Here is a 57,671-nt window from a genome sequence, read left to right as displayed (position 1 = left end):
AGCAGTGGACCGCCCACGCGGCCGGCCTGCTCACCTCCGCCGTCCCCGCACCCGGCGTCGCCCTCGACCAGTGGCCCCCGGCCGACGCCACCCCGATCCCGCTGGACGGCGTCTACGACCGCCTCGACGACCTGGGCTACGGCTACGGGCCCGCCTTCCAGGGCCTGACGGCGGCCTGGCGCGCGGGTGACGACCTGTTCGCCGAGGTCGCCCTGCCCGACCGGCTGCACACCGAGGCGGCGCGCTGCGGGGTGCACCCCACCCTCCTCGACGCCGTGCTGCACCCCCTCGTCCTGGAGGCGGCGGACTCTGCGTCGGACGACGGCACGATCCGGCTGCCGTTCTCGTTCTCGGGCTTCGCGCTGCACGCGGTCGGCGCCACGGTGCTGCGCGTCCGCTGGACCCGTACCGGCCAGGACACCGCCCGTCTCGCGCTCGCCGACGGCACCGGCGCCCCGGTGGCGGCGATCGAATCGGTCGCCCTGCGGCCCATCGCCCGCGACCGGCTCGCCGTCGCCGGACCGGCCGTCGAGTCCCTGTACGGGGTGGCCTGGGAGGCCGTCCCCGCGGTCGAGCCGGTCGCCGACCAGCGCTGGGTCAGGATCGGCGAGGCCCCCTACGCCGACCTCGCCGCGCTCGGCGCCGCCGTCGACGGCGGAACCGCCGTACCGGAGTTCGTGGTACTCGGCGAGCAGCAGCTCGCCGCCGGCGCCACCGACGACGTACTGGACCGGACCCACGCCACGGCGGCGCGCGGCCTCGACGCGGTGCGCGCCTGGCTGGCCGCCCCGCAGTTCGCGGAGAGCCGTCTCGTCCTCGTCGTACCGGACGGCGCGCTGCACACGGCCCCGCTCGTCGGCCTCGTCCGCACCGCGCAGACCGAGCAGCCCGGCCGGCTCGTCCTCGTCCACGTGGACGAGAGCGGTGCCGAGCTGCTGCCCGCCGTGCTGGCCTCCGGCGAGCCCGAAGTGGCGGTACGGGACGGCGCGTTGCTCGTGCCCCGTCTGACGCGTGCCCCGGGCGCCGTCGAGGGCACCGTGGCCGCTCTGGACCCGGAGGGCACGGTCCTGGTGACCGGCGCCCTGGGCACCCTGGGACGGCTGGTGGCACGCAGGCTGGTGACCCGGCACGGTGCACGGCACCTGCTGCTGGTGTCGCGGCGTGGGAGTGACACTCCGGGGGCCGCCGAATTCGTCGCCGAACTCGCCGAGTTGGGCGTACAGGCTCGGGTGGCGGCGTGCGACGTCGCGGACTCCGACGCGCTGGCAGGGCTGCTGGACGAGGTCGCGGCCGAGCGTCCGCTGACCGCCGTGGTGCACACGGCGGGCGTCCTCGACGACGTGACGGTCGCCTCGCTGTCGGCCGACCGTCTGGAGCGGGTGCTGCGGCCGAAGGCCGACGCGGCCTGGAACCTGCACCGCCTCACCGAGTCCCTCGACCTCGCCTCGTTCGTCCTGTTCTCGTCCATCGCCGGTCTCATGGGCAACGCGGGCCAGGCCAACTACGCCGCCGCGAACACCTTCCTCGACGCCCTCGCCCAGCACCGCCGCGCCCGGCACCTGCCCGCCACCTCCCTCGCCTGGAGCCTGTGGGACAGCGCCGACGGCATGGCCGGAACCCTCGCCGACGCCGACGTCGCCCGGTGGAAGCGGAGCGGCATCGTGCCGCTCACCCCGGACCTGGGTCTCGACCTGTTCGACGCGGCACTCGCCTCGGCCGAACCGCTGCTGGTCCCCGCCGAACTCGACCTGACCGCCCTGCGCGCCCGCGCCACGGAGAACGCGCTCCCCGAACTGTTCACCGGCCTGGTCCGCGTCCGCCGCAGGCAGGCGGCCGGCACCGCCCGTGGCGCCGACTCGTCGTGGGCCGAGCGAGTGATCGCGCTCACCGCGGAGGAGCGGGCCCAGGCCGTGCTCAGGACCGTGCGCGAGACCGTCGGACTGGTCCTCGGCCACGGCGCCGACGCCGACATCGACCCGGCCAGGGCGTTCAAGGACACCGGCTTCGACTCCCTCACCAGCGTCGAACTGCGCAACCGCCTCAACGCGGTGACCGGACTGCGCCTGCCCACCACCCTCGTCTTCGACCACCCGTCGCCGCAGGCCGTGGCGGACTTCCTGCTGGAGCGGCTCGACGCCACCGGCACGGCTGCCGTCCCGGCAACGACCGCCCACTCCGCGGGACTCGACGAACCGATCGCCGTGGTCGGCATGGGCTGCCGCTACCCGGGCGGAGTCTCCTCGCCCGAGGACCTGTGGCGGCTCGTCGCGGAGGGCCGCGACGCCATCGACACGTTCCCGTCCGACCGCGGCTGGGACGTGGAAACCCTCTACGACCCCGACCCCGACAAGACCGGCACCTCGTACACGCGCAAGGGCGGATTCCTCTACGAGGCAGCCGAGTTCGACGCCGAGTTCTTCGGGCTCAGCCCGCGCGAGGCGATCGCCACCGACCCGCAGCAGCGGGTGCTCCTGGAGGTCGCGTGGGAAGCGCTGGAGCGGGCGGGGATCGACCCCGCCGCGCTGCGCGGCTCCCCGACCGGCGTCTACGCGGGCGTCATGTACAACGACTACGGGTCGCGCCTTGGAGGTGCGCCGGAGGGCTTCGAGGGACATCTGCTGACAGGCACCATCTCCAGCGTCCTGTCGGGCCGGGTGGCCTACACGTTCGGTCTCGAAGGACCCGCCGTGACGCTGGACACCGCGTGCTCCTCGTCGCTGGTGGCGGTACACCTGGCCGCGCAGGCGCTGCGCCAGGGCGAATGCTCGATGGCGCTGGCCGGCGGAGTCACGGTGATGTCCACGCCGACGACCTTCGTCGAGTTCTCGCGGCAGCGCGGCCTGTCGCCGGACGGGACCTGCAAGTCGTTCGCCGCGTCGGCGGACGGCACCGGCTGGGGCGAGGGCGCCGGCATGCTGGTCCTGGAGCGGCTCTCGGACGCCCGGCGGCTCGGGCACCACGTCCTCGGCGTGATCCGCGGCTCCGCGGTCAACCAGGACGGCGCGAGCAACGGCCTCACCGCCCCCAACGGGCCCTCCCAGGAACGCGTCATCCGCCAGGCCCTCGCCAACGCCCGCCTCGCCCCGCACGAGGTCGACGCGGTCGAGGCGCACGGCACCGGCACCCGCCTCGGCGACCCCATCGAGGCCAACGCGCTGCTGGCCACCTACGGCCAGGACCGCGACGAACCGCTGCGCCTCGGATCGATCAAGTCGAACATCGGTCACACACAGGCCGCCGCGGGCGTCGCGGGCATCATCAAGATGCTCATGGCGATGCGCAACGGAGAGCTTCCGGCGACGCTGCACGTGGACGAGCCGACGCCGCACGTCGACTGGTCGGCGGGCGCGGTGGAGCTGGTCACCGAGCACCGGGCGTGGCCGGAGGTGACGCGTCCGCGGCGCGCGGCCGTGTCCTCGTTCGGCATCAGCGGCACGAACGCCCACGTGGTCCTGGAACAGGGCCCGGAGCCCGCAGTGGCCGACGGGCCGGCTGCGGAGCTGCCGGGGCTGCCGCTCGTGCTGTCGGCGAAGAGCGAGGCGGCCCTCGCGGCGCGGGCCGGCCAGGTGCGGGAGCTGCTGGCCGCGGACACCACCGACCCCGCGCGGGTCGCCGCCGCGCTCGCGACCCGGGCCCCGCACCTCCCCTTCCGGGCGGCCGTCTCGGGCACCGACCGGGACGGACTGCTGGCCGGTCTCGACGCCCTCGCCTCCGGCGGGGTCGCGGCGAACCTCGTGCAGGGCGCGGTCACCGGCCGGGGCAGGACGGTGTTCGTGTTCCCCGGGCAGGGCTCGCAGTGGCAGGGCATGGCCCTGGAACTCGTCGACTCCTCCCCGGTGTTCGCCGCCCGGCTGGCCGAGTGCGAGCGGGCGCTGGCACCGTTCACCGACTGGTCGCTGCTGGACGTCCTGCGCGGTGCGGACGGCGCGCCCGGCCTCGACCGGGTGGACGTGGTGCAGCCGGCGCTGTGGGCGGTGATGGTGTCCCTGGCCGCGCTGTGGCGTTCGGTGGGCATCGAGCCCGACGCGGTGATCGGCCACTCGCAGGGCGAGATCGCGGCGGCCGTCGTGTCGGGGGCGCTGTCCCTGGACGACGCGGCGAAGGTCGTGGCGCTGCGCAGCCGGGCGATCGTACGGTTGGCGGGTACGGGCGGGATGGTCTCGGTGGCCCTGCCGGCCGACGAGGTCCGCGCACTCGTCACCCGCTGGGGCGGCGCCATCGACATCGCCGCCCACAACGGTCCGCGGTCCGTGGTGGTCGCCGGAGAGGTGACCGCACTGGACGAGCTCGTCGCCCACTGCAAGGCCGACAAGAAGCGCGCCAAGCGCATACCGGTCGACTACGCCTCCCACTCCGCGCACGTCGAGACCCTGCGCGACGAACTCCTCGACGCCCTGTCCTCGCTCACCCCGCGCCCCGTCGAGGTGCCCTTCCTCTCCACCGTCACCGGGCAGCCGCTGGACGGCACGGAGCTCGACGGCGCGTACTGGTTCCGCAACCTGCGCAACACCGTCCAGCTGGAGGAGGCCACCCGGACCCTGCTCGACCAGGGCCACCGCGTCTTCATCGAGGCCAGCGCCCACCCGGTGCTGACCATCGCCCTCCAGGAGACGATCGACGACACGGCGCACGACAGCGCCGTCACCGTGCCCTCGCTCCACCGCGGCGAGGGCGGCCTCGACGACTTCCTGGCCTCCGCCGCGCAGGCCCACGTCGCGGGCGCCCCGCTCGACTGGGCCGCCGTGACCGCCGGCCCCGGCACGCCCGTCGACCTGCCGACCCACCCCTTCCAGCGCCGCCGCCACTGGCTGGAGGGCCCGGCCACGGCCGGGGACGCGGGCGGACTCGGCATGGCCGCCGAGCGACACCCGCTCATCGGCGCCGCGCTCCGCACCGCCGACGACGACAAGCTCGTCCTGAGCAGCAGGATCGCCCTCGACACCCAGCCCTGGCTGGCGGACCACGCCGTGGCCGGTACCGTGCTGCTCCCCGGCACCGCCTTCGTGGACCTCGCCGTCCGGGCGGGTGATCACACGGGCCTCGACCGGCTCGACGAACTGACCCTCCAGGCACCGCTGGTGCTGGCCGCCCACGGCGCCGTACAGCTCCAGGTCGTGGTCGACGCCCCGGACGAGGAGGGCCGGCGCGCCCTGTCCGTCCACTCCCGCCCGGAGCCCGGGTCCGACGACGCCGCGACCCACCCGTGGACCCTGCACGCCACCGGCGTCCTGGGCCACGCGGACGGACCCGCTGACCCGCCCCTCGACACCGCCTGGCCGCCGGCCGGCGCCGAACCGGTCGACCTGACGGCGGCGTACGACACGCTCGCCGAGCGGGGTTTCCAGTACGGGCCCGCCTTCCAGGGCCTGCGGGCGCTGTGGCGTGCGGGGCAGGAGACGTACGCCGAGGTCGCGCTGCCGACGGACGTCCCCCCGGGCGACTTCGGCATCCACCCGGCTCTCCTCGACGCCGCCCTGCACCCCCTCGCCCTCGCGGCCGACGGCCGCCTGGTGCTGCCGTTCGCCTGGACCGGCGTACGGCTGCACGCGACCGGCGCCGACGTGCTGCGCGTCCGGATCACCCCGCGCGGCTCGGGCGCCGCCCTGTCCCTCGCCGACGCGAGCGGTGCGCCCATCGCGTCGGTGGAGACGCTCGGTCTGCGGCCCGTGGACCCCGCGCGGCTGGCCGGTGCGGGTGCTCCCCGTCAGCCGCTGCTCCAGGTGGAGTGGACGACCGCCCCGAAGGCCGAACCGGCCACCGCGTGGGCCGTCCTCGACGACGCGGGACACGGACTGCCCGCCCCGCTGGGCAGCTTCCCCGACCTCACCGGCCCGGCCGACGTCCCGCCGCTCGTCGTGGCCCCCTTCCCCGGCGACGACGGCCCCCGCGCCGTGGCGCACCGCGCCCTGCGCCTTGCCCAGGAGTGGCTCGCCGACGAGCGGTTCGCCGACGCGCGCCTGGTCTTCGTGACCCGCGACGCGACCACCGCGCGCACGGAGGCCGGACTCGGCGCGGCCCCCGTCTGGGGTCTCGTGCGCACCGCGATGGCCGAGAACCCCGGCCGGTTCGGCCTGCTCGACCTGACGGACTGGGACCTCTCCGAGGGCGAACTCGGCCGTGCGCTGGCGGCCGTACCGGACGGGCAGGCGATCCTGCGCGACGGGACCCTGCTCGTACCGCGGCTTGCCACGGCCACGCCGCCCGCGACGGACGCCACCGTGCCCGCCCTGAACCCCGACGGCACCGTGCTCGTCACGGGCGCCACCGGCACCCTCGGCCGGCTGTTCGCCCGCCACCTCGTCGCCGAACACGGCGTACGGCACCTGCTGTTGGCGAGCCGGCGCGGCCGGGACGCCGCGGGCATGCTGGAGCTGGAGGCCGAACTCACCGCCCACGGAACCGACGTGTCCGTCGTCGCCTGCGACACGGCCGACCGGGCCGCGGTCGCCGCGCTGCTGGACGCGATCCCCACCGAGCACCCGCTGACCGCGGTCCTGCACACCGCAGGGGTCCTCGACGACGGCACGCTGCACGGCCTCACCGCCGAGCAGCTCGACACCGTGCTGCGCCCCAAGGTCGATGCCGCCCGGCACCTGCACGAGCTGACGGCCGGCCTGGACCTGGCCGCGTTCGTCCTGTTCTCCTCGCTGGCCGGCACGGTCGGCACCGCGGGACAGGCCAACTACGCGGCGGCCAACACCTACTTGGACGCCCTCGCGCAGCACCGCAGGACCCTCGGCCTGCCCGGGACGTCGCTGGCCTGGGGACTGTGGGCCGAGGGCAGCGGGATGACCGGTCACCTGACCGACGCCGACCTCGCCCGCCTGTCCCGCGGTGGCATCGCCCCGATCGGCAGCGAGCAGGGCCTCGCCCTGTTCGACGCGGCCCTCGCGAACGGCGGGCCGGTGCTCGTCCCGGCGCTCCTCGACCACACCGGGCTGCGGGCGCGGAGCGCGGACGGCACGCTGCCCGCGCTCTTCCACGGCCTGGTGCGCCCCGCGCGGCGCGCCGCCGCCTCCGGCGCCGACGAGCGGACGGGCGGGAACTCGCTCGGGGAACGCCTGGCGCCCCTGCCCCCCAAGGACCAGGAGCGCGCGCTCCTCGAACTGGTCCGCGGCGCCGTGGCCTCCGTACTGGGCCATGCCGACGCCGACGGGATCGCGCCCGAACGGGCCTTCAACGAGCTGGGCTTCGACTCGCTCAAGGCGGTGGAACTGCGCAACCGGCTGAACGCGGCCGCGGGCCTGAAGCTGCCCGCGACGCTGCTCTTCGACCACCCGAGCACGGCCGAGCTGGCCGCCTTCCTGCGCACCGAACTGCTCGGCCCGGCCGACGGGACGACCGACGGGACGACGGCCGACGCAGGACCTGTCGCCGCCGGACCCGCCGTCGACGCCTCCGACGAGCCGATCGCGATCGTCGCCATGGCCTGCCGCTACCCGGGCGAGGTCAGCTCCCCCGAGGAGCTGTGGACGCTGCTGTCGGACGAGCGGGACGCCATCGGCCCGTTCCCCGACGACCGCGGCTGGGACCTGGACGGCCTGTACGACACGGACCCCGACCACGCGGGCACCTCGTACACCCGGCACGGCGGATTCCTCTACGAGGCGCCGCAGTTCGACCCCGAACTCTTCGGGGTGAGCGCCCGGGAGGCCACCGCCATCGACCCGCAGCAGCGCCTCCTGCTGGAGATCTGCTGGGAGGCCTTCGAGCGCGCCGGCATCGACCCGACCTCGCTCAAGGGCAGCCGGACCGGCGTGTTCGCCGGCGTCATGGCCAACGACTACGCGGCACGCCTCAAGGACGTCCCCGAAGGGATGGAGGGCTATCTGTCGGTCGGCAGCACGGTCTCCGTCGCCTCCGGCCGCGTCGCCTACACCTTCGGCCTGCAGGGGCCGGCGATCACCGTCGACACCGCCTGCTCCTCCTCCCTCGTCTCGATCCACCTCGCCGCGCAGGCGCTGCGCAACGGCGAGTGCGGCCTCGCCCTGGCCGGCGGTGCGACCGTACTGGCCGCGCCGACCCTGTTCGTCGAGTTCAGCCGGCAGCGCGGCCTGGCCCCCGACGGCCGCTGCAAGTCCTTCTCCGCGCGGGCGGACGGGGCCGCCTGGGCCGAAGGCGCCGGCGTCCTCCTGCTGGAGCGGCTCTCCGACGCCCGGCGCAACGGCCGCAGGATCCTCGGCGTGATCCGCGGCACCGCCGTCAACCAGGACGGCGCCAGCAACGGCCTCACCGCCCCCAACGGCCCCGCCCAGGAACGGGTGATCCGCCAGGCCCTGACCAACGCGGGCCTGACCACCGCCGACGTCGACGCGCTGGAGGCGCACGGCACCGGCACCACGCTCGGCGACCCGATCGAGGCCAGGGCCGTCCTCGCCACCTACGGGCAGGACCGCCCCTCGCCGCTCCTGATGGGCTCCCTGAAGTCCAACATCGGCCACTCGCAGGCCGCGGCCGGTGTGGCCGGCGTCATCAAGATGGTCATGGCGATGCGGCACGGCGTGCTCCCCAAGAGCCTCCACATCGACGAGCCGAGCCCGCACGTCGACTGGTCCGCCGGCGAGGTGGAACTGCTCACCGACGCGGTGCCGTGGCCCGAGTCCGAGCGGCCGCGCCGGGCGGGCGTGTCCTCCTTCGGCATCAGCGGCACCAACGCCCACGTCATCGTGGAGCAGCCGCCGGCCGATGCGCCGGACGCGCAGGCCGAACCGGCCGAGCCGATGCCGGTCGTGCCGCTGCTGCTGTCCGCGCACAACGAAGCGGCCCTGCTGGCGCAGGCCGACCAGGTCGCCGCTGCCCTCACCGGCACCGACCGGCAGGACCTGGCGCCGACGGGCCGGACCCTGGCCGTCGGACGGGCCGCACTGCCGCACCGCGCCGTGGTGGTCGCCGCCACCGCCCCCGAAGCGGTCGACGCCCTCGCCGCACCGGCCGTACGCGGCACCCCCGTGGACGGCCGCACCGCCTTCCTCTTCACCGGGCAGGGCAGCCAGCGACTCGGCATGGGCCGCGAGCTGTACGCCGCCTACCCCGTCTACGCCCGGGCCCTGGACGCCGTGTGCGCGGAGCTCGACCTCTGGCTGGAGACACCGCTGCTCGACGTCCTGTTCGGCGAGGACCCGGCGCCGCTGGACCGGACCGGCTGCACGCAGGCCGCCCTGTTCGCCACCCAGGTCGCGCTCTTCCGCCTCCTCGAAAGCTGGGGCGTACGGCCGGACTTCCTCGCGGGCCACTCCATCGGCGAACTGGCCGCCGCACACGTCGCCGGCGTCCTCTCGCTGCCGGACGCGGCGCGGCTCGTCGCGGCCCGCGGCCGGCTGATGCAGGCGCTGCCCGAAGGCGGCGCCATGCTCGCCGTCCAGGCCGATGAGCAGGAGGTGCTGCCGCTGCTCGCCGGACGCGAGGACCAGCTCGGCGTCGCCGCCGTCAACGGCCCAGCCTCCGTGGTCCTGTCGGGCGACGCGGCAGCCGTCGAGGCGGTCGGCGCCGAACTCGCCGCGCTGGGCCGCAAGACCAAGCGGCTGCGCGTCAGCCACGCCTTCCACTCCCCGCACATGGACGCGATGCTGGACGAGTTCCAGACGGTCGCGAAGGGCCTCACGTACGCCGCGCCCACCATCCCGGTCGTCTCCACCCTGACCGGGCGGCGGGCCGGCGCGGAGGACCTGACCACGCCCGAGTACTGGGTGGAGCACGTCCGCCGGCCCGTGCGCTTCCTCGACGCGGCGCGCGTCCTGGAGGCCGAAGGCGTACGGACCTACCTGGAACTCGGCCCGGACGGCGTGCTCAGCGCGCTGGGACAGGACTTCCTCGACCCCACGTCGCTCCTGGTCCCGATGGTGCGCGGCGGGCGCCCCGAACCGCACACCGCCGTCACCGCCGTGGCCCACGCCCACGTACGAGGCGTACCGGTGGACTGGCCCGCCCTGTTCGGCGGGAGCACCGCACCGGCCGCGGACCTGCCGACGTACCCCTTCCAACGCAGGCGCCACTGGCTCACCGACGGGCCCGGCGGCGGCGACGTCACCTCGGCCGGACTCGACTCCGCGCGGCACCCGCTGCTCGGGGCCGCGGTGCCGCTCGCCGACTCCGACGGCGTCCTGTTCACCGGCCGGATCTCGGCCCGCAGCCACCCCTGGTTCGCCGACCACGCCGTCGCCGGGACTCTCCTCGTCCCGGGCACGGCCCTGGTCGAGCTCGCGCTCCACGTGGGCACCGCACTCGGCTGCGAGCGGCTTGAGGAACTCGCCCTCCAGACACCCCTGGTCCTCCCCGACGAGGGCGCGCTCCAGCTCCAGATCACCGTCGGCGACCCCGACGACGACGGCCGCAGGCCCGTCGCCGTCCACTCGCGCGGCGACCAGGAGGGCGACGTCTGGAACCGGCACGCCACCGGAACCGTGACGGCCGCCGTCCCCGACCCCGGCCCCGTCCCCGACCTCGCGTCCTGGCCGCCGGCCGGCGCCGAACCCCAGCCGGTCGACGACCTGTACGACCGCCTCGCCGACCAGGGCTACGGCTACGGCCCCGCCTTCCAGGGCCTGACGGCGGCCTGGCGGTCGGGCGACGACCTCTACGCCGAGGTGCGGCCGCCCGCCGACGATCCCGCCGGATCCGGCGGATTCGCCCTGCACCCGGCCCTGTTCGACGCCGCGCTGCACGCCCTGCTCCTGGAGGAGTCGGCCGGACTGCGGCTGCCCTTCTCCTTCGGCGGCGTCCAGTTGACCGGGTCCCCGGCCGGTGCCTTGCGGGTCAGGCTGTCGACCCGCCCGGACGGCACGGTCGCCGTCACCATCGCTGACGAGACGGGCGCGCCGGTCGCCCACGTCGCCTCCCTCGCCCTGCGGGAACTGCCGGCGGGCAGCGCGCTGCAACGCCCCTCCGCCCCGCACCTGTACGCGGTGGAGCGGGCCGGTGTGGCACTCGCCGACGGCGGCGACCCGTACGTCGTGGTCCTCGGCGGGACCGACACCGGACTCGCCGCCGAGCAGCACGCCGACCTCGCGGCCCTGGCCGCCGCGACGGCGGACGGCGCGACCGCACCCGACGTCGTCGTCCTGCCGGTGCGCCCGGCCCCGGTGCGGGAGACCGGCCGGGTCACTCAGGAGGTGCTGGCGGTCCTGCGGCAGTGGCTCGCCACCGACCTGCCGGACGGAGCACGGCTCGCCGTGGTCAGCACCGGGGAACTGGCGCACAGCGCGCTGTCCGGGCTGCTCAGGACCGCCGAGTCGGAGCACCCGGGACGCTTCCAGCACATCGTCACGGACGGCCTGCCGGCCGATCGGGCGCTGCTGGCCGCCGCCCTGGCCGACCCCAGGCCGCAGCTCGAACTCCACGACGGACAGGCCCGCGTGACCCGCCTCGCCAAGGTCCCGCACCCGGCCCAGGCCCCGGACGCCGACGCCGCGTTCGACCCGGAGCACACGGTGCTGATCACCGGCGGCACGGGCGCACTCGGCGCCCAGGTCGCCCGGCACCTGGTGACCGCCCGCGGCGCCCGGCACCTGCTGCTCACCAGCCGGCGCGGCGGGGCGGACGACCTGGTCGCCGAACTGACAGCGCTCGGCGCTGACGTACGGGTCGCGGCCTGCGACGCGGCCGACCGCGACGCACTGGCCGCACTGCTCAACTCGATCCCCGCCGAACACCCGCTCACCGCGGTCGTGCACGCGGCCGGAGTCGTCGAGGACGCCACGCTGGAGGCCATGGGCCCGGAGAGCCTCGACCGGGTCCTGCGGCCGAAGGTGGCGGCCGCCTGGAACCTGCACGAGCTGACCGCCGGACTCGGACTGACGGACTTCGTCCTCTTCTCCTCCGTCGCCGGACTGGTCGGCAACGCGGGACAGGCCAACTACGCGGCGGGCAACACCTTCCTGGACGCGCTCGCCGAACACCGGCGCGCGGACGGCCTGCCCGCCGTGTCCCTCGCCTGGGGCATGTGGCAGGACGGCATGGCGAACGACCTCGACCACGCCGACCGGGCCAGGCTCGCCCGCAACGGAATCCTGCCGATGCCGACCGACCGGGCGCTCGCGGCCCTCGACTCGGCCCTGACCGGAGCCGTGGCGCAGGAGGCCGACGGCGCGGCGGGGACCCGCCCGGTGCTCGCGCCGGTGGCCCTCGACCTCGCGGCACTGCGCGGCCTCGGCGACGCACTGCCCGAGCTGTACCGGGGCCTGGTGCGCACCGGGCGCCGAGCCGGCCGGAGCGCCACCGCCCCGGCGGAGATCCCGCTGGCGCAACGGCTCACGGGCCTGGACGCGGACGAGCAGCAGGAGTTGCTGCTCGACTTCGTCAGGGAACAGGTCGGCACCGTCCTGGCCCACCCGGCCCCGCGGACGATCGACGTCCAGCGCGGACTGATGGACCTGGGCCTCGACTCCCTCACCGCCGTCGAACTGCGCAACAGGCTGAACAACGCCACCGCACTGCGGCTGCCCAGCACGCTCGTCTTCGACCACCCGACCACCCGGGCCGTCGCCGCATTCCTGTGGAGCGAGCTGGTCGGCGAGGCGCCGGACCCGGTCCAGGCCGCCCTCGACGCACTGGAGGCGGCGCTCGCGGCCGCCGGCCCGCCGGACGGTGACGGACCGTCAGGAACGTACGCCGCGCGGCTGCGCGGCCTGCTCCGGACGGTGGACGGCGCCCCCGACGGCACCGACCTCGACCTGGCGACCGACGACGACCTCTTCGCCGCACTCGACAACGAACTCGGCAGGTAGACATGAGCAACGAGCAGAAACTCCGCGACTACCTCAAGCGGGCGACGGTCGACCTGCGGGAGAGCCGTCAGCGCGTCCACGACCTGGAGGAGCGCGCGCACGAGCCGATCGCGATCGTGGGCATGGCGTGCCGGCTCCCGGGCGGCATCGCCTCCCCGGACGACCTGTGGGAGCTGCTGAGCGCGGGACGCGACGCCGTCGGCCCGTTCCCCGAGGGCCGCGGCTGGGACCTGGAGAACCTGTACCACCCGGACCCCGACCACCTCGGGACCTCGTACGCCCGCGAAGGCGGCTTCCTGCACGAGGCGGACCGGTTCGACGCCGAGTTCTTCGGCATCGGCCCCCGCGAGGCGGCGGCGATGGACCCCCAGCAGCGGCTGCTCCTGGAGACCGGCTGGGAGGCCTTCGAGCACGCGGGCATCGACCCGACCGCACTGCGCAGCACCCGTACCGGCGTCTACGTGGGCGTCATGTACGACGACTACGGCTCCCGCCCCAACGCGCCCGAGGACTTCGAGGGTTACCTGCTGACCGGCAGCGCGGGCAGCGTCGCCTCGGGCCGTCTCGCCTACACCTTCGGTCTCGAAGGGCCGGCGGTCACGGTCGACACCGCGTGCTCGTCCTCGCTCGTCGCACTGCACCTCGCCGCGCAGTCGCTGCGCCAGGGCGAGTGCTCGATGGCGCTCGCCGGCGGGGTGACGGTGATGGCGACCCCGGGCACGTACGTGGAGTTCTCCCGGCAGCGCGGCCTGGCGCCGGACGGCCGGTGCAAGGCGTTCTCGTCGTCGGCGGACGGCACGGGCTGGGCCGAGGGCGTCGGCGTCCTCGTCCTGGAGCGGCTGTCGGACGCGCGGCGCAACGGGCACCGGGTGCTCGCGGTGGTCCGCGGCACCGCCGTCAACCAGGACGGTGCGAGCAGCCAGTTGACCGCGCCGAACGGGCCCGCGCAGGAGCGGGTCATCCGGGACGCGCTGGCCAACGCGCGGCTGGCGGCGTCCGAGGTGGACGCCGTGGAGGCGCACGGCACCGGCACGCGGCTGGGCGACCCCATCGAGGCGCGGGCGCTGCTGTCCACGTACGGGCAGGCGCACGGCGACGACAACCCGCTGTGGCTGGGCTCCGTCAAGTCCAACATCGGGCACACGCAGGCCGCCGCGGGCGTCGCGGGCGTGATCAAGATGGTGACGGCGATGCGCGAGGGCGTCCTGCCCCCGACGCTGCACGTCGCCGAGCCGACCCCCGAGGTCGACTGGTCGGCGGGCACCGTACGGCTGCTGACGCAGCCTCAGCAGTGGCCGGAGCTGGACCGGCCGCGCCGGACGGGCGTCTCGTCCTTCGGGATCAGCGGCACCAACGCCCACGTGATCCTCGAAGAGGCGCCGCGCGATCGCGCCGCCGACCCGGAGAACGACCTGGCGACCGGACCGGAGACGGGGTCGGATGTCGTCGCGCGGCCGACGCGGCCCGCCCCCTGGCTGCTCTCGGCCAAGACGGAGACCGCGCTCCGGGCCCAGGCGGGCCGGCTGCTGGCCTGGCTCGCCGACCACCCCGACGCGGACGACGCCGACGTCGCCGCCGCGCTGACCGGTACCCGCGCCCAGCTGGGCCGGCGCGGCGCGGTGCTCGGCGCCGACCGGGCCGCCCTGCTCGCCGGCCTCACCGCCCTGTCCACCGGGGCGGCGTCCCCGCACGTCGTGTCGGGCGTCGCCACCGCCGGTGACACCGCCTTCCTGTTCACCGGCCAGGGTGCCCAACGTGCCGGTATGGGCGATGAGTTGGCCGCCGCGTTCCCGGTGTTCGCCGCCGCCCTCGACGAGGTGTGCGCCGCGTTCGACCCCCTGCTCGGCGTGTCGCTGCGCACGGTCATGTCCACCGGGACCGACGGCTCCGGGACCGGCGCCGAGGACAGCGGGCGCACGGCTGCCCCGCTCGACCGGACGGAATACACGCAGCCCGCGCTGTTCGCGTACGAGGTCGCGCTGTACCGCCTCCTGGAGTCGTTCGGCGTGACCCCGGACGTGGTCGTCGGGCACTCGATCGGCGAACTGGCCGCGGCCCACGTGGCCGGGGTGTGGTCGCTGGCCGACGCCTGCCGGCTCGTCGCCGCCCGCGGCCGGCTGATGGGCGCGCTGCCGGCCGGGGGAGCGATGCTCGCCGCCGCGGTGCCGGAGGAGCGGGCGCGGGAACTGCTCGCGGCCGGGCCAGTCTCGCTGGCGGCCGTGAACGCGCCCGCCGCGACGGTGTTCTCCGGCGAGACGGTGGCGATCGACGCCCTGCACGACCAGCTGGCCCAAGAGGGCGTGAAGACCAACCGGCTGACGGTCAGTCACGCCTTCCACTCGGCGCTGATGGAACCGATGCTCGCCGAGTACGAGCAGGTCGCCGCCTCCGTGGAGTACCGCACGCCCCGCATCGACGTGTGCTCCACCGTGTCCGGTGCGCCGGCCGGCCCCGAACTGCTGACACCGCAGTACTGGGTGCGGCAGGTGCGCGAGGCCGTGCTGTTCGCCCCGGCGGTGCGCTCGCTCGCCGACGCCGGCGTGCGCCGCTTCGTCGAGGTCGGTCCCGACGCGGTGCTGGCCGCGCTGACCCGCCACACACTGGGCGACGAGGTCGCGTCCCGCTCGCTGGTCGCGGCGGCGTCCCGGCGCACGGTCGACGAGGCCGACCAGTTCCTGCGGCTGCTCGCCGACGCCCACTGCTCCGGCGTCACCGTCGACTGGACACCACTGGCGCCCCGACGGCCGGCCGGCCACCTCGACCTGCCCGTCTACGCCTTCCAGCACCGCAGTTACTGGGTGCAGTCCGACGACGGCGCGCTCGGTGACCTGGGCCGGGCCGGCCTCGCCGGGCTCGACCACCCGATGCTGCGCGTCGCCGCGCCGCTCGCCGGCCGCGACGAGTGGCTGTTCAGCGGCAGGCTCTCCACCACCGGCCAGCCGTGGATCGCCGACCACACGGCCTTCGGGTCCGTGCTGCTGCCCGGCACCGGGTTCGTCGACCTCGCGCTGGCCGCGGGCCACCGCCTCGACCTGCCCGTCCTGGACGAACTCGTCCTGGCGACACCGCTGTTGTTCGACGGCGCCGACGCCGTGGACGTACAGCTCTCGGTGACCGAGCCCGACCACACCGGCCGCCGGAGCCTGTCGATCCACTCGCGGGCCGCCACCGGCACCGGCCCGGCACAGCCGGGCGCGCCGGACTGGACGCTGCACGCCACCGGCACCCTCGCCCCCGACGACGGCCGGACCCCGCAGTGGTCCGGCCCCGACTGGCCGCCGGCCGACGCCGAGCCCATCGACGCCACGCGCCTGTACGACCGGCTCGCCGACCTGGGATTCGGCTACGGCCCCGGCTTCCAGGGCGTGCGCGCCGCCTGGACCGGAGCCGACGACGTGTTCGCCGAAGTGGCCCTGGACGAGACGGCAGCGGGCCGCGCGGCGGACTTCGGCGTGCATCCGGCGCTCCTGGACGCGGTCTTCCACGCCGCCATCGACGTCCTCGCCGAGGACCTGCCCGACGGCAGGCTGCCCCTGCCGTTCTCCTTCGGCGGCGTCCGCGTGTTCCGGCCCGGCGCCGCCGCGGTCCGCGCCCGCATCATCCGCTCAGGACCCGAGAAGGTGCGCATCGACGCCTGCGACGCCACCGGCGCCCCGGTGCTGTCGATCGACGCCGTGCTCGCCCGCCCCGCCGACGCGAGCGCCCTCGCCGGGGCTCGCACCCCGCTCTACGCCCTCGACTGGACTGCGGTGACCGCGCCCGCGGCGCCGGACCGCCGACTGGTCGCGCTGGGAAGCCCGTTCGCGGGCTGCACCGAGACGTTCGAGGACGTCGCGGCGTTCGCCGCGAGCGGGGACCGCACCGGCGCGGCCGTCGTCTGGTCGCCCGGGACGGCGCCGGCGGACGGCGACGACGTCCCCGCGACCGTCCGCGCCGCCGTGCACCGAGCCCTCGCGGTCCTGCGCGACTGGCTCGCCGAACCGGCCTGCGCCGACGCGACGTTGACCGTCGTCACCCGCAACGGAGCGGGCCTGCCCGGTGAGACGCCCGACCCCGCGGCGGCGGCCGTCCGCGGCCTGGTCCGCAGTGCGCAATCGGAACACCCGGGCCGCATCGTGAACGTCGACCTCGACGCCGACGCCCCGGACGACGCCCCGGACCACGACCCCGCGGACCTGCACCGCCGGATCGCCGCCGCGATCGCCACCGACGAACCCCAACTCGCCCTCCGCGACGGCGCCACGAAGGCGCCACGCCTGATCCGCGCGACCGCCGCCGAACCGGCCGACCGGCCCTTCGGCGACGGCACCGTCCTGATCACCGGCGGCGCGGGCGGCCTCGCCGCCGTCACCGCACGCCACCTCGTCACCCGGCACGGAGTGCGCGCACTGCTGCTCGCCTCGCGCCGCGGCTCCGCTGCCCCGGGCGTCGAGGACCTGGTCACCGAACTGACCGCACTGGGCGCCGCGGTACGCGTCGCCGCGTGCGACGTCAGCGACCGCGCCGCCGTCGCCGCGCTGCTGGAGTCCGTCCCGGCGCACGCACCGCTGACCGCCGTCGTGCACACCGCGGGCGTGGCCGACGACGGAACGATCGAGACCCTGACCGCCGCGCAGGTGGACCGGGTGCTCGCTCCGAAGGTCGACGCCGCCTGGCACCTGCACGAACTCACCCGCGACCTGGACCTGTCGGCGTTCGTGCTGTTCTCCTCCGCCGGGCCGCTGCTCGGCGGGCACGGCCAGGGCAACTACGCGGCCGCCAACGCCGCGATGGACGCCCTGGCGCAGGTCCGCCGCGGCGCCGGTCTGCCCGCGCACTCACTGGCCTGGGGCCTGTGGAAGCGCGGCATGGCCGACGCGCTGAACGACGCGGGCGGCGACCACCTGGCCCGGCAGATCCGGGACCGGCTCGGCCTGGCCCCGATCGAGCCCGACGCCGGCATGCGGATGCTCGACGACGCGCTGAGCACCGGCGAACCCCTGCTGATGACCGCGCTGCTCGACACCCCCGCCCTCACCGCGCTGGGTCGGCTCGGCACGCTGCCCGCGGTGCTGCGCGGCCTCATCCACGTACCGTCGGGCGGCGGCCGGGTCGCCGACAGTCCGCTGCGCCAGCGGCTGCTCGACGCCCCCGCCGACCAGTGGGAGGCGCTGATCCGCCACGAGGTCCGGGCGATCGCGGCCACGGTCCTCGGCCACGAGTCCGCCGACGCCGTCGACGCCGAGACTCCGTTCACCGAGCTGGGCTTCGACTCGCTGGGCGGCGTCGAGTTCCGCAACAAGGTGACCGCCGCGACCGGCGTCCAGCTCCCGTCCACCCTCGTCTTCGACTATCCGACGGCCGCCGCCGTCGCGGGCTTCCTGCGCACCCGGGTCGACGGTTCCGAACCGGCGCGAGCGCGCCCCGCCGCGACCGGGGCCAGGGCCAGGAACAGGGACGACGAGCCGATCGCGATCGTCGGCATGAGCTGCCGCTACCCCGGCGGCGTGGAGAACCCCGACCAGCTGTGGGACCTGATCGACGGGCGCGTCGACGCGATCACCCCGATCCCGGGCGACCGCGGCTGGGACCCCGACCGCCTCTACGACAGCGACCCCGGCAAACCCGGCCGGATCTACACCCGCGAAGGCGGATTCCTGCACGCCGCGGGCGACTTCGACGCCGCCTTCTTCGGCATCGGCCCCCGCGAGGCGGCCGCGATGGACCCGCAGCAGCGGCTGCTGCTTGAGGCGTCCTGGGAAGCCCTGGAGGACGCCGGCATCGACCCGACCTCGTTGCGCGGCAGCGACACCGGCGTGTACGCGGGCGTCATGTACCAGGACTACGGCCACACGGCGCGCGACGCCGCCGACGGCGCCGCGGAAGGCTATCTGGCGACCGGATCCGCCGGCAGCGTCGTCTCCGGCCGGGTGTCCTACTCCCTCGGCCTCGAAGGGCCCGCGGTGACCGTGGACACCGCGTGCTCGTCGTCGCTGGTGGCCCTGCACCTGGCGGTGCAGGCCCTGCGCGCGGGGGAGACGTCGCTGGTCCTGGCCAGCGGGGTGACGGTCATGTCGACCCCGCTGCTGTTCCTGGAGTTCTCCCGGCAGCGGGCGCTGGCGCCCGACGGGCGCTGCAAGGCGTTCTCGGACGCCGCGGACGGCGTCTCGTGGGCCGAGGGCGTCGGCGTACTCGCTCTGGAGCGGCTCTCCGACGCGCGGCGCAACGGGCGCCCGGTGCTCGCCGTGATCCGCGGCAGCGCCATCAACCAGGACGGCGCGAGCAACGGCCTGACCGCCCCCAACGGCCCCTCCCAGGAGCGGGTGATCGCACAGGCGCTGGCCAACGCGGGAATCGCCGCGGCCGACGTGGACGCGGTGGAGGCGCACGGCACCGGCACCACCCTGGGCGACCCCATCGAGGCGCAGGCACTGATCAACGCGTACGGGCAGGAGCGCGCCGAACCGCTGCTGATCGGGTCGCTGAAGTCGAACATCGGGCACACGCAGGCGGCGGCCGGCGTCGGCGGTGTGATCAAGATGGTGCAGGCGCTGCGGCACGAGGTGCTGCCGCCCACCCTGCACGTCGACGCCCCGTCGTCGCACGTGGAGTGGGCGGAGGGCGCGGTACGGATCCTGACCGAGGCCGAGCCGTGGCCGGCCGGGGAGCGGCCGCGCCGGGCGGGCGTGTCCTCGTTCGGGATCAGCGGCACCAACGCGCACGTGATCATCGAGGAGGCGCCCGCGGCCCCGCCGCAGCCGGCCGACCCGCAGCGCCCGGCGGCCCTGCCGCTGCTGCTGTCCGCACGGACGCCCGCCGCGCTGCGGACCCAGGCGCGCCGAGTGCACGACGCGCTGAGCGCACAACCGGACCTCGACCTGACCGACGTCGCGGCGACCCTGGCGCTGCACCGCGCCCAGCTCGACCAGCGCGCCGCTGTCGTGGGTCCCGACCGGGAGACCCTGCTGACGGCGCTCGCACGCCTGGCGGCCGACGAGGCAGGACAGGGCATCACCGACGGCACCGGCCGGACGGGCACGACCGCGTTCCTGTTCACCGGCCAGGGCGCGCAGCGCACCGGCATGGGCGCCGGACTGCACCGCGAGTTCCCGGCCTTCGCCGACGCGCTCGACGAGGTGTGCGCGGAGTTCGACGCACACCTGGAACTCCCGCTGCGGGACGTCATGTTCGGCACGACGGCCGAGACCCTGCTGGACCGCACCGAGTACGCCCAGCCCGCCCTGTTCGCGTTCGAAGTGGCGATGTACCGCCTCGTCGAGTCGCTGGGCGTGACGCCGGACGCGCTGGCCGGGCACTCGATCGGCGAGCTGGCCGCGGCCCACGTGGCCGGGGTGTGGTCGCTGGCCGACGCGTGCCGGCTCGTCGCGGCCCGGGGCCGGCTGATGGGGGCGCTGCCGGTGGGCGGGAGCATGCTGGCCGCCGCGGTGCCCGAGGCACGGGCCGAGGAACTCCTGACCGAGGCCGCCGCCGGTCCGGCGGGCGGCACCGTCTCGCTGGCCGCCGTGAACGCCCCCGACGCCGTGGTCTTCTCCGGAGACGGCGACGCGGTCGCGGCGCTCGAGTCGAGGCTGGCGGCCGAGGGCGTCAGGACCAGCAGGCTGCGGGTGAGCCACGCCTTCCACTCCGCCCTGATGGATCCGATGCTGGCCGACTTCGCGGAGATCGCCGCGGACCTGACGTACCACCAGCCGCGCATCCCCTTGTGCTCCACGGTCTCCGGCACTCTCGACGACGACTCCGTGACGACGTCCGAGTACTGGGTGCGGCAGGTGCGCGAGGCGGTGCGCTTCGCCCCGGCGGTGCGCTCACTGCACGACGCGGGCGTGAGCCTCTTCGTCGAGCTGGGTCCGGACGCCGTGCTGACGACCATGACCCGCGCCACCCTGGCGACGGACCCCGCCACGCGCGCCTCGGCGGTCGCGACGTCCCGGCGCACGGCCGCCGAGCCCGAGCAACTGGCCACCGCACTGGCCACCGCGCACTGCGCGGGCCGGCCGGTGCGCTGGGCCGCCTACTTCGGGGCACGCCCGCAGGCCCGGATCCCGCTGCCCACCTACCCCTTCCAGCACGAACGGTTCTGGCTGCGACCGGCGGAGGCCGTCGCACCGCTCGCCGGAGCCGACTCCGCCGACCACCCGCTGCTGCACGCCCAGGTGCAGCTCGCCGGCACGGACGCGTGGCTGTTCACCGGCCGGCTCTCGCTGCGCACGCACCCGTGGCTCGCCGACCACACCGTCCTCGGTACGACCCTGCTGCCCGGCACCGCTTTCGTGGAACTGGCGCTGGCCGCCGGCGCCCGGCTCGACGTGCCGCGCCTGGCACAGTTGGAGCTGGCGGAGCCGCTGGTCCTCCCGGCCGACGGTGCCGCGGACGTCCAACTCGCCGTGGGCGCACCCGACGCCGACGGGCACCGGACCGTCGCCGTCCACTCCCGCACCGCCGACACCTGGGTGCCGCACGCCCGTGGCCTGCTCACCCCCACCGCACCGTCGGCCGCACCGACCGCCGCCCCGGACTGGGCCCGGACGTGGCCCCCGGCCGCGGCCGAACCGGTCGACGGACAGCAGGTGTACCGCGCCCTTGCCGACCTCGGCTTCGGATACGGCCCGGTGTTCCAGGGCGTGCGCGCCGCGTGGACGCGCGGCGAGGAAGTCTTCGCCGACCTGGCGCTCGACACCGACACCGCGGCGCGCGCCACCGCCTTCGGACTCCACCCGGCGCTGCTGGACGCGCTGTTCCACGCGGCGGTCGACCCGCTCGTCGGGAACGGGCCCGACGGAGGGGTGCCCCTGCCGTCCGCCTTCGACGGCGTCGAGCTGGCCCGGGCCGGCGCGAGTGCCGTACGCGTCCGCGTCGTCCGCACCGCACCGCACACCTTCGGCGTGACCGCGGTCGACGCGACCGGCGCCCCCGTGCTGAGCGTGGAGTCGGTGCGGACCCGCACCGTCGAGCGGCAGGCGCTGGCCCGACTGCGGGGCGCGGCACCGCTGTTCGACGTCGACTGGACCACCGTGCCCGCCGCATCCCCGGCGGACACCGGGCGGATCGTCGTGCTCGGCGACCCGGCGACCGTCGAGGCCCCCGAGCCCCTGACCCACTGCGCCGATCTCGTGGAACTCGCCGCGCTGCGGGAGGCCCCCGACACCGTGGTGTGGTCGGCGCCCCGCGCGACCGGCGCGGGCGCGGCGGACGTACACGCCGGTGTGCTGACGACGCTCGCCCTGCTCCAGGGCTGGATGGACGCCGAACTCCCCGGCCGGCTCGCGATCGTGACGCACACCGCCGCGGGACTGCCCGGCGAGGAACCCGATCTGGTCGCGGCCGCCGTGATGGGCCTGGTGCGCAGCGCCCAGTCCGAGCACCCGGGCCGGTTCCTGCTCGTCGACCACGACGGCGACGCCCTGCCGCTCACGACGCTCGCCGACGCCGTGGCCCAGGACGAACCGCACCTGGCGGTACGCGAGGGCCGCCTCCTGGCACCGCGACTGCACCAGCTGCCCGCCACCGAACCGGCCGGCACACCACCGTCGTTCGACCACGGCACGGTGCTCGTCACCGGCGGCACCGGTGGCATCGGCGCGATCGTCGCCCGGCACCTGGTCACCGCGCACGGCGCCCGACGGCTGCTGCTGGCATCGCGGCGCGGCGCCGCCGCCGACGGCGCCGCCGAACTCGTCGCCGAGCTGACCGGCCTCGGCGCCGACGTCCGGGTCGAGGCGTGCGACGTCACCGAACGCGACGCCGTACAGGCCCTGTTGGCGGGCATCGACGCCGACGCGCCACTGACCGCCGTCATCCACGCGGCGGGCGTCCTGGACGACGGCACCCTCGCGTCCCTCACCACCGGGCAGACCACACGGGTGCTGACACCGAAGGTCGACGCGGCCCTGCACCTGCACGAGCTGACCCGCGACCTGGACCTGTCGGCGTTCGTGCTGTTCTCGTCCGCGGCGCCGCTGCTCGGCGGACAGGGACAGGGCAACTACGCCGCCGCCAACAGCGCGTTGGACGCACTGGCCCGCCTGCGGCGCAGTGCGGGCCTGCCCGCGCACTCGCTGGCCTGGGGCCTGTGGACCGTCGGCATGGCGGGGGCGCTCGGCGGGGACGGCGCCGAGCAGTACGCCCGCCAGATCCGGGCCAGGCTCGGCCTCGTCCCGATCGACCCGGACTCCGGGATGACGCTGTTCGACAGCGCCCTGGCCACCGGCCGGGCGACACCGATGACGGCGCTGCTGGACACGGCGGCGCTCACCGACCTGGCGCGCGCCGGCACCCTGCCCGCCGTGCTGCGCGGCATGATCCGGGCTCCCCGGGCCGATGCGGGTGCCGGGGCCGGCCTGGCGCAGCAGCTGGCCGCACTGCCCGACGCCGACCGCGACACCGTGATCCTGCGCGAGGTGCGCAACGTCGCGGCGGCGGTCCTCGGCCACGCGTCCGGCGACGCCATCGACCCGAACGCGCCGTTCACCGAGCTCGGCTTCGACTCGCTCGGCGCCGTCGAATTCCGCAACAGGCTCGCCCGGTTGACCGGCCTCACCCTGCCGACGACGCTGATCTTCGACCACCCGACCGCCGCCGACGCGGCGAAACTGGTGGGCTCGCGGATCGAGGAGTCCGCCACCGAGACGGTCGAGCAGGCACCGGCCGGTGTGCGCGGCACGATCACCGACCTGGTGGCGGCGGCGCATCGCCGCGGCGAACTGGCCGGGGCGCTGCCGCTGCTCACCACGAGCGCGTCGCTGATGCCCACGTACACCGCCGACGAGGCCGCCGCACGGCGCCCGGCCGCGCACCTGCTGGCGCGCGGCCCGGCGGCACCGGCGCTGATCTGCGTCCCCTCGTTCCTGGCGGGCTCGGGACCGCACCAGTTCGCCCGCCTGGCCCGCGAGTTGGCCGGCGAGCGCCAGGTCAGCGCGTTGCGACTGCCCGGCATGCGCGAGGGCGACGACCTCCCGGCGACCTGGGCGGCGGCGATCGGGAGCCTGGCCGCGACCGTCACGGCGGAACTCCGGCACGGCCCGGTGGCGCTCGTCGGCTACTCGGCCGGCGGCGCGCTCGCCCACGCCGTCGCCCGGCGCCTGGAGGACGACGGCGCCGAACTCGCGGGCGTCGCGATGATCGACACGTACTCGCCGCAGGAGCCCGAGCTCAACCGCCGTGTGCTCACCGACGCGTTGGGCCAGATCCTGACCCGGGACAACGCACTCACCCCCGTCGACGACCACAGCCTGGTCGCCATGGGCGGCTACGTGCGGATCTTCCCCGAGCGGGCGGCCGAACCGATCGCCGCGCCGACGCTGAACCTGCGGGCCACCGTGACGCTGAGCGGCTTCGGGGACGCCGATCCCGTCCCCGACTGGCAGCACCGCGGACCGGCCGAGCACATCGAGGGGGACCACTTCTCGATCATCGAGGAAGGCGCGGCACGGACCGCCGAGCACCTCCGCCGCTGGCTCGCATTCAAGGAATGAGGCACAGAAACACCGGGAGCGCAACGAGCGCAATGAGAGAAATACGGAACAGCGAAATGCGCGACAAGTAATCGACGAGCAATACGTTCGGCCGTCATGGATTCAGCCATGGGGGCACGGCTCCAACAGGTAAGTCAAGACTTACCTTTGGGGAGCCGTGGCCCTATGGTGTGGCTCGAATCGAAGGAGCCCTTTGTTGTCGAAGAAGAATGATTCTGCTGTGCGTGCGGTTGAATCGGAGCAGGATTATGTGTCCTCCTTGTACGCCGTGCTCGGTGAGCGCCTTTCCGAGGCGAGAGCGCAGCGCGCGAGTGTGCTGAAGGCGCCGAGGGACAGCGCGGGCGAGGCGTACGAGAGGGAAATCGCCGCCGAGCGTCTCGCCAAGGAGATCGGCCGGCTGGAGGGCGCCGAGAAGGGACTCGTCTTCGGGCGCATCGACTGGACGGACGGCACGGCCCTGCGCATCGGGCGGATCGGACTGCACACGGAGGAGGACGACCTGCCCCTGCTCGTGGACTGGCGCGCGAACGCGGCGCGGCCCTTCTACGAGGCGACGCAGGTCCACCCGATGGACCTGCGGCGACGCCGGCACCTGCGCCTGGACGAGCGCACGGTCGTCTCGGTGAGCGACGAACTCCTCGACGGGACCGACCCGACCGACGAGGACGTGGTGGGGGACGGCCCGCTCACCGAGGCGCTGTCGGCCCGGCGCACCGGCCGGATGCACGCGGCCGTCGCCACGCTGCAGGCCGAGCAGGACGAGATCGTCCGCTCCCGCCACCGCGGCGTGACCGTGGTGCAGGGCGGGCCCGGCACCGGCAAGACGGTGGTCGCCCTGCACCGGGCGGCCTACGTCCTGTACGCGTTCCCGCGCGCCGCGGAGGAGGGCGTCCTGGTGGTGGGCCCCAACGCCCGGTTCCTCGACTACATCTCGCAGGTCCTGCCCTCGCTCGGCGAGAACGACGTCGTCCTGGCGACCTGCCGGGAACTGGCCGCGGCGGCCACGGACACCGTGACCACGGCGGACACGGCGGACGCCGCCGACCCGTTCGACACGGCGCGCCTCAAGGGCAGTTCGGACCTCGCCGACGCCCTGACCGGCCTGCTGCGCACCCACCAGGCCCCCGACGGCGACTTCGCCGTACGCGTCGGGCAGGAGCTCGTCCACCTGTCCGAGGAGGACGTCGCCACGGCCCGCGCCGCCGCCGTGTCGGCCGTGCCGGGGCACAATCCCGCGCGCCAGGTGTTCAAGGAGCTCCTGGCCGACGCCGTCACCGACGCGATGCAGCGGGACATGGGCGACCTGCTGGAGCAGATCGACGCCGATGCCGAGAGGATGACCGGCCTGAACCTCGACCGGTTCACGGGCGCCGCCCAGCGCCGTGCCGAAGGCGCGGCCGAGCCGGGTCCCGCCCACGAACTGGACCTGGACGCCCTGCGCGCCGACCTCCTCGGCGACGCGGGCTTCGACGGAGCGGTCGAGGAGCTGTGGCCGCGCCTGGCCCCCGGCGCCCTCGTGGAGACGCTCCTGACGGACGCCGGCGCCCTCGCCGAGCACCTGCCCCGCCTGACCGCGCCGGAGCGGGCCCTCCTGCTGCGCGGTCCCGACGACCCGTGGACCGAGGCCGACGTGCCGTTGCTGGACGAGGCGGCGAGCCTGGTCGACGGCCCTCCGGAGCGGACGTACGGGCACGTCGTCGTCGACGAGGCGCAGGAACTGACCGCGATGCAGTGGCGGATGATCGTGCGCCGCTGCCCGGGACGGGCCATGACGCTGGTGGGCGACTTCGCCCAGGCGGGGCCGGTCGCGACCGCACGCGACTGGAAGGAGGCGCTGGCCCCGCACGTCGGACCGCGGTTCAAACTGCACAACCTGACCGTCAGTTACCGCACCACGCAGGAGATCCTGGACAGCGTCCGGGACCTGCTCACGCGGATCGCCCCCGACCAGGAACCCACCCGGTCACTGCGGAGCGGGGAAAGCCCGCGCACCGTGACCACGCCCCACGACGAATTGGCCACCGCCGTGCTGCGGGAACTCCGCGCCCAGAACAGCGCGCAACCCGACGAACTGCTGGGAGTGATCTGCGCTGACGACAGAGTGGATGAACTGACGGCCCAGGGAGTCGCGCGGCACGCGCGCATCGTGCCGGCCTCGGAAGCGCGCGGACTGGAATTCGACGGCGTCGTCGTGATGAATCCCGAGGAAATCATCACGGCCAGGCCGGGCGGGGAAAGGGACTTGTACGTGGCCCTGACCCGGGCCACCAAACGCCTCTGCACCATCACCGCTCAGCCGGTCCCGGCGGACCCGGCGGACCGGGCGGACCCGGTCGGTCAGGACAGCAGCCTGTCGACCAGTCCGTCGACGTAGTCCGGAGTGAGCTCCATGCCGAACAGGACGCGGATGTACATCGGGGCCAGGACGTGGTCCAGCACGTCGAGCACACCGGGCGGTCGTTCACCGCGTTCGGTGGCGCGATCGAGCATGGCCTGCATCTGCCGCGTCCGTTCGGCGAGGAGGCCGTCGCGCGCCTGCGGGCCCTGCCGGCCGTCGGCCGACAGGGCGACGGCCAGGCGCACCACCGCCAGACCGTCGGGTCCGGTGATCTCGCGGGCCACCTGGGCCGCGTACGTGCGCAGGTCCCCGGCGACGCTCCCGGTGTCGGGCATCGGCGACTGCGCGTTGAGGCGGGTGAGGGCCACGTCGCTGAGCAGGTTCTCCAGGCTGCCCCACCGGCGGTAGACGCTGCTGTCGGCCACGCCCGCGCGGGTGGCGACCTCGCCGACGGTGAAGTTGCCGTAGCCGCGCTCACTGATGAGGTCGGTGACGGCCTGGTGCACCTGCGCGCCGACGCGCGCGCTGCGTCCGCCGGGCCGCCGGACCGGCTGTCGCTCGTTCATCCCTCCACCTTAACGCAGTCGGTACTTGCGTTTGCGAGGTGACCCGTTCTATAGTCGCCTAACGCAGTCCCTGACTGCTTTAGGGCGCTCGGGGCTGACCACGTCGGCCGTGGAGAGGCTCAACCGACAAGTGAGAGGAATCCCCATGGCTGCATCGCCCGCGACCGCAGGCAGCCGGTCGAACCCGGCCGTGCTGCTCACGGTGACCTGCCTGGGCCAGTTCATGGTCCTGCTCGACAACACGATCGTCGGAGCCGCGCTGCCCGACATGCAGCACCGGCTGCACACCGAACTGACCGGCCTGCAATGGATCGTCGACGCCTACGTCCTGCTGGTCGCCATGCTGCTGCTGTCCGGCGGCGTCTTCGCCGACCGCTTCGGCCGCAAGCGGGTGTACCTGACTGGCGTCGCGGTGTTCACCGCCGCGTCCCTGCTGTGCGCCCTCGCGCCCTCGCTCGGCTGGCTGATCGTCGGCCGCGTGCTGCAGGGCGTCGGAGCCGCCGCCCTGAGCCCCGCCTCGCTCGCCCTGCTCGCCGCCGCGTACCCCGTGCCGCAGGAGCGCATGAAGGCGATCGGGATGTGGGCCGGCTTCAGCGGCATCGGTCTCGCCGCGGGCCCAGTGGCAGGCGGCGTGCTGACCGAGGCCTTCGGCTGGCCCGCCATCTTCCTCGTCAACCTGCCCATCGGCGTGGTCCTGCTGCTGGTCGGCGTGCGCCACCTCGCCGAGTCCCGCAATCCGCACGCCCCCGCGATCGACGTCCCGGGCACGGTGCTCTCCGTCCTGGCCGTGGGCGTACTGACCTACGGGCTGATCGAGGGCGCCGCCCGCGGCTGGACCTCCCCGGTCATCCTGGGCAGCTTCGCCGCCGCGGCGGTCCTCCTCGCCGCCTTCATCGCCGTCGAGGCACGCCGGTCCGCTCCGATGCTCCCGCTGGGCCTGTTCCGCCGGCGCCTGTTCACCGTGTCCAACACCGCCATGACCGTGGTGGGGTTCGCGCTCATGGGCTCGTCGTTCTTCTTCTCCCAGTTCTTCGTGTACGTCCAGGGCAGCTCGATCCTCCGCGCCGGCCTGCAGACCCTGCCGCTGTCCCTCGCCATGGTGGTCGTCAGCCCGTACGCGGGCCGGCTCGCCGCCCGGTACGGCTTCCGCATCGTGGTCACCGTCGGCCTGGCCCTGGCCGGTCTGGGCCTGCTGGCACTCGGCACGGTGCACGCCGACACCGGCTACGGGAATGTGTGGTGGCGACTGGGCATCGCCGGCGCCGGCTTCGCCCTGGCCATGTCCCCGCTGACGGGCGCCGCCATCCAGGCGGTCAGCCCGCAGGAGGGCGGCCTCGCGTCCGGCATCAGCAGCACCACCCGGCAGATCGGCGCGGTGTTCGGCGTGGCGATCCTCGGAGCCATCGTCCGCGCCCGCCAGTCCGGCGGCGCCTCCTTCGAGTCCGGCCTCAACAGCGCCTTCCTCGCCGCCGGAGCGGTCACCTTGGTCACCGCCGTGTTCACCGGCCTCTGGCTGGCCAAGTCCAGGCCCGCGCGGGCCACCGCGGCGCCGCAACCCGCCACTGACGCGGTCACGGCCCTGAACGAGGCGCCCGCGAACAGCCGTTGACGTCGACGGCAACAACGCCCGTCGCGACCGGGAGGTGTCCCGCTGGAGGGTTTCCAGCGGGACACCTCCCGGTCGCCGTCACGTTCCCGCGCATCCCCTCTCCGCGCTTCGGGCCGCCGCGCTTCAGGCCCGCCCCACCACGAAGTCGCGCACGGCGTCGGCGAAGGCCGACGGCTCCTCGATGTGCCCGAAGTGACCGCTGTTCTCCAGCATCAGCAGCCGTGAACCGGGGATCAGCTCATTCAGTTCCAGGCCCCAGCGCGGGCCGCAGATCACGTCGTGGCGGCCCACGATCACCAAGGCAGGCACCCGCAACTCCTTGAGGGCGGCGCGGTCGTCGATGACGTCCGGGGCGCCGTGCTCGTCCAGACCGGAGATGTACGTGGCCCTGATCGCGTCCCGGACCGGGGACCACTCCTCCTCGTGGGCCCAGTAGTCGGCGAAGTACGAGGGGAAGACCCCACGGGCCACGGCGACCGTGTCGGCGTCGCTCGCCATCGAGGACATCGCCCCGAACGCCGCCAGGACCTCGCCGAGCCCGGGCTCTTCGCTGTGCTTCGCGGCGAACTCCTCGACCCTGCGCCCCGCTTCCGCGCCGTGCTCCGGTCCGGTGACGGGCGCGCCTTCGTACAGCACGACGCCGGCCAGCTGCTCGGGGTGGTGCAGGGCGTGGTGGGCGGCCACGAAGGCGCCGTGCGAATGCCCCAGCAGGTGCACCGCGGGCACGCCCAGGTGCTGGATGAGCCGGTCGAGGGCGTCGCTGTAGCGGGCGCGGGTGTAGCCGTGCGGGTGCGAGGGCAGGCGGCTGCCCTCGCTGGTGCCGATGGGCTCGACGTACACCATCGTCAGGTGCTCCTCCAGCGCGGGCATCCGCAGGTACTCCCAGAAGATTCCGGGGCCACCGGGGTGGACGACGCACACCGGCCCGTTCCCGTGCACGTGGTACCGCTGGACCAGGCCGTCGTGGTGGTGCGTGTGGGTTCCGGGGGAGAGGGGGCCGGTGGCGGCCGGTCCCTGGTCGTGGGTGTCTGCGGTGGTGGGGGTCATCCGGGTCTCCTGTCGTCGGGTGCGGGCGATGTGCCGGCTGCGGCCCGGAGACGGCAGTGGTCCGGGCGTCCGTCCTGAGAACGGTCCCGGACCCTTGCGGGTTCACACGTGTCTCACGGCCGTCGTCGCGTCGTGCATTCCTTCGTCACCAGCTTGACGGGTGACGTGCATGCTGCCATGCTTGTATCACCGCCTCAACCGGTGACGACGAATTCACTGTCGACACGGCAGGCACCGGAGCATCTCTCGGCCCGAACGGAGAGCGGCCCCAGACCGCGGGTCCCGTGCCACTTCCCCCGGCACGGGGCCCGCACCGGCCCAGGCGGTCAGGCCGATGACGAGGGAGGACACGCGCATGTTCATGAAGAAGCAGAACCACACAGGCACTCTCCGGCGGTGGCGTCGCCGCTCCGAACCCACCGCGACACCAGGGGTGGGCGAGGGTGCCGCGTCCCGTGCCACCGAGATCGCGGTGGGCCGCCGGTGGCCCGACGCCACTCAGGTGTCAGCGTGGTCCACGACGGCGGTCACCTGGGGCTACGGGCCGGCGCCGTCGGAATTCCTCTGACGCCACGGGGTGTGGGGTTTCTCCGAGTGCGGCGAGATACATCACACGTGTGACCCCGGCGCACCCACCTACAATGGCTTCCTACCGCTCGCCGCTGTCCGCGGCCCTCGACGGCTCGTCGCCGCCCCACGTCGCCGCACGACACAGAACCAGGATGGCTCAGAACGCTATGGCCACGTCCGTCACGGCTGTGACCCGAACCGGCACCTCGCGATCCGGCCTCTCCGGGGCCGGCGCCCCCCGGTCCGAGGCTGCCGGGCCGGAACTCCTCCGGACCATCGTGGGAGAGCACCGCGCCGGACTGGTCTCGTACGCCGAGAAGATGCTGGGCGATCACGGGCTCGCCGAGGACATCGCCCAGGAGACCGTCATCCGGGCGTGGCGGAACATCGACCGGCTGCTCGGCATGGAGGGGTCGGTCCGCGGCTGGCTCTTCACGGTCGCCCGCCACCTGGTCATCGACCGGGTGCGCAAGGCCCACGTACGACGGGAAGTCGTCGGGGAGGCCCACCACGAGCGCGCTTCGGGCCCGGACGGCACGGCGCTCGTCCACGACACCCTGGTGGTCAGGCCGCTCCTGCTCCGGCTCTCCCCCGAGCACCGCGCCGTACTGGTGCACATCTACCTGTGCGACCGCAGCATCCAGGAGACCGCCGGCATCCTGGGCGTGCCGACCGGCACCGTGAAGAGCCGACACCACAACGCCCTGCGCAAGCTCAGGGCCGTGGCCCGCCGCGAGGCCGCCTAGGGCCGTCTCCCCGATCCCACCTGCCCTGCCCCGCCCTTCGGGCGCACGCGAGGACGGAACGGCGTCGACCCGCGGCCCCAGGGGCCGCGGGTCGGTACCCGTTCTCAGGGACGCGAGGGACCTCACGCGTCGCTGTTGAGGATGGTCAGCACCTGCAGCACCTCCAGGTAGATCCACACCAGCGTCATGGTGAGCCCGAACGCCGCCAGCCACGCCTCCTCGCGCGGGGCGCCGAACGCGACGGCGTCCTCCACCTGCTTGAAGTTCAGCGCGAGGAAGCACGCGCCGAGCAGGACCCCGACCAGACCGAAGACGATGCCGAGGCCCCCGCTGTGGAATCCCAGGCCGTGGCCCGCGCCGAACGCGGAGAAGAGCGAGTCGGCGACCAGCAGCAGGAGGAACCCGGTCGCGCCCGCCCCGACGACACCGGCGAACCGCCGGGTGACGCGGATCCAGCGCAACCGGTAGGCGACGAGCATCCCGGCGGCCACGGCGAACGTGCCGAGGACCGCCTGCACGACCACGCCCGGAGCGATGTACGTCGACGTCACGCTGGACAGCACGCCGAGGAAGACGCCCTCGAACGCCGAGTAGCCGAGGATCAGCGCCGGGGACGGCGTCCGCTTGAACGCCTGGATCATCGAGAGCACGAAGGCGACGAGGGCGGCGCCGACCGCGATCCCGTACGAGCGGCCGATGTCCGCCTCGTCGACGGGCAGCAGGAGCCAGGACAGCACCGCCGCCAGGGCCACGGTGCCGAGCGTGGTCGCCGTACGGACGACGACGTCGTCCAGCGTCATGGCGGCCCGCCCGGCCCGTACGTCCAGGCCCGGCTCGGCGTCCTGGGCCGGGGCGTACGGGTTGGTCAAGGGGTGGCTGCCCGGCCGTGCGTCGGCCGCCGAACCCACCGGGTGGCGCATGCCGAAGTCGGCCGGGGCGGTGCCCCGGGTGGCGTTCCAGCGGGAGAAGACCGGGTTGCTGCTGTTCATGTCGTTCCTCCTCGGCCGCCGCGGGTGCGGCGGCATACGTGTGGGGTGGTGAGCGCCGGCGGGTCATGCGTGGCCGCCGGCGGCCGTCGTCAGTCGGCCGCCGCCCCGGGGCTGCCGAGGAGCCTGCGCAGGAAGGCGTCCCAGTCCAGACCGGCCATCTCCGCCTCGGCGGTGACGATCCGGTACGTGGCGTCGAGCCACTCCGCGAGCCGGGCGGTGGGCAGTTCGAACAGGGCCTCCACGTCCGGCGATTCGAGGAGCAGCCACGACGAGGGCCGCTCGCGGGACAGCGTCGGCCACATCCGGACCTCGCCCGACCCGCTCATCGACGTCACGCCGCGGTGCAGCAGCTCGCGGCCGATCCGCCACAGGAGGCCGGGGCCGCGTTCGGCGAGGAACTCGACGCTGATCACCGCGGGCGCGTCCGGGTCGAAGTGGAAGGCCGCCCGCACGGGCTGCCGGGTGAACTCGTCGAGCATCTGGTCGACGTCCAGGAGCAGCGGCGGTACGTGTCCGGGCACCGGACGCGCCCGCAGAGGTGACTGATCACGGTGCATGACGGAGTTCCTCTTCGTGAAGTGATGTCTGCGTGCGTGCCTCACTCTTCACCGGGGGACGAACACGCACATCAGTCACATGACGCCGAGCGTCCGGGACAGTCACGGGCCACAGCGAGCGGGGGCGCTCCTCTTCGGAGGGGCGCCCCCGCTCGTCTCGCGACCGCCGTCTGTCAGTGCGTCAACTACGGTTCTCCGCGGCGTCGGCTAGCGGTCCCCGGCCGCCGCCCGCAGATGGTGACGCACGTCGCCGACGAGGTTGATGCGGGCCCGCCGCTCCACGAAGCACCATTGCCCGGCGCGGAGTTCGAAGCGGTCGTGGTACCGGCCCGCGGCGATCGGTTGCAGCGTCGAGCCGGGCAGGGCCTGCAGCACGGTGACGTAGGAACGCGAGGACGCGGTGGCCGCCGCGGCGTCGACGTCGATGGCGATGTTCGTGGTCACGTGGTGGGTCCGGGGCGTGCCGTCGGCGTACACGATCAGCATGTCCCGGAACATCTTCTCGATCGCGTCGCGACCGCTCACCGGATCGCCGCTGCCGATGAAGACGGCGTGCTCGAGAAGCGCCCCGAGACCGGCGAAGTCACCGTCGTCCACGAGCTCGGCGTACCGCGCGAGCAGGTTCTCGATCGCCCGGTGACTGGACGGCAGGTCCACGGGGACGGGGCGGGACACGGACATGGTTCCTCCAGGCGATACGTGCCGTGTGCTGGGGGGCGGTGACACATATCTTGCCCGATCACCGCTGGCGGTCGTCCCCGTTCATCCGGTGCAGCGCGTCCCGCAGCGCCACCCGGGACGCGATGCCGAGCTTCGGGTAGATCTGGTACAGGTGTGTGCCGACGGTCCGGTGGGAGATGAAGAGCCGCTCCGCGATCTGCTTGTTCGTCAGCCCGGCGGCGGCCAGTTCGGCGATCTCGCGTTCCTGGGCGGTGAGCGCCGTCCGGTGGCCGTCGGCCGTGCTCGGCGTCGCGCGGCCCGCCGCCCGCAGCTCCTTGCGGGCGCGCTCCGCCCAGGCCGCGGAGCCCAGTTGCTCGAACGCGTCGAGGGCGGCGGCCAGCGGGACCTTGGAGTCGGACAGGGCCCGGGACCTGCGCAGCCGTTCCCCCTGCGCCAGGCGCACCCGCGCCAGCGCGAACGGCGCCCGCTCCGCCCCCGGCGTGGCCAGCGCCTCGCCGAACAGCCGGGCCGCGTCGGCGTCGTCCTCGGCGACCAGCGCCCGCGCGCCGCCGGCCAGCAGCGCCAGCCGGGGCGAGAGGCCCGCCACGTTGGTCCCGCGCAGCGCCCGTACGTGGGCGAGCGCCTCGGCCCGGCGGTCCGTGCGCACGGCGGCCTCGACCAGGTCGAAGAACACCCACGACGCGTGGGCGACGTACGGCGGGAAGTCGCCGGCCGGGCTGATGGCGCTCACCCGCCCGAACGCCGCGTCGAACTCGCCGTCGGCGATGTGCGCCAGCGCGTGCACGTGCAGCGCGCAGTGCACGGCCTCCCGGATGCCCCGGGGCGCCGCCCAGTTCGTCATCGCGTCGGCGAGCGCGTGCGCCGTACCGGAGTCGCCCCGGGACGCGGTGATCAGCCCCTTGGTGTACTGGAAGAACCAGGTGCACACGGTGTACCCGGACGTCGCGCACGCCGTCAGCCCCTCCTCCGACAGCTCCAGCGCCTCGGCCCACGCGCCGCGGTGCCAGTCCTCCAGGCACAGGTGCAGCAGCGCCCCGATGTGCCGGCGCACCGCACCGCCCTCCCGCCCCTGCCGGACCAGCCGCCAGGCCGCCTCCCGCACCGCGGGCAGCCGGTCCGGGTACACCGCGGCGGTCCCCACCCTGACGACCCGGGCCGGGTCGGTCTCCGCCGTCGTGGCGTCGATGATCTCGTCCAGGGCCCTGAGCGTCTCCGCGTCGGCGTGCGCCGGGTCGCCCCACGTCCGCGCGGCGACCAGGAGCAGCGGCGGGGGAGCGGGGCGCAGCCGGGCGACGGCCGCGTAGAACGGCGCCCACAACTCCTCGCTCGCCCCGTAGTTGCACAGCAGCAGGAGGAAGTGCAGCGCGTCGACGAGCGCCGGATCGTCGGCGTCGAACCCGTGGTCACCCTGCTCGATGGCGCCGACCAGCAGCCGGTGGGCCGTCGCCAGATCGCCGTCCCCGTTCAGCACGAGCTGCACGGCGGCGGTCGCCGAGCGCAGCGACGCACCGTGCCGGGGATCCGCCCGCCGCGCGTCCTCCAGCAGCTCCGAGGCGCTGTGCAGGGCGCCGATCGCCTCGGCGCCCACGTACGCGGCCTCGGCGAGGCGGCGGGCGCGGTCGCTGTCCAGCGGGCTGAGGTCCGCGGCCCGGGTGAGCGCACCGATCGCGGCCACGGAGTCGCCGCGCTCCAGGACCCGCCGGGACGTCTGCTCCAGGAGCAGAGCGACGTGCTCGTCGGGCCTGAGCGTGGACTCGCCCAGGTGCCAGGCCCGTTGTTCCGGCTGGTCGACCCGTACGCGGGCCAGGGCGCGGTGGGCCGCGCGCCGGGCACTGCTGGGCGCCGCCTCGACGACCGCCGACATGATCAGCGGGTGCCGGAAGACCAGGCGGCGCGGCGACTCCGGCACCCGTACGAGGCCGTCCCGCTCGGCGGGGTCGAGGTCCCGCAGGTCCGCGTGCCCGTCGCTCTCGCGGGCGGCGGCGGACAGCACGCCGAGGTCGCCGGTGCCGTCCAGGGTGGCGAGCAGCAGCAGGGTGCGGGTCGCGGCCGGCAGCGAGTTGACCCGGGCGACGAACAGGCTCTGGAGGCGTTCGCCCAGCGGCAGCACGGCGGGCAGCACCTCCCGAGCGCTGCGCTGGTCCGCCCGCAGCGCGCCGGGGAGTTCCAGCAGGGCCAGCGGATTGCCCTGCGCGGCGTCCAGCAGCCGGTGGCGCACCGGGTGGGCGAGGTCGGGGAAGCGCAGTTCGACGAGGCGGGCCGCGGACTGCGCGTCCAGCGGCGGGAGTTCGTACGACGGCAGGCCGCTGCCGTCGAAGAAGCTGTCCACGCCGGTGCGCGAGGCGCCGAGGAACCGGACGCGGCCGGCGTCCTCGGACAGGCGCCGGGCGAGGAAGCCGAAGACGGCGGCGCTCGCCCGGTCCACCCAGGGCAGGTCGTCCACGATCAGCAGCAGGGGACCGTCGCCGGCCACCGCCCGCAGCAGGGCGAGCGAGGCGTTGCAGACGACCAGCCGCTCGGGCGGCGGCCCCGCCCCGAAGCCCAGGGCGACGCCCAGCGCCTCCCTCGTCGCGGGCGGCAGCCGCTCGAAACCGTCGTACAGCGGCAGCAGGATCTGGTTCAGCGCCGCGTAGCTGATGTCCGCCTCGAACTCGGCGCCCGCCGCGCGCAGCACGCGCGTACCGCTTCCGGCCGCGGCGCCGGCCACGGCGTCCAGGACCGCGGACTTGCCGACCCCCGGGTCGCCGGACAGCAGCAGGGCCCCGGCCCCCGGCCCGTCCCACCAGGCGCGGATCCGCCGCAGATCGCGCTCGCGCCCCACCAGGGCGTCGGCCGGTCCGGTGTACGACGCGTCGTCGGGACCCACCGGTCACCGCCCCTTCCCGGCCCTGTCCGAACGAAGGAGACGACTGAGCCGGGCCGCAGGGCGTACGGCGCCGGGCGGCGCACGCCGAGGGGGAGGGGATCGCGGGGCGTTTCGCCTGGGCCTCCTTCGGCGCCCCGCCATTGTAGGAGCGCCCGCCGGCGCGGGAACGCACGGCCGCACGCGGCCGCACGCGGCCGCCCGCCGCCGCACGCGGTCCCGCGCGGCACCGCACGTCCGGCACCGGCACCCCGCACCGGCGCCCGGCACTGGCACATGGCACCCCGGCACAGGTCACCCTGCACACGAATGAACCCGCATGGGGACGTTCTGCGTGTTCCAGGAAACACCTTTCACCGAGGAACACACATGGACATGGACACGTATCAGCAGCCGCCGCCCGTCGGCGCACCGGCGGAGCCCGTCGTGATGGGCCCGGAGTTCAAGGCGGACGCCCACCGGCGGTTCGCGCGGCTGCGGGCCGGGGGACCCGTCCACCCGGCGCAGTTCTTCCCCGGCATCACGGGGTGGATCGTCGTCGACCCGGACGTCGCCAGGGAAGCGCTGACCCACCCGGCACTCCTGAAGGACCCGGCCCCGGCCGCGGCGATGCTCGACGCCGCCGGCTTCCTCGGCCACCGGCGCGGTACCGGCCTCGGCGGCAACATGCTGGAGTCCGACCCGCCCGAGCACACCCGGCTGCGCCGCCTGGTGTCCGCCGCCTTCTCGCCGAAGCGGACCGCCGCGCTGGAACCGCGCATCACGGAGATCGCCCACCGGCTCGTCGACGCGCTGCCGCCCGCCGGGGAGGTGGACCTGGTGGACGCGTTCGCCGCGCCGCTGCCCGTCGCGGTCATCGCGGAGCTGCTCGGCATCCCCGAGGCCGACCGCTCCGACTTCCGGCGCTGGACGACCCTCGCCTTCCAGGTGGGCCACCCCGAGTACGCCGCCGCCGTGGCGAGCCTGCACGGATTCCTGCGGGAACTGGTCGAGGACAAGCGCCGCGCGCCGGGCGACGACCTGCTGTCCGTCCTCGTCGCCGCGCGCGACGAGGACGACGGCCGCCTCTCGGAGGACGAACTGGTCGGCACCGCGGCCCTGCTGGTCATCGCGGGGCACGAGACGACCGTCAACCTCCTCGGCAACTCCGTCCTGGCCCTGCTGCGACACCCCGACCAGCTGAGGCAGTTGCGCGACCACCCGGAGCTGCTGCCCGACGCCGTCGAGGAGTTCCTGCGCTACGACCCGTCCGTGGAGCGCACCACGAACCGGTACGCGGCCGAGGACCTGGAGCTGGGCGGCGTACGGATCCCCCGGGGCGGTGTCGTCGCCGTCGCCCTGTCGTCCGCCGGCCGCGCCCTGCCGCAGGCCGACGACGGCGACCCGGACGCGCTCGACGTCACCCGCCGCGGGGCCCGCCACCTCGCCTTCGGCCACGGCATCCACCACTGTCTGGGCGCCCCGCTGGCCCGCCTGGAGGCCCGCGTCGCCCTGCACACACTCCTCACCCGTGTCCCCGCCCTCGAACTGGCGGTGCCCGCGGCCTCGTTGGAGTGGTTCCCCGCCGGCATGGTGCGGGGCGTGGTGGCCCTTCCGGTGCGCTACCGCACCACGGGCAGGGGGACGTCATGAGCCGCCGCGACCACTCCGCGGTCCGGCTGAGCAAGGAGCAGGAGGCCCTTCAGGACCTGCTCGACCGGGTCAACTGCAACGACCGGCGCGAACCCGACGCCGAACGACGCGAGACGGAGGAGTACACGGCGAAGACCTTGCGTCAGATGGCCGCCACGTATCTCGGCGCGTTCCTCTGAGCCTGCAGTCATTCGACGGATGTGTGAACGAGGTCCGCTCCCCGACGCTGACCGGGTGTTCGCCGCGGCGGACTCGTTCACCACCGGCGAAGGGTGAGAGGTGTGCACATGGCGCACGACATGGAGAAGGCCCCCTGGGGGCGCGGAGCGGCCCGGACGGGGCCGCGCGGGGGCGTGACGGGTGACCGCAACCGACGGATCCGATCCGGCTGCGCCTTACACAAACCGTAGGGCTCCCCCTATGGCCGCGCCTTCGGGCCGTTGGGCATGCTGAGGCCATGTGCATCGACATCGTCGTCGTCGACGACGACCCCGGATTCCGCCGCATCGCCACCCTGCTGCTGCGCGCACGCGGCCTGCGGGTCGTGGCGGAGTCCTGGGACGGTGCCTCGGCCGTGGCCGCGGTGCGTACGCACCGCCCCGACGGGTTGCTGCTCGATCTGCACCTGCCCGACGTGGACGGGCTGAGCGTGGCCCGCAGGCTCACCGAGGAGGACGCGCCGCCGCGGATCGTCCTGACCTCCACCGACAAGTCCCTGTGGTCGCAGGAGGAACTCCGCGGCGCGGGCATCACGTCGTTCGTGGCCAAGGACAAGCTGTTCGACGCCGATCTGCGGGGGCTGTTCGAGCCCGCGGCGAACTGAACCTCCCGGCCCCTGCCGCCCGGCGCGGCGCGGCACCGCCGGCACCCGCCGCCGGCCCGAAGCCGTCCGGCTGAGCCCCCGCTGCGCGTGCGCGACGCGGCAGGTCACCGGCCTGCCGCCGAACCCCTTGTGGGGAAGGCCCTGCACCGGCCCGGGGCAGCCCCGAGCCGGTCCGAGGGAGCACACGACAGACCCTGCTGCGACGCCGTCACAGACTGGCGCTCCACGGACCGGTCCCGGCCGCCGTCGGCCGACATCCGCAGCATCATCCCGCGCGGGCCCCCGCGGACCTCCGCGGGAACCGCCCCACTCACCCGTCCAGGCCGGTCGACCGGCCGTGCCCCAGGAGGCAGCCGTGCCCCAGTCCCACCTCTCCCTCAAGGTCACGCAATGGGTGACCGACGAGCTCGCCCTCGCGCTCGACTGCGACTTCGTGTACGACTCCCACGACCCGCTCGCCGTCACCCTGGACTTCACCACCGACGGGACGCGTTCGGTGCGTTGGGTGTTCTCCCGCAGTCTGCTCGCCGAGGGGATGACCGCCCGTACCGGTGAGGGGGACGTGGCGCTCTGGCCGGTGCACGGCGAGGGCGGCGACCCCGACGCGTTCCAGGTGCTGCTGGGCGGCGCCCGCCGGGCACTCGTCGAGATCGACGCGGCACCCGTCGCCGAGTGGCTCGCCGACACCTACGCGCTGGTGCCGCCCGGCACCGAACTCGACGGCGTGGACTGGGACGCGCTCGTCGCCGAGCTCACCGAATGACCCGCCGCACCGCGCCCCACGGCACCCGGCCCATCGCCGGACGGACGGCCAAGCGCGACGACCCGCCGGGCGGAAGACACCTCGCCGCCGTCGGCAGTGAGATACGTGTCTGAACCCGCGGGTGCCTCGCCCACGTGGAGGGGAGGGGTCCATCGGCCGACGGCACACAGCGGTCGTCGGCCACGAGACGGAAGGCGGGTGCGGTCATGCCCACGGAATGGCAGAAGTCCTTCGAGGTCCGGTGGGACGACGTGGACCTGAACGGTCATCTGCGCAACACGCGGTACCTGGAGTACGCCGCCACGGCCCGGCTCGGGTTCCTCGTCGAGGCGGGGTGGGGGCCGCGGGAGCTGCGGGGCGCGGGCCTCGCCGCCGTCTCGCTCGGTGAGGAAGTGAGCTATCTGCGCGAGGTGTTCCCGCTCGACGCGGTGACGGTCACGTCGCGGATCGCCGGACTGTCCGCGGACCGGGCGCGCTGGCGCTTCGAGCACGTCTTCACCCGGGAGGGCGGGGAGCGGGCGGCCGTCGTCCGCACGCTCGGCGCGTGGGTCGACGTGCAGGCCCGCCGGATCGCCCCGCCGCCGGCCGGCCTGCGGGCCCTCATGGAAGAGGCACGGGCGGCCGACTGCGAGACGATCGGGACCAGGCGCTGACACCGGGGCGGCAGCGGCCGCCCCGGAGAGGGCTTGCGGACGGGCCCGGCGTCAGCGCGGCGGATCGCCGCCGAGCAGATCCGCCGCGGTCACGTCCCAGTCGACGCCCGCGAGCTCCTGACCGGCCGGGACCAGCGTGTAGGTGCGGTCGAGCCACCGCGCCAGCGGGGACACGGGCAGTTCGAACAGCGCGGCCATGTCGCCGCGGGCCAGCCGGAGCCGCGCGGTCCTCCGGCCCGACGTACCCGACGTACCCGACGGCCGGATCCGTACGTCGCCGAGACCGCTCACCGAGTCCAGGCCGCGCCGCAGGAGGTCGCGCCCGATGCGCCACAGGACGGACCGGCCGCCGTCGATGGTCAGCTCCACCGCCACGGTCAGCGGGTCCCCCGGGTCGAACCGGAACTCGGCCCTGATCGCCTGGCGGGCGCGGACGTCCAGGACGCGCTCGATGTCCAGGGCCAGCCGGAGACAGCCGTGCGGCGCCCTCGGGCCGGCCTGCACACCTGGTGGATAGCCGCTCATGACGGATGGATCCTTCCCTGCGGGAGGAAGCTGACGCGCACCACTGTCGTGCTCCGCGGGACGTCGCACATAAGTAAGTTGACCGGCGGGATCGCTCCGTCACGCCAGGTTCAGTCATTCGACTGTCGTCCGGGGGCCGCGCCTGGACGATCCTGAACCGGGCGCCGCCGCGCCGATGCCGGCGCCGGACGATCGTGGTCGACAGGAGCCAACCGTGAAACGTACTCCCGTGGTGTTCATCCATGGCGCGTGGCTGCACGCGCTGTCCTGGGAGCCATGGGTGGAACGCTTCACCGGCCGGGGGTTCCGCGCCGTCGCGCCCGGCTGGCCGGGCGAGGCCGCCACCGTGGGGGAACTGCGGGCGGCGCCGGGCGGACTCGCCGCCCTCGGCCTGGACGACCTCACCGAGCACTACGCGGGCATCGTGCGCTCCTTCGACACCGCGCCGGTCATCGTGGGGCACTCGGTGGGCGGACTCGTGGCCCAGCAGCTCATCACGTCCGACATCGGCCGCGCCGCGGTGGCCATCGCGCCGGTCCCGGTCAACGATGTCCCCGTCAACGACGTCCCCGTCAGCGACGTCCCGGCCGCCGGCGTTCCGCTGCCGCCCCCGGACCGGGGCGCCCCCGGCGAGGGTCTGGTGACGCTGACCCCGGAACAGTTCCACCACTTCGTCGCGAACACCCTGACCGCGGCCGAGGCGGGCCGCCTCCACGAGGCGTTCGCCGTGCCGACGTCGTACCGGCTGCTCACCGACCTCGGCCGGCCGGCCGGGCCGCGCGGTCCCGCGGCCGTGGCCGACGTCGGCCGCTCGGCGCGCGGCCCGCTCCTGCTCGTCTCGGGCCAGGAGGACCGGTTCGTCCCCGACGAGGCCACCCGCGCCGTGTACAAGCTCTACGGCGACACGGCGGCGGTGACCGACCTGAAGCAGTTCGCCAACCGGGCCCACTCGCTCGTCATCGACGACGGCTGGCGGTCCGTCGCCGACCACGTGCTCGGCTGGCTCCACGAGCAGGGCATCCGTGGCGGCCCCGCCGAGCACTGACGCCCGGCGGACCGGCACGGGTCACACGTGCTGGTCCGCCGGCAGCCTCCCCAGGGCGTCGCGCAGCGCGGCCCGCGACGTGATGCCGAGCTTGGGGAACACGCGGTACAGGTGGGAGCTGACCGTGCGCGGCGACAGGTGCATCCGTGCCCCGATCTCCTTGTTGGTGAGGCCGCCGGCCGCGAGGTCCGCGATGCGGCGCTCCTGCCAGGTGAGCTCGGTCAGGTGGGTGGCCCCGCTGGGCGTGGGCGTGCCGGTGGCGCGGAGCTCGGCGAGGGTGCGTTCGGTCCAGGGCGGTGTGCCCAGGCGCTCGAACATCTCGGCGGCGGCGGTCAGCGGGACGCGGGCCGCCTTGCGGTCGTGGGTGTGGCGCAGGTGGATGCCGTGCGCGAGCCGGATACGGGCGAGTTCGAACGGGAAACCGGCCGCGGACGGCAGCGCCTCGGCCCGCCTGAAGTGGCCCTCCGCCTCGCCGGGGTCGGTCGCGGTGAGCGCGAGCGCGCCCTCGGTGACGAGCGCGAGGCGCGGCGACACGGCGGGCAGCCCGGCGTCACGAGCGGCGACGGCGTGCCGGCGGGCCTGTTCGGTGCGGCCGGTGTGGAGGGCCGCTTCGACCAGGTCGAGGAGGGTGCGGGGGGCCTGGTGCGCGTAGGCGGCGAACGTGCCGGGCGGGGTGATGCCGATGGCGTGGAGGTACGCCGCTTCGTAGTCGCCGTCGGCGAGCGCGGCCGTGGTGCCGATGGCGTCGGCGATCTGGGTGAGGAAGCCGACCCCGCGCGGCCGCGCCCAGGCGTCGACGCCGGCCTGGAGCTCGCGCGCGTCGTCGCCGCGGCCGCGCAGGGCGGCAAGCAGTCCCAGGTACGCGCGCGTGTGCTGGGCGAACAGCACGTTGCCGTGGGAGGTGGTGACCTCCAGGTTGCGCTGCCCGGTGCGCTCGGCGTCGTCCCACTCACCGGCCGCCATCTGGTCGAGCATGATGTGGTGCAGCATGGTCATGCCCGTCGACACGGCGCCCGTCTCCACCTCCCGGTCCACGACGCGCTGGAAGCGCGGACGGTACGGGCCGAGCATGTCCACGTGGTAGGCGGCGGCGCCCAGGCGGGTGATGTCCCACGGTTCGTGGTCGCGCAGTTCGGCGAAGGCGCGCTCCACCCGTTCCCGTACGCCGGCGCCCCGCTGGACGACGTCGCCCCACGCGTCCTCGTAGATCCGCGAGTTCGGCGGCACCAGGTCGCCGAGCGAGCCGAGGAGTTCGTGCGTGCGCTGCCAGGCGGCGGCGTCGCCCGTGTACTGGCTGATGGCGAGGAGCAGGTTGACCAGCCGGGTCAGCACGTCGTTCGGTTCGGTCACGCCCGCGTCCCTGGCGGTCTCGATCGCCGCGAGCACCTGGTGGTGCGAGGCCCGTACGTCGCCGTCCTCGTACAGCGCGGCGTAGGCCGACGCGATCACCGCCGCCGGGGACTCGGCGGAGCCGCCCACCGCGTCGTGGTGGACCAACTGCCGTGCCTTGTCGAGGAGTCCGGCGTGCGAGGCGATGAACGCGGCGTCCTCCAGCCGGCGGGCCCGCAGGTCGCGGCCCGGGCTCAGCTCGGCGGCCCGGGTCAGCCAGGCCACGGCCGCCCGCGAGCCGCCGCGCCGGGTCGCGGAGTCCGCGGCGGCCTCCAGGACGGCGGCGACCTCCTCGTCCGGGTCGACGGTCGCCGCCGCCAGGTGCACGGCGTGCCGCTCCAGGTCGTCGCGGTGCACCCCGGCCAGGGCCAGGTGGGCCGCGCGCCGTTCGTTCGGCGTCGACATCTGCACGACGGTCGAGCGCACCAGGGGGTGCCGGAACACGAAGTCGCCGGAGAGCGGATCCAGGTCGAGCAGGCCGCGGGCCGCCGCCTCGTCGACGCCCGTCATGCGGTGGCGGCCGCGGCCGGTCGCCGTCCCCGCCCCGCCGCCGTCCAGGGCGCCGCGCAGCAACTCCCCGCGCACGGCGCCGTCGAGCGCCGCGATGCGGGCGCCGTACACCTGCTGGAGGCGCTGCGGCAGCGGGGTGCCCGTGTAACCGCCGGGCAGCGCCGCTTCGTCGTCCGCCGTCAGGGCGCTGCGCTGCACGTGGGGCGGGAGTTCCAGCAGGGCCAGGGGGTTGCCCTGCGCCTCGGCCAGGACGCGGGCGCGGATCTTCGGCGCGAGGCCCGGGTGGCGCAGGTCGAGGAGGCGCTGCGCGGCCTCGTCCGTGAGCGTGGTCACCGGCAGCCGGGGCAGCGCGGCCGTGTCGAAGCCCGAGGGCACGTCGGAGCGGAGGCCGACGGTGAGGCGCACCGAGCTGCCGGTGAGCCGGCGGCCCACGAAGCCGCACACCTCGGTGCTCGACGTGTCGAGCCACTGGCCGTCGTCGAGGATCAGGAGCAGGGGCTGCTCGGACGCGGCGAGCGACAGCAGGTCGAGGACGGCGATGCCGAGCGTCATGACCGACGGGGGAGTGCCCCCGCTCCGGCCGAAGACCACGTCGAACACCCCGCGCTGGCCCTCGTCCAGCCGGTCGATGCTGGGCAGCAGCGGGTAGAGGAACTGGTGCAGTCCGGCGAACGGCAGCTCCGACTCGGCCTCGACGCCCGCCGCCCTGATCACCCTGTGGTCCTCGTCCCCGGCCAGCCGGGCGACGTGGTCGAGCAGGGCGCTCTTGCCCACGCCCGTCTCGCCCCGCAGGACGAGGGCCTGGGCGCCGGTGCCCCGCACGAAGTCGGACAGCACCTCCTGCTCGTGCTCGCGCCCCACCATCGACCCGTCGAACGACTCCATCGTCCCCCCACATCCTTCCCCGCCGGAGGAGAGCGCCCCGAGATGTGTCGGGGTCACCCGTACTGAATGCGCCAAGCGCCGTGGGTGTGAATACCTCGGCTCGGCACATGTGCCCACGCCGTGTGTCCCCACCCTGCGCAGAAGCCTAGAGGCACCGGCGGGTTTCGTCATTCGGTGTGTCCGAAAAATGCTGCTCGACGTGTGCGGCATGTCTCTCGCTCATGTGTGAACCGTTCCGTCGACTCACACGTGGACCGGGCCCGGCCCGGTCGTCCTCCGCGAACCGTTTCAGGCGGGCGACCCACCGGGTGTTCAGTCGCCGCGCCCACCCGGAGGACACCGGGTGCGCCGACCTGGCGGCCGGCCCGCGGACCACGCTCGCGGTCACCGCGCGGGTGCCGCCCGCGACGGCGGTCAGGCGCCACGCCTGGTACATCTGCACACCTGCGCCGACCCCCGACCAGCCAAGACGCCCGGGCGGCAGGTGCTCGCCCACGTAGACCTCGAACCGCCGCCCGTGGGAGACCACGTCGAAGGCCCGGTCGAGCGGTCCGGCCCGCACCCGGGTGATCCCCGGAGCCCATTCCGGCCACCGCGGCACGTCACCGAGCAGGGCGAACACCGTCGGCGGCGGGGCCTGCACGAGCGCCTCGGCCCGGCAGTAACCGTGGGCCTCGTCCGGTGAGAACCCCGACGGCCAGTGGAAGTCCTGGCCGGTGTCCGGTTCCCCGGCCGCGGCGTCGGGCATGCCGTTCCCCTCTCGCGTCGCCGGTGGATCCGTGCGTTCCGGCGTTCACTGTGACCCGGGGCCGCGTCCCCGGCATACGTCACATGACTGAGCGGTGTCAGTCGTCGCCGCGATCGGCGTCGAGGCCCGCGAGCGCGTCGCGCAGCGCGGCCCGGGAGGTGATGCCCAGCTTGGGATAGATCTGGTAGAGGTGCGTGCCGATCGTCCGGTGGGACAGCAGCAGCCGCTCCGCGATCTGCTTGTTCGTCAGCCCGGTCGCCGCGAGCGTGGCGATCTGCCGCTCCTGCGCGGTCAGCGCGCCGGGCTTGGGCCGCGCGTCGCTCGGCGCGGCCAGGCCGCTCGCCCGCAGCTCGGCCGCCGTACGCGTCAGCCAGGGCCGGGCGCCGAGCCGCTGGAAGGCATCAAGGGCCCGGGTCAGCTGGTCCCTGGCCTCCGCCGTGGCCCGCAGCCGGCGCAGCCGCTCGCCGTGGAAGAGGCGGACTCGCGCGGTGTCGAACGGCCACTGGTCGAGCCCCGGCAGCGACAGCGCGCGCCGGAACAGGGCGAGGGACTCCTCCCCGGTACGGGTCAGCGCCTCGCAGGCCAGCACCAGCAGCTCGAGGCGCGGCGACAGCTCGGCCATCGCGGACGCCCGCACCGCCGCCGCGTGGGCGGCGGCCTCCTCGGCCCGCCCGCTGCGGACCGCCGCCTCCACCAGGTCGAGCGCGCTCCACATGGCGATCGGGACGTACGGGGCCACGGTCCCGGGCGGATTCAGCTCGCACGCCTGCTGGTAGGCGGTCTCGACGTCGCCGGCCCCGAGGGCGGCCAGCGCCCGCGCGTGACAGGCGAAGAACCGGGCGCCGAGCACCCCGCGCGGGGTCGCCCACCGGACGATCTCCTCGGTCAGCGCGTACGCCGTCTCCGCCTCGCCGCGCGAAGCGGCCACGACCGCCTCCATGTACTGGAAGTACCAGGCGTAGAAGCGGTAGTCGTGGCTCTCGCACAGACCGAGCCCCTCGGCGGCCAGCCGCGCCACGTCGTCCCAGCGGCCGAGGTGGATGTAGTCCAGGCCCAGGTGCATCAGGGCGCCCAGGTAGCGGCGTACGGGCGCGGTGCCGGCCCGGCCCTGCTCGATCAGCCGGCGCGTCGCCCACCGGAAGTCCCCGAGCCGGTCGGGGAAGACCGAGGCGGTGCCGACGCGCACCACGAGCGTGGGGTCGTCCCCGACCGCGGCGATCAGCTCCGCCAGCCGGGGCAGCGCCTCGGGGCCGGTGCGCGCCGGGTCGCCGAAGGTCCGGGTGGCGACCCACAGCAGGTCGGGCGGCGCGGGCGTCAGCCGGTCCACGAACGCGAACAGCGGCCGCCACAGCGCGGGTTCACCCGCGTACCAGCACAGCAGCACCAGCAGGTGCAGCGCCTCGACGAGCGCGGGGTCCGAGGCGTCGAAGCCGTGGTCGCCCGCCTCGATCGCGCCGACGAGCAGCCGGTACGCGGTGGCGATGTCGCCGTCCGTGTTGAGGAGCAGGAACGCGGCCGCGGCCGCCGCGTGCAGCGACTGCTGCCCGGTGTCGGGATGCACCAGCCGCGCCCCCGCCAACAGGCGTGAGGCGTCCGCCAGTTCACCGCTGGAGTCCACCCCGACGTAGGCGGCCTCGGCGAGCCGGCGGCTCTCGTCGGCCGGGCCCGGGCTGAGCCCCGCGGCCCGGGTCAGCGCGGTGACCGCGCCGAGGGCGTCGCCGCGCCGCAGCCGGCGGCGCGCGGTCTCCTCCAGCAGGGCCGCCACCGTCTCGTCCGGTCCGGTCGCGGCCTCTCCCAGGTGCCAGGCGCGGCGCTCCAGCTGGTCGCCGAGCACGGCGGCGAGCGCGCGGTGGGCCCGGCGGCGCTCCGCCGCGGTCGCCAGCTCCACCACCGCGGAGCCGATCAGCGGGTGCCGGAAGGCGAGGCGCCGGTTGCCCGCCGACACCGACACCAGCCGGCCCCGTTCCGCGGGCGCGAGGTCGTCGGCCCCGGCCCGGCCCGCCGCGGCCGCCTCGATCGCGGCCAGGTCGCCCGTACCGTCGAGCGCGGCGAGCAGCAGCAACTCCCGGCTGCTCGGCGGCAGTTCGGCCACCCGCGAGGCGAACAGGGACTGCAGGCGCTCGGTCAGCGGCAGCACCGTGGGCAGTGCCGCCAGGGTCGCGCGCTGCTCGCTGGAGAGCGCCACCGGCAGCTCCATCAGCGCCAGCGGGTTGCCGTGCGCCTCGGCGACGATCCGGCGCCGCACCGCGGGGGAGACGTCCGGATGGGCCAGGGCGAGCAACTCGGCGGACGCCGCGCCGTCCAGCGGCCCCAGCCGGTGCTCGGTCAGGCCGCCGGCCTCGAAGAAGCTGTCGGAGCCCGTACGGGAGGCGGCCAGGAAACCGATCCGGCTGCCGACCAGGCGCCGGGCCACGAAACCGAGCACCGAATTGGTCGCCCGGTCCAGCCACGGCAGATCGTCCACGACGACGAGCAACGGTGTCTCGGCGGCCAGCAGCCGCACCAGCAGCAGCACGGCGGTGGAGGTCAGCAGCCGGTCGGGAGGAGGCCCGCTCCCGATGCCGACGGCGACGCGCAGGGCGTCGCGATGCGGATTGTCCAGGCGGCCGAACTCGTCGAAGAGCGGCACGAGCAGCTGGTTGAGCCCCGCGTAGCTGATGTCCGCCTCGAACTGCACACCGGCCGCCCGCAGCACCCGGACGCCGCGCCGCGCGGCGTCCCGCGCCACCGCGTCGAGGACCGCGCTCTTGCCCACGCCCGCCTCGCCGGACAGCAGCAGCGCCGCGCCCTGGACGTCGGCGTTGCCGAGGAAGGACCGGATGTACGCAAGGTCCTCGACCCGGCCGACCAGCCGCGGTGACGCCGGGCGGACCACGGGGTCCGGACGATCCGTCACGCTGCCTCCCACGGCCGGCCGAGGCGGGTCCGACGCGGCGCGTGGACCCGGCCGCGCCCGCTCCCGGTCCCGTGCGGCCCCTGCATGCACCGGAGTGTAGAGGACGCTCCCGCCAGGCCTTCTTCTCCGGTCCGTCCGGCCGGCGGCCGGCGCGTTCCGGGCCGCCACGGTCCGTCCCGCACCGACATGCCGCACCGTCACGCCCCACCGTCAAGTGACGGATGTGCGCCATTTGTTCACTGGGCCAGGCTGAGGAGACGGGCCCTGTGAACCGGGGGCCCGCGAACCGGGGGCCCGCGGGCGGCAGGCCCGACACAGAGAAGAGGACCCGACGTGACACCGGTCGAGCAGCAGCGTTCGCTCAAGAGCAGCAACCCGATCCTGTCCCGGCCGCAGTTCACGCGGCGGGGCGGGCGGAAGACGGCGGCCCGTGACCCGCGTGCCGGGATCGCCGTCGTACGGGACCGGATCGGAGCGGGCCAGGACCCGGACCGGGGCGGGCCCGACCCGTCCGCCGTGCCGCCCGTCCTCGTCGGCGACCTGCTGACCATGGACGACGTGCTGCCCCGTGCCGCGGCGGCACTCGGCACCTGCGGCCTCGCGGCCGTCCTGTCCTGGACCGTGTTCCCGATCGCCGCACTCCCCACGGCCGTGTCGTACGGCGTCGCCGCGGGCGCGGGAGCGGGCGCCGCGGCGCTGGTGGTGCTCCAGCGGCGCAGGGCCCGCCCGTCGGTCTGGCGGTCCCTGCTGTTCGCGGCGCTCCAGGGGGTGTTCCTCGGCGTGCTCTCCAGCACGGTCTCCAGCCACCTCTCGCCCGGCGTCCTCGTGCAGACCGTGCTCGCGACCCTGGCGACCTCCGCCGGCGCGCTCTTCGCGCGGGCCCTGCGCTGGATACGGGCGACCCACCGGGGCTACGGACACGCCGGATCGGCGCTGCTCGGCCTCGTCGTCCTCGTCTGGGCCGACTGGTTCCTCGTCGCCCTCGTCGGAGCGGAACGCCTGGGCCTGCGCCCCTTCGGCCTGGGCGCGGTCATGGGGCTCCTGGGCATCGCCCTGACGGTGTCCTTCCTCCCCCTGCACTTCAAGCAGGTCGAGGAGGGCATCACCCACGGCACACCCCGCGACCAGGCCTGGCCGGCCGCGTTCGGCCTGACCCTGACCCTGACGTGGCTGTACGTGGAGACCGTACGGCTGCTCACGCTCTACCCGGCCGACGACGCCCACTGACCCTCACCTCTGCGGCGTTGACGGAGGGAAGGGGTGAGCGGCGGAGCCGGGACGGTGCTCACCGTCCCGGCCCCGGGCGGGGTCAGAGCACCGCGTGCTCGGCGGCTCCCGGGAAGTCCGTGCTGTACGCCAGCTCGCTGCCGGCCTCGAACTCGGCCTTCAGCAGGTCGAGCTTGACGCCGATCCGCCGCTGCGCGTCACTGCCGAGCACGACCCAGTGGGGCGGCTGCGCGGCGGTCACGGCCTGCTGGATCGCCACCGCGGCGCGCGCCGGGTCACCGGGGAACATCTCCGGCGTCAGGCTGCCCATCATGGCGCGGAAGCCGCCGGCCGTGGCCGCGTAGTCCTCGATGGCGTCGCCGGACGCCCGCGTCCGGTTCTCGATGCCGGTGCGGAAGGAACCCGGCTGAATGATCATCGCGCGCAGGCCGATGGGCTCGATCTCCTGCCACAGGGCCTCGGTGAAGCCCTCCAGCGCGAACTTGCTCGCCGAGTAGTAGCCGTTCGCCGGCAGGCTCGCGAGACCGTCCATGGACGAGACGTTGACGACGGTGCCGCTGCGGCGGGCCCGCATGCCGGGCAGCACCGCGCGGGTGAGGGCCACCGCGCCGAAGAAGTTCACCTCGAACAGCCGGCGGTAGTCGCTCTCCCGCTGTTCCTCCAGGGCGCCGATGAAGTCGATCGCGGCGTTGTTGACCAGGACGTCGATGCCGCCGAACCGCTCCTCCGCGGCGCGCACCGCGGCCTCGCGGTCCGCGGGGTCGGTGACGTCGAGCTTCACGGCGAGCGCGGTCTGCGGGTGGCGCGCGGCCAGTTCGGTGGTGGCCTGCGTCGAGCTGGCGGTCGCCACCACCTGCTCGCCCTGGTCCAGCAGGTGTTCGGCGAGGGCCTTGCCGAGGCCACTGGACGCGCCGGTGATGAGCCAGGTCTTGCGGGACATAGGGGTCTCCTTTGAACGGGTTCGAGCGAGGGGTGAGTGTGGTTACGGGGGAGGGGGGTTACGGGGGGAGGGCGGTTACGCAGGAAGGCGGTTACGCCGGGAAGGGGCTACGCCGGGAAGTCGGCCGCGCCGCTGGCCTCCGCCCACTTCCGCGTCTCCGCGGCACGGGCGTCGCCGGCCTCCAGGGCCATGGCCACGGCCTGGGCGCCGAGCAGGAGCCGTCGCGGCGGGTCGTCGTGGCGTGCGACGTCGAGGAGGACCTGGGCGGCGCGGACCGGATCGCCGGGCTGGGTGGCGCTGTTCGCCGCCCGGTAGGCGTTCATGGCGCCGACGGTCTCCTCGTAGTCGGACCCCACGGCGTGCAGTTCCATCGAGGAGCCCTGCCAGTCCGTGCGGAACGCGCCCGGTTCCACGATGACGACCCGGACGCCGAACGGCGCGACCTCGGTGGCCAGGACCTCGGAGAAGCCCTCCACCGCGAACTTCGCGCTCTGGTAGGCGCCCATGCCCGCCGTGCCGCCCACCCGGCCACCGAGCGAGGAGAACTGCAGGAACGTCCCCGAGCGCTGTGCGCGCAGCACCGGCAGGGCGGCCCGGGTGACGTTCACGACGCCGAAGAAGTTCGCCTCGAACTGGGCCCGGAAGTCGTCCTCGGCCATCTCCTCGATGGGGGCGCTGTTGGCGTATCCGGCATTGTTCACGACGACGTCCAGACCGCCGAAGGCGTCCACGGCGACCTGCACCGCACGCTGTGCGGCGGCGGGGTCGGTGACGTCGAGGGCGACGGTGCGCACCCGGTCCCCGTGGCACGAGACCAGGTCGGCGAGCTGCTCCGGGCGGCGCGCCGTCGCCACCAGCCGGTCACCGCCCTCCAGTACGGCCTCCGCCAGGGCGCGCCCGAACCCCCGGGAGGCGCCGGTGATCAACCACGTACGAGTCATGCTGAATCCTTCGTCGATGCCGGACGACGAAGCGCCGCACATGTGTGAGCGGGGCGTCCGGTGCAGTGACTTCACTGTCGCCGTGAACGCGGGGCGGCGCCTCCGTCGTTCTACTGCCGACCACACCGGGCCCATATGCTGACGAAAGCGCCGGAGCCACGCGGACTGAGTCATACGTATGCCGACCGGCCTCGGACGTCCGGCTCGGCGGGGAGGATCGCGCCGCGCGCCACGGTTCGTAACGCGCCCGGTCGCACGTTCCGAACATTGTCGAGGTCACGTCACCGACTGGTGCGGCTTCCGCACAGGGCTGGGCCAGGACCGCGGACCTTGCCATCGTGAGGTCGCACCAGGAGCCGCAGACGGCGACTGGGGGACGTCCAGTACGTCGCGTCCCGGTTGGCCCACCAGGGCCGGCGAGCCATGACACACGGGAATTCGGGGGAATCATGTCTCTTCGCAGCAAGCTCACTCGCCGCGCGCAGATCACTCTCATCGGCGTCGCCGCCGGCGGTGTCGCTGCCGCCGCGATCGCCGTCGTCCCGTCGATCGCCGACAGCGACTCCGCACAGCCGGCGGCCGCGACCGCCCGGCAGGGCACCGACTACGGGCCCGAGCCCGAGGCCGACAGCAAGCTCGTCACCCAGACCAGTGAGCTGACGTCCATGGCCACGGCCAGTCTCTCGCGCGACACGATGATCAACCGGGCCCGCACCTGGCTCACCGCCAACAACGGCGGCCCGGTGCCCTACAGCATGGAGCGCAACTGGAAGGACGGCTACCGCCAGGACTGTTCCGGCTACGTCTCCATGGCACTCGGACTGGGCAAGCCGGGCCTGAACACCGTCGGCCTCGCCGACTCCCGCAACGGAGTCACCAAGCGGCTCAGCAGCGTGAGCCAGCTCCTCAAGGGCGACCTGCTGATCGACTACAGCACGAGCGACGGCGACTTCCGCCACGTGGTGATCTTCGAGAAGTGGGCCAACGCCTCGCACAGCGCCTACTGGGCGTACGAGCAGCGCGGCACGTACGGCACGACGCACCGCCAGCTCAAGTACGGGATCGGCAGCGACAATTACGACCCCTTCCGCCCGGTCAAGCTCAGCGGTGGCGGCACCGGTGGCGGTGGCGGCGGGCAGGTCCCGGCGCCGAGCGCCTCCTGGCCGATCCTGAAGAGCGGCTCCAAGGGCGCGGACGTGCGCTCCGCCCAGCAACTGCTGTCCGCGCAGGGCTACTCGCTCACGGCGGACGGCAGCTTCGGTCCCAACACCCGTGCCGCGGTCCTCAAGTTCCAGAAGTCCCGGTCCCTGGCCGCCGACGGCGTCATCGGCCCCAACACCTGGTCCAAGCTGGTGAAGACGGTCAAGTCCGGCTCCTCCGGCGGGGCGGTGAAGGCGGCGCAGACGCAGCTCAACGTGTACGGCTACGGCCTCAAGGTCGACGGCGCGTTCGGCGCGAACACCAAGTCGGCGACGATTGCCTTCCAGAAGAAGCACGGCCTCCAGGTCGACGGCGTCGTCGGCCCGCAGACCTGGCGCGCCCTGCTGGGCACCCGCTGACCCGGACGACGGTCCCGGCGACCGAACGACGGCGCTCCTTCCCCCGCGTACCGACTGGTGGGGAAGGAGCGCCGTCGTCGTCATCTGCGGCGGGGAACGCGTACGGCCCGAGAGGTCTACTCGGGGGCGGCCGTGGCCCGTTGGTGCCGGCGGACGCGCCGCGTCATGACGACACCGGGGACGCCGAGGGCCAGGAGGACCGGGACGGCGGCGGCGATCCCGAACCAGAGGAAGAGGGCGAGATAGCCGGACGCGGCGTTCTCGGTGTCCGCGTCCGCGTGCACGAGGAGGACGACGCTGGTCACGAGGGCGACCGCCATGAGGCACGCGACGACGATCGCGAGCGCCAGCAGAACGCGGGCCCACCGCCGATAGCCGGTGCTGACCTCCGGGACCGGTGGCGGTGGGTACCAGCCGGGCGGTGCGGGCATCGGCACCGGGCGGCGGGGCGGCCATTGATCGGACATGAGGCCCAGTTCTACTGGGCCCGGCCCCGGAACACCACCCGCGCTCCCGGGCGGGAGCCCGCCGGTCACCCCTTCGTCCTGTCCCACGACCCGCTGTTGAAGCTGCGCAGCAGGGCGATCAGCGCGGCGCCGAGCCGCCAGTCCACGCCGGGCGCGTGCAGGTGCAGCTTGTCGCCGCGGGACCTGAACTCCAGCGGGACCTGTCCGTGCGCACGCCACCTGATGCGCCGCGGGGCGCGTGCGAAGCCGCCCTCGTTGCCCGGAACGCTGTCGAAGACGGAGAACACGAGGACCAGCACCATGAAGGGCAGCGCCAGCCACCACAACCACCACCACACGATCCGGCCCTTGAGGCCCACCGCGTCGGGACCGCCGCACTGACTGACGGTCCAGCGGGTGCGCAGCCGCCGGCCGCGCAGCGCCTTCTCGCGGACGACCGTGCCGATCAGCTCCCCTTGCGGGCCCAGTACGTGGAACGTCGCGACGCCGCCCGTCGCCGACCGGGTCACCACGGTCGCCACCCGCTCCCGGCGGCGGTCGTCGGACCAGAGCGCGAAGGTGCGGACTCCGCTGCCCCGGGCCGCGAGATAGGCGGGGACGCCACCCGGCGGCAGGTCCCGCTCCACGTACACGGCCGAAGGCGCCGGTCCCGAGGTGTCGGCGAAGCTGACCATGGCCGCCACCCTCTCGGGCCCGCGGTCGTCCGCTCTCTTCATGCTCTTCGGGCCGTTGTACATGGTCAGTACGTTGCTCATCCAGGGGGCTCCTCGGCGCACGGGCGGGTGGGCGCAAGTCTCGCCCACCCGACCGCTTTCAGACAGTCCCACCCGACGGCCGGGCGATCAGACGCTCGCTCAACTCCCACAGCCGGCGGGCGGAACCGGGGTCGATGGAGTGGGGTGCGACGTCGGCCGGAACCGTGCCCGCCTCCGGAGCGGTGAGGTCGATGGGCCGGGTGTCGTCGTCCAGCGGTGAGACGTCGCTGTTGTTGAGGTAGACGCCGCCGATGCCGTCGAGTCGGGGACTGCGGCCGCGAACAGATGGTCGCCGCGCGCTGCTCGGGCGTCTCTCTGCCCGCGCTCGGGGCGATGAGACCGGCTCGCCGGAGGCGTCGATGAGCGCCCATGGCCCGCTGGGCGTCCTCACCCACCGACTTGTTGAAGGCGGTGGCGCACGACGCCCGGTGCGCGTAGGCGCGATCCCGTCGGCGGCCCAGCGCCGGTCCAGCTCGACGGTGAACAGGACGTTGGCGGTCTTGGACTGCGGGTAGGCGAGGCCGGAGTCGTGGCGGCCGGTGGTGAAGTGCGGGTCGTCCCAGAGGATGTCGGACATGCGCTGGGCGCCGGAGCTGGTGGTGACGACCCTGGCTCCGCCGGCGGCGCGCAGCGCCGCGTGAAGGCCGAGTCAGCCGAAGTGGCCGAGGTGGCTCACCGCGAACTGTGCCTCGTGGCCGCGCGTGCGTCGTGGACGAGGGCGGCGGAGCCGGGGAAGCCCGCGTTGTTGACGAGGACGTGCAGCGGGTGGCCGGATTCCAGGTACCCGGCGACGAAGGCGTCGATCGACTCCGGGTCGAGCAGGTCGAGGCGGCGGACCTCGACGCCCGCGAGCCCGGCGACGCCCGCGCGGCACGGTCGGTGTCGCGGGCGCGACGGTGACCGAGGCGCCGGCGCCGGACAGGGCGCGGGTGGCGACGAGGCCGAGCGGAGTGGCCCCCGGTGACGATCACGTTCTTGCCGGTGAGGTCGATGCCCGCCATGACGTCGGCGGCCGTCGATGACGGGTGAGATCCGGAGCCGATGGCGCTGCTTGTGTGCGGTGATGAGCGTCATGTCTTCGGCGCGCGCCACCTCGCGACGGGACTCTGAGTGCTTGTAGATCCGGGTCTCTTCGCGAGCGTACGGATATGGAGAGAGACCAGCTGTCCCACGGTGTTCGACCTCATCGAGGTCCGCGGAGTGCTGTCCGGTGGATTCGCCGCGCAAGCGCGACCGTGGGTCGCGCGCGGGACCTGGGGACCACGTTCAAGTTCTTCGCGCTGGTGAGCGGTCGTGCGCGGCTGACCACAGCGGACTGGCCTCGGCGCGCCGATCGAGCTGGAGCCCGGCGACGTCGCCGTCCTGAACAGCCGGTCGTGGCTGGCACTCGAACGCGCGTGCACCGGCACCGGCGGCACCGGCACCGACGGCGGCGGTGCCGCGGCGCGAGATCCAGCCCGAGGAGGACGCCCCTCGATCGACCTCGCGGGAGTCTGACCTCGACACCGACGACGTCACTGGTCTGGCGGCCGGGTCTGTACCTGGATCCGGCGGGCCGGATGCTGCTGGCGCAGGCGCTCGGTCGGCTCGCCATCCGGGGTCGGTCCGGGAGGCGGCCGCATGCAGGGCTTCTCTCACCGTCCACCGGCTGCCCGGCGCAGGTCGGCGGTGGCCGGATCGGCGCCGAGTTCGCGATCCGCCAGCACGTCCAGCTCCTGGTCCTGGAGATGGTCCGCGCCTACGTCGACCAGGCGGAACTGCGGGCTGTGCTGCGGGTGCTGACCGACGAACGGCTGCGGCCGGCCGTCGGCGCATGCACGCCGACCCCGCGAGGGCTCTGGCACCCGGATCGAACTGGCCCGCGCCGCGTGCCATGTCGCACGTCGTTCGCCGAACGGTTCCGGGAGCCGTGGCGGGCGTCCCGCCGCTGACCTACCTCACGCGCTGGCGGATGCTGGTCGCGCAGCAGACCCTGCGCGACCAGGACGTGTCCGTCGAGAGCCCTGGCGTCCAGGCTCGGCTACACCTCGAGAGCGCCTTCAGCACCGCGTTCAAACGCCAGGTCGGCCAGTCGCCCCTGCGCTACCGGCAGGGCGGCGGCTGCGTGCGGGTGCGGCGTAGGAGGACGCCGTTCCCAGGAGGGTGCCGGTCCTGCCTCGGCCGACGCCCTCCGGCGGCCACGACGGGCAGGGGTTACGAGACGAAGCCCCGGGTCACGTGCGTGCCCGTGCCGGCGTTCTCCGCCTGGTAGTTGGACGTGCCGACACAGTCGCTGTACTCGTAGTTGGCCCTGGAGGTGCCGCTCAGACCGCCCGCGTCCGTCGGGAGGTCGGGCCGCCGAACACGGCGTCGGACCTGGGCATCTGCGCGCAGCTCGGGATCCCGGCGTAGCACCCGGCGAAGCCGCCCTGCGAGCCCTGAGCTTTCCGCTGCCCGAGGCAGCCGCCAGTGAGCCCAGGTGCACCGAGCGGACGCGCGCGACCGAGACCCGCGCCGTCCCCTTCCAGGTGTCGGTCCCGGACCGTTCGACTTGATGACGCACCGAGACGCAGACCGCGGCGAAGTCGACGCGCAGGTCACGCCGGGGCCGCCGTCGGCGCCCGCGTGGCAGAGCGACGACGTGACGCGCCGTCGGTGCACGTGGAGAACGGGCCGAGAGCCGCTCGCGACCGCCGCTGTTCTCCGGGGCTGGAGGCCGGTGTAGCGAAGGCGCCCGCGAAGTCTGGAACTGCTGGGCGACGTAGATCCCGCTCTGGTGGGCCGTCGCGGGGTTCACGGTGATGGGGAAGGTGATGTTGCTCATCCCGCCGGACGGCCGCCCGGGATCGACCAGCTGATGGAGACGTTGCCGCCGCCCACGGACGCGGACGCGGCCTGGGGGTGAGCGCGAGCGAGACCTGCGGTCGCGCCGACGGTGGCCCAGCGGCGCAGAGCCGATCTGACGTGGTGTGACATGTGCCGTCCACTCTCTCGACTCGTGTGGGCCAGGGCATCAGAGCTCGCGGGCGCACCGCACCCGAAGGGCGCGGCGGCCGCGAGGACGCACTGTGTCCGGAGAAGGAGGCACGTGTGTCGTGGGGAGCCTCGGCCCACCCACCCGGTCCGTGCCGCCGTTCACCTGAGGACGCGCCGTGGCAGTCCCTCAGGCTGCTTCCACACCGCTGTGCTCTGCGTACCAGGTGGCTCCATGGACGAGAGGCGCGCAAGGCGACTTGGACTCTTCTCACCGCACCGGCACCGGCACCGGCGGACGTCACACGACGCGACCGCGACGCACCACGGCGTCAGGAAACGGATGAGCCCTGCGTGTTGTGCTGCGTGGCCGCCGGTTGCGTACGTCCGGTCTGTCGTCGGTCGCCCGGCTTGAGGACCGCGGCCGGCCGTGGTGGGACGCCAACTCGCGGACCGGCGGACCCAGTCGGCGCGTCGCGGGTGTCGTGGAGGCAGGCGCGCGCCGCCAGGTGGCGACCCGCGTCCAGTGCTGATCTCGACGCGAGGCGACGAGTGCCGCGCCGGACCAGGAGCGACCGCGAGGCGGTGGCTGGTGATGGGCGGGCAGGCTCGCGCTCCACAGCGGAGTTCTGAAGGCACGACTTGATCGATCTGCCGGGACGGCGGGGCGCTGCCCTCGGGCGGTACGCGCCGCCGAACGGCCGGGCGGGAATAGTCGAGTGTTCCAGGGCGAGAACAGGGGCTCGGTGGAGACCTCGATGTCACCGACCCACTTGATCGAGGCGATGCCGATCCAGGCCGG

At 74.4% G+C, this 57,671-nt stretch carries 33 protein-coding genes and 1 pseudogene (3 of these 34 cut by a window edge); 14 read left to right on the top strand and 20 right to left on the bottom strand.

Annotation, left to right across the window (positions count from 1 at the left end; translation table 11 throughout):
• The 3 genes and pseudogenes from RBJ77_RS23660 to RBJ77_RS23650 all read left to right on the top strand — a co-directional run.
• Positions 1-12,722: the 3' portion of an SDR family NAD(P)-dependent oxidoreductase gene (locus tag RBJ77_RS23660; protein WP_372346843.1), read on the top strand. 5,959 nt of this gene lie to the left of the window's left edge; only the last 12,722 of its 18,681 coding nucleotides appear in the window; its start codon lies beyond the left edge, outside the window; the stop codon is at positions 12,720-12,722.
• Between the two features lie 44 nt (positions 12,723-12,766).
• Positions 12,767-24,193: pseudogene (locus RBJ77_RS23655) on the top strand (type I polyketide synthase); the annotation flags it as partial.
• Positions 24,194-24,443: 250 nt separating this feature from the next.
• Positions 24,444-26,567: an AAA family ATPase gene (locus RBJ77_RS23650; protein ID WP_372346842.1), complete on the top strand. Its 2,124-nt coding sequence runs from the start codon at positions 24,444-24,446 to the stop codon at positions 26,565-26,567.
• On the opposite strand, the gene RBJ77_RS23645 is transcribed toward RBJ77_RS23650, so the two are convergent.
• Entirely contained in the window at positions 26,531-27,097 is a 567-nt protein-coding gene (locus RBJ77_RS23645; RefSeq protein ID WP_372346841.1) for a TetR/AcrR family transcriptional regulator, read from the bottom strand. The two genes, RBJ77_RS23650 and RBJ77_RS23645, sit on opposite strands and share 37 nt — an antisense overlap.
• Positions 27,098-27,242: 145 nt before the next feature.
• Here RBJ77_RS23645 and RBJ77_RS23640 point away from each other — a divergent pair, with 145 nt between their 5' ends.
• The gene (locus RBJ77_RS23640; protein ID WP_372346840.1) at positions 27,243-28,706 is read left to right on the top strand and encodes an MFS transporter; all 1,464 of its coding nucleotides are present in this window, start codon (positions 27,243-27,245) and stop codon (positions 28,704-28,706) included.
• Positions 28,707-28,829: 123 nt separating this feature from the next.
• On the opposite strand, the gene RBJ77_RS23635 is transcribed toward RBJ77_RS23640, so the two are convergent.
• On the bottom strand, positions 28,830-29,753 hold the full coding sequence (locus RBJ77_RS23635; RefSeq protein ID WP_372346839.1) for an alpha/beta fold hydrolase: 924 nt from the start codon (positions 29,751-29,753) through the stop codon (positions 28,830-28,832).
• Between the two features lie 845 nt (positions 29,754-30,598).
• Between RBJ77_RS23635 and RBJ77_RS23630 the strand changes: the two genes are divergently transcribed.
• Positions 30,599-31,069 carry a sigma-70 family RNA polymerase sigma factor gene (locus RBJ77_RS23630; RefSeq protein WP_372346893.1) on the top strand — a complete coding sequence of 157 codons (471 nt, stop codon included), beginning with the start codon at positions 30,599-30,601 and terminating at the stop codon, positions 31,067-31,069.
• A 122-nt stretch (positions 31,070-31,191) separates the two neighbouring features.
• On the opposite strand, the gene RBJ77_RS23625 is transcribed toward RBJ77_RS23630, so the two are convergent.
• The 4 genes from RBJ77_RS23625 to RBJ77_RS23610 form a co-directional block, all read right to left on the bottom strand.
• Positions 31,192-32,058, bottom strand: coding sequence for a Bax inhibitor-1/YccA family protein (locus tag RBJ77_RS23625; RefSeq protein ID WP_372346838.1), 867 nt, complete (start codon positions 32,056-32,058; stop codon positions 31,192-31,194).
• 89 nt (positions 32,059-32,147) lie between these two features.
• Positions 32,148-32,615, bottom strand: coding sequence for an SsgA family sporulation/cell division regulator (locus RBJ77_RS23620; RefSeq protein ID WP_372346837.1), 468 nt, complete (start codon positions 32,613-32,615; stop codon positions 32,148-32,150).
• A gap of 207 nt (positions 32,616-32,822) precedes the next feature.
• The gene (locus RBJ77_RS23615; protein ID WP_372346836.1) at positions 32,823-33,296 is read right to left on the bottom strand and encodes a nuclear transport factor 2 family protein; all 474 of its coding nucleotides are present in this window, start codon (positions 33,294-33,296) and stop codon (positions 32,823-32,825) included.
• Between the two features lie 58 nt (positions 33,297-33,354).
• Positions 33,355-36,162, bottom strand: a complete 2,808-nt coding sequence (locus RBJ77_RS23610) for an AAA family ATPase (protein WP_372346835.1) — start codon at positions 36,160-36,162, stop codon at positions 33,355-33,357.
• 372 nt (positions 36,163-36,534) lie between these two features.
• Here RBJ77_RS23610 and RBJ77_RS23605 point away from each other — a divergent pair, with 372 nt between their 5' ends.
• The 5 genes from RBJ77_RS23605 to RBJ77_RS23585 all read left to right on the top strand — a co-directional run bounded on the left by RBJ77_RS23605 (position 36,535) and on the right by RBJ77_RS23585 (position 40,030).
• Entirely contained in the window at positions 36,535-37,791 is a 1,257-nt protein-coding gene (locus RBJ77_RS23605; protein WP_372346892.1) for a cytochrome P450, read from the top strand.
• Positions 37,788-37,970 (top strand): hypothetical protein, encoded by a 183-nt coding sequence (locus tag RBJ77_RS23600; protein ID WP_372346834.1) that lies wholly within the window; start codon positions 37,788-37,790, stop codon positions 37,968-37,970. The genes RBJ77_RS23605 and RBJ77_RS23600 overlap by 4 nt, the downstream gene beginning before the upstream one ends.
• Positions 37,971-38,248: 278 nt before the next feature.
• Positions 38,249-38,614: a response regulator transcription factor gene (locus tag RBJ77_RS23595; protein WP_372346833.1), complete on the top strand. Its 366-nt coding sequence runs from the start codon at positions 38,249-38,251 to the stop codon at positions 38,612-38,614.
• Positions 38,615-38,969: 355 nt separating this feature from the next.
• Positions 38,970-39,377 carry an SsgA family sporulation/cell division regulator gene (locus tag RBJ77_RS23590; RefSeq protein WP_372346832.1) on the top strand — a complete coding sequence of 136 codons (408 nt, stop codon included), beginning with the start codon at positions 38,970-38,972 and terminating at the stop codon, positions 39,375-39,377.
• Between the two features lie 206 nt (positions 39,378-39,583).
• A complete protein-coding gene (locus RBJ77_RS23585; RefSeq protein WP_372346831.1) occupies positions 39,584-40,030 on the top strand; it encodes an acyl-CoA thioesterase in 447 nt (148 codons plus the stop codon).
• Between the two features lie 51 nt (positions 40,031-40,081).
• Here the strand turns inward: RBJ77_RS23585 and RBJ77_RS23580 are convergent, their stop codons facing one another.
• Entirely contained in the window at positions 40,082-40,555 is a 474-nt protein-coding gene (locus tag RBJ77_RS23580) for an SsgA family sporulation/cell division regulator (protein ID WP_372346830.1), read from the bottom strand.
• 214 nt (positions 40,556-40,769) lie between these two features.
• Between RBJ77_RS23580 and RBJ77_RS23575 the strand changes: the two genes are divergently transcribed.
• A complete protein-coding gene (locus RBJ77_RS23575; RefSeq protein ID WP_372346829.1) occupies positions 40,770-41,600 on the top strand; it encodes an alpha/beta hydrolase in 831 nt (276 codons plus the stop codon).
• 21 nt (positions 41,601-41,621) lie between these two features.
• On the opposite strand, the gene RBJ77_RS23570 is transcribed toward RBJ77_RS23575, so the two are convergent.
• The 3 genes from RBJ77_RS23570 to RBJ77_RS23560 all read right to left on the bottom strand — a co-directional run bounded on the left by RBJ77_RS23570 (position 41,622) and on the right by RBJ77_RS23560 (position 48,028).
• Entirely contained in the window at positions 41,622-44,384 is a 2,763-nt protein-coding gene (locus RBJ77_RS23570) for an AAA family ATPase (protein ID WP_372346828.1), read from the bottom strand.
• 145 nt (positions 44,385-44,529) lie between these two features.
• Positions 44,530-45,132 carry an SRPBCC family protein gene (locus RBJ77_RS23565; RefSeq protein WP_372346827.1) on the bottom strand — a complete coding sequence of 201 codons (603 nt, stop codon included), beginning with the start codon at positions 45,130-45,132 and terminating at the stop codon, positions 44,530-44,532.
• Positions 45,133-45,229: 97 nt separating this feature from the next.
• Positions 45,230-48,028, bottom strand: a complete 2,799-nt coding sequence (locus RBJ77_RS23560; RefSeq protein WP_372346826.1) for an AAA family ATPase — start codon at positions 48,026-48,028, stop codon at positions 45,230-45,232.
• Between the two features lie 333 nt (positions 48,029-48,361).
• Between RBJ77_RS23560 and RBJ77_RS23555 the strand changes: the two genes are divergently transcribed.
• Positions 48,362-49,255 (top strand): Bax inhibitor-1/YccA family protein, encoded by an 894-nt coding sequence (locus RBJ77_RS23555; protein WP_372346825.1) that lies wholly within the window; start codon positions 48,362-48,364, stop codon positions 49,253-49,255.
• Positions 49,256-49,337: 82 nt separating this feature from the next.
• Here RBJ77_RS23555 and RBJ77_RS23550 read toward each other — a convergent pair whose 3' ends face one another.
• Both RBJ77_RS23550 and RBJ77_RS23545 read right to left on the bottom strand, forming a co-directional pair.
• Positions 49,338-50,195, bottom strand: coding sequence for an oxidoreductase (locus tag RBJ77_RS23550; RefSeq protein ID WP_372346824.1), 858 nt, complete (start codon positions 50,193-50,195; stop codon positions 49,338-49,340).
• A 107-nt stretch (positions 50,196-50,302) separates the two neighbouring features.
• On the bottom strand, positions 50,303-51,136 hold the full coding sequence (locus tag RBJ77_RS23545) for an oxidoreductase (RefSeq protein ID WP_372346823.1): 834 nt from the start codon (positions 51,134-51,136) through the stop codon (positions 50,303-50,305).
• 449 nt (positions 51,137-51,585) lie between these two features.
• Here RBJ77_RS23545 and RBJ77_RS23540 point away from each other — a divergent pair, with 449 nt between their 5' ends.
• The gene (locus tag RBJ77_RS23540) at positions 51,586-52,695 is read left to right on the top strand and encodes a peptidoglycan-binding protein (protein WP_372346822.1); all 1,110 of its coding nucleotides are present in this window, start codon (positions 51,586-51,588) and stop codon (positions 52,693-52,695) included.
• A gap of 116 nt (positions 52,696-52,811) precedes the next feature.
• Here the strand turns inward: RBJ77_RS23540 and RBJ77_RS23535 are convergent, their stop codons facing one another.
• The 4 genes from RBJ77_RS23535 to RBJ77_RS23520 form a co-directional block, all read right to left on the bottom strand.
• A complete protein-coding gene (locus RBJ77_RS23535) occupies positions 52,812-53,162 on the bottom strand; it encodes a hypothetical protein (protein ID WP_372346821.1) in 351 nt (116 codons plus the stop codon).
• A 65-nt stretch (positions 53,163-53,227) separates the two neighbouring features.
• The gene (locus RBJ77_RS23530; RefSeq protein ID WP_372346820.1) at positions 53,228-53,917 is read right to left on the bottom strand and encodes a hypothetical protein; all 690 of its coding nucleotides are present in this window, start codon (positions 53,915-53,917) and stop codon (positions 53,228-53,230) included.
• Positions 53,918-53,975: 58 nt separating this feature from the next.
• Positions 53,976-54,494 carry a hypothetical protein gene (locus RBJ77_RS23525; protein ID WP_372346819.1) on the bottom strand — a complete coding sequence of 173 codons (519 nt, stop codon included), beginning with the start codon at positions 54,492-54,494 and terminating at the stop codon, positions 53,976-53,978.
• Positions 54,495-54,589: 95 nt separating this feature from the next.
• Complete coding sequence (locus RBJ77_RS23520; RefSeq protein WP_372346818.1) at positions 54,590-55,009, bottom strand: hypothetical protein; 420 nt, start codon at positions 55,007-55,009, stop codon at positions 54,590-54,592.
• Between the two features lie 467 nt (positions 55,010-55,476).
• Between RBJ77_RS23520 and RBJ77_RS23515 the strand changes: the two genes are divergently transcribed.
• A complete protein-coding gene (locus RBJ77_RS23515; RefSeq protein ID WP_372346817.1) occupies positions 55,477-55,848 on the top strand; it encodes a hypothetical protein in 372 nt (123 codons plus the stop codon).
• Between the two features lie 262 nt (positions 55,849-56,110).
• Here the strand turns inward: RBJ77_RS23515 and RBJ77_RS23510 are convergent, their stop codons facing one another.
• Entirely contained in the window at positions 56,111-56,311 is a 201-nt protein-coding gene (locus RBJ77_RS23510) for a hypothetical protein (protein WP_372346816.1), read from the bottom strand.
• A gap of 405 nt (positions 56,312-56,716) precedes the next feature.
• Complete coding sequence (locus RBJ77_RS23505) at positions 56,717-56,872, bottom strand: hypothetical protein (protein ID WP_372346815.1); 156 nt, start codon at positions 56,870-56,872, stop codon at positions 56,717-56,719.
• A gap of 298 nt (positions 56,873-57,170) precedes the next feature.
• Positions 57,171-57,671, bottom strand: the 3' portion of a protein-coding gene (locus RBJ77_RS23500; protein WP_372346814.1) for a molybdopterin-dependent oxidoreductase. 51 nt of this gene lie beyond the right edge of the window; only the last 501 of its 552 coding nucleotides appear in the window; its start codon lies beyond the right edge, outside the window; its stop codon occupies positions 57,171-57,173.
• On the bottom strand, positions 57,631-57,671 hold the 3' end of the coding sequence (locus RBJ77_RS23495) for a molybdopterin-dependent oxidoreductase (RefSeq protein WP_372346813.1). 325 nt of this gene lie beyond the right edge of the window; 41 of the gene's 366 nt are visible here — the last part of the coding sequence; the start codon falls outside the window, past its right edge — the gene reads right to left on this strand; it ends in the stop codon at positions 57,631-57,633. The genes RBJ77_RS23500 and RBJ77_RS23495 overlap by 92 nt, the downstream gene beginning before the upstream one ends.

It is taken from the genome of Streptomyces sp. KL116D (assembly GCF_030766975.1).
Taxonomy (GTDB): Bacteria; Actinomycetota; Actinomycetes; order Streptomycetales; family Streptomycetaceae; genus Streptomyces; species Streptomyces longispororuber_A.
The sequence above is the reverse complement of the archived record's forward strand: the minus strand, read 5'-3'. Positions and strand labels throughout refer to the sequence as shown.

Excerpts from the sequence above, each read along its gene's own strand:
- RBJ77_RS23645 (WP_372346841.1), bottom strand. The coding sequence starts at position 27,097 with ATGAACGAGCGACAGCCGGTCCGGCGGCCCGGCGGACGCAGCGCGCGC.
- RBJ77_RS23640 (WP_372346840.1), top strand. The coding sequence starts at position 27,243 with ATGGCTGCATCGCCCGCGACCGCAGGCAGCCGGTCGAACCCGGCCGTG.
- RBJ77_RS23635 (WP_372346839.1), bottom strand. The coding sequence starts at position 29,753 with ATGACCCCCACCACCGCAGACACCCACGACCAGGGACCGGCCGCCACC.
- RBJ77_RS23625 (WP_372346838.1), bottom strand. The coding sequence starts at position 32,058 with ATGAACAGCAGCAACCCGGTCTTCTCCCGCTGGAACGCCACCCGGGGC.
- RBJ77_RS23620 (WP_372346837.1), bottom strand. The coding sequence starts at position 32,615 with ATGCACCGTGATCAGTCACCTCTGCGGGCGCGTCCGGTGCCCGGACAC.
- RBJ77_RS23615 (WP_372346836.1), bottom strand. The coding sequence starts at position 33,296 with ATGTCCGTGTCCCGCCCCGTCCCCGTGGACCTGCCGTCCAGTCACCGG.
- RBJ77_RS23605 (WP_372346892.1), top strand. The coding sequence starts at position 36,535 with ATGGACACGTATCAGCAGCCGCCGCCCGTCGGCGCACCGGCGGAGCCC.
- RBJ77_RS23600 (WP_372346834.1), top strand. The coding sequence starts at position 37,788 with ATGAGCCGCCGCGACCACTCCGCGGTCCGGCTGAGCAAGGAGCAGGAG.
- RBJ77_RS23595 (WP_372346833.1), top strand. The coding sequence starts at position 38,249 with ATGTGCATCGACATCGTCGTCGTCGACGACGACCCCGGATTCCGCCGC.
- RBJ77_RS23585 (WP_372346831.1), top strand. The coding sequence starts at position 39,584 with ATGCCCACGGAATGGCAGAAGTCCTTCGAGGTCCGGTGGGACGACGTG.
- RBJ77_RS23580 (WP_372346830.1), bottom strand. The coding sequence starts at position 40,555 with ATGAGCGGCTATCCACCAGGTGTGCAGGCCGGCCCGAGGGCGCCGCAC.
- RBJ77_RS23570 (WP_372346828.1), bottom strand. The coding sequence starts at position 44,384 with ATGGAGTCGTTCGACGGGTCGATGGTGGGGCGCGAGCACGAGCAGGAG.
- RBJ77_RS23565 (WP_372346827.1), bottom strand. The coding sequence starts at position 45,132 with ATGCCCGACGCCGCGGCCGGGGAACCGGACACCGGCCAGGACTTCCAC.
- RBJ77_RS23550 (WP_372346824.1), bottom strand. The coding sequence starts at position 50,195 with ATGTCCCGCAAGACCTGGCTCATCACCGGCGCGTCCAGTGGCCTCGGC.
- RBJ77_RS23545 (WP_372346823.1), bottom strand. The coding sequence starts at position 51,136 with ATGACTCGTACGTGGTTGATCACCGGCGCCTCCCGGGGGTTCGGGCGC.
- RBJ77_RS23540 (WP_372346822.1), top strand. The coding sequence starts at position 51,586 with ATGTCTCTTCGCAGCAAGCTCACTCGCCGCGCGCAGATCACTCTCATC.
- RBJ77_RS23535 (WP_372346821.1), bottom strand. The coding sequence starts at position 53,162 with ATGTCCGATCAATGGCCGCCCCGCCGCCCGGTGCCGATGCCCGCACCG.
- RBJ77_RS23530 (WP_372346820.1), bottom strand. The coding sequence starts at position 53,917 with ATGAGCAACGTACTGACCATGTACAACGGCCCGAAGAGCATGAAGAGA.
- RBJ77_RS23525 (WP_372346819.1), bottom strand. The coding sequence starts at position 54,494 with ATGTCCGACATCCTCTGGGACGACCCGCACTTCACCACCGGCCGCCAC.
- RBJ77_RS23515 (WP_372346817.1), top strand. The coding sequence starts at position 55,477 with ATGCTGCTGGCGCAGGCGCTCGGTCGGCTCGCCATCCGGGGTCGGTCC.
- RBJ77_RS23505 (WP_372346815.1), bottom strand. The coding sequence starts at position 56,872 with ATGTCACACCACGTCAGATCGGCTCTGCGCCGCTGGGCCACCGTCGGC.